Source organism: Shewanella sp. S1-58-MNA-CIBAN-0166, assembly GCF_040310085.1.
Classification (GTDB): domain Bacteria; phylum Pseudomonadota; class Gammaproteobacteria; order Enterobacterales; family Shewanellaceae; genus Shewanella.
In genome coordinates this window covers 173,015-230,685 of sequence record NZ_JBEOPN010000003.1, presented here as the reverse complement: position 1 = coordinate 230,685, position 57,671 = coordinate 173,015, and the positions used below count along the sequence as shown (strand labels likewise).

Annotated in this window: 45 protein-coding genes (2 of these 45 running past the window's edge); 15 read left to right on the top strand and 30 right to left on the bottom strand. The window is 42.3% G+C overall.

Going from position 1 to position 57,671, the window contains the following annotated elements:
* The 10 genes in view from murG to mraZ are tightly spaced (at most 25 nt apart) and all read right to left on the bottom strand, a layout consistent with a single transcriptional unit that may run on beyond the window.
* Nucleotides 1–154: the 5' end (the start) of an undecaprenyldiphospho-muramoylpentapeptide beta-N-acetylglucosaminyltransferase gene (gene murG, locus AAEY99_RS03815; RefSeq protein ID WP_162024088.1), read on the bottom strand. Its footprint begins 950 nt before the window's first position; 154 of the gene's 1,104 nt are visible here — the first part of the coding sequence; it begins with the start codon at nt 152–154; its stop codon lies beyond the left edge, outside the window.
* Nucleotides 154–1,368, bottom strand: a complete 1,215-nt coding sequence (gene ftsW / locus AAEY99_RS03810) for a cell division protein FtsW (protein ID WP_162024089.1) — start codon at nt 1,366–1,368, stop codon at nt 154–156. Before ftsW ends, murG begins: the two co-directional genes overlap by 1 nt.
* Nucleotides 1,358–2,680: a UDP-N-acetylmuramoyl-L-alanine--D-glutamate ligase gene (gene murD / locus AAEY99_RS03805; RefSeq protein WP_101088504.1), complete on the bottom strand. Its 1,323-nt coding sequence runs from the start codon at nt 2,678–2,680 to the stop codon at nt 1,358–1,360. The genes ftsW and murD overlap by 11 nt, the downstream gene beginning before the upstream one ends.
* A gap of 22 nt (nt 2,681–2,702) precedes the next feature.
* Entirely contained in the window at nt 2,703–3,785 is a 1,083-nt protein-coding gene (gene mraY, locus AAEY99_RS03800) for a phospho-N-acetylmuramoyl-pentapeptide-transferase (RefSeq protein ID WP_011639217.1), read from the bottom strand.
* On the bottom strand, nt 3,786–5,174 hold the full coding sequence (locus AAEY99_RS03795) for a UDP-N-acetylmuramoyl-tripeptide--D-alanyl-D-alanine ligase (RefSeq protein WP_351009237.1): 1,389 nt from the start codon (nt 5,172–5,174) through the stop codon (nt 3,786–3,788).
* Nucleotides 5,171–6,664, bottom strand: a complete 1,494-nt coding sequence (gene murE / locus AAEY99_RS03790; protein WP_351009257.1) for a UDP-N-acetylmuramoyl-L-alanyl-D-glutamate--2,6-diaminopimelate ligase — start codon at nt 6,662–6,664, stop codon at nt 5,171–5,173. The genes AAEY99_RS03795 and murE overlap by 4 nt, the downstream gene beginning before the upstream one ends.
* Nucleotides 6,648–8,396 carry a penicillin-binding transpeptidase domain-containing protein gene (locus AAEY99_RS03785; protein WP_101088507.1) on the bottom strand — a complete coding sequence of 583 codons (1,749 nt, stop codon included), beginning with the start codon at nt 8,394–8,396 and terminating at the stop codon, nt 6,648–6,650. The genes murE and AAEY99_RS03785 overlap by 17 nt, the downstream gene beginning before the upstream one ends.
* Nucleotides 8,397–8,407: 11 nt before the next feature.
* Nucleotides 8,408–8,722, bottom strand: a complete 315-nt coding sequence (ftsL, locus tag AAEY99_RS03780; protein WP_101088508.1) for a cell division protein FtsL — start codon at nt 8,720–8,722, stop codon at nt 8,408–8,410.
* 14 nt (nt 8,723–8,736) lie between these two features.
* Nucleotides 8,737–9,678, bottom strand: a complete 942-nt coding sequence (gene rsmH / locus AAEY99_RS03775) for a 16S rRNA (cytosine(1402)-N(4))-methyltransferase RsmH (protein ID WP_101088509.1) — start codon at nt 9,676–9,678, stop codon at nt 8,737–8,739.
* 25 nt (nt 9,679–9,703) lie between these two features.
* Nucleotides 9,704–10,162 carry a division/cell wall cluster transcriptional repressor MraZ gene (mraZ, locus tag AAEY99_RS03770; RefSeq protein WP_059746825.1) on the bottom strand — a complete coding sequence of 153 codons (459 nt, stop codon included), beginning with the start codon at nt 10,160–10,162 and terminating at the stop codon, nt 9,704–9,706.
* A 1,139-nt stretch (nt 10,163–11,301) separates the two neighbouring features.
* On the opposite strand from mraZ, the gene AAEY99_RS03765 reads away from it, so the two are divergent.
* Complete coding sequence (locus AAEY99_RS03765) at nt 11,302–11,622, top strand: hypothetical protein (protein WP_101088510.1); 321 nt, start codon at nt 11,302–11,304, stop codon at nt 11,620–11,622.
* Between the two features lie 12 nt (nt 11,623–11,634).
* On the opposite strand, the gene glpK is transcribed toward AAEY99_RS03765, so the two are convergent.
* The 6 genes from glpK to leuA form a co-directional block, all read right to left on the bottom strand.
* A complete protein-coding gene (gene glpK, locus AAEY99_RS03760; RefSeq protein WP_101088511.1) occupies nt 11,635–13,131 on the bottom strand; it encodes a glycerol kinase GlpK in 1,497 nt (498 codons plus the stop codon).
* Nucleotides 13,132–13,333: 202 nt separating this feature from the next.
* Entirely contained in the window at nt 13,334–14,686 is a 1,353-nt protein-coding gene (locus AAEY99_RS03755) for an outer membrane protein transport protein (protein WP_351009234.1), read from the bottom strand.
* A gap of 480 nt (nt 14,687–15,166) precedes the next feature.
* Nucleotides 15,167–15,772: a 3-isopropylmalate dehydratase small subunit gene (gene leuD, locus AAEY99_RS03750; protein WP_351009231.1), complete on the bottom strand. Its 606-nt coding sequence runs from the start codon at nt 15,770–15,772 to the stop codon at nt 15,167–15,169.
* A gap of 19 nt (nt 15,773–15,791) precedes the next feature.
* On the bottom strand, nt 15,792–17,204 hold the full coding sequence (leuC, locus tag AAEY99_RS03745) for a 3-isopropylmalate dehydratase large subunit (RefSeq protein WP_101088514.1): 1,413 nt from the start codon (nt 17,202–17,204) through the stop codon (nt 15,792–15,794).
* Complete coding sequence (gene leuB, locus AAEY99_RS03740; RefSeq protein ID WP_162024094.1) at nt 17,204–18,298, bottom strand: 3-isopropylmalate dehydrogenase; 1,095 nt, start codon at nt 18,296–18,298, stop codon at nt 17,204–17,206. The genes leuC and leuB overlap by 1 nt, the downstream gene beginning before the upstream one ends.
* Nucleotides 18,295–19,863, bottom strand: coding sequence for a 2-isopropylmalate synthase (gene leuA, locus AAEY99_RS03735; protein ID WP_162024095.1), 1,569 nt, complete (start codon nt 19,861–19,863; stop codon nt 18,295–18,297). The genes leuB and leuA overlap by 4 nt, the downstream gene beginning before the upstream one ends.
* A gap of 521 nt (nt 19,864–20,384) precedes the next feature.
* Here leuA and AAEY99_RS03730 point away from each other — a divergent pair.
* Nucleotides 20,385–22,232 (top strand): hypothetical protein, encoded by a 1,848-nt coding sequence (locus AAEY99_RS03730; protein WP_192116153.1) that lies wholly within the window; start codon nt 20,385–20,387, stop codon nt 22,230–22,232.
* A gap of 4 nt (nt 22,233–22,236) precedes the next feature.
* Here the strand turns inward: AAEY99_RS03730 and recQ are convergent, their stop codons facing one another.
* Nucleotides 22,237–24,084, bottom strand: coding sequence for a DNA helicase RecQ (recQ, locus tag AAEY99_RS03725; RefSeq protein WP_192116157.1), 1,848 nt, complete (start codon nt 24,082–24,084; stop codon nt 22,237–22,239).
* 199 nt (nt 24,085–24,283) lie between these two features.
* On the opposite strand from recQ, the gene AAEY99_RS03720 reads away from it, so the two are divergent.
* Entirely contained in the window at nt 24,284–24,748 is a 465-nt protein-coding gene (locus AAEY99_RS03720) for a thioesterase family protein (RefSeq protein ID WP_162024097.1), read from the top strand.
* Nucleotides 24,749–24,873: 125 nt separating this feature from the next.
* The gene (gene rarD / locus AAEY99_RS03715; RefSeq protein ID WP_101088519.1) at nt 24,874–25,782 is read left to right on the top strand and encodes an EamA family transporter RarD; all 909 of its coding nucleotides are present in this window, start codon (nt 24,874–24,876) and stop codon (nt 25,780–25,782) included.
* A gap of 114 nt (nt 25,783–25,896) precedes the next feature.
* Here the strand turns inward: rarD and argA are convergent, their stop codons facing one another.
* The 4 genes from argA to radC all read right to left on the bottom strand — a co-directional run bounded on the left by argA (nt 25,897) and on the right by radC (nt 28,910).
* A complete protein-coding gene (gene argA / locus AAEY99_RS03710; RefSeq protein WP_011639235.1) occupies nt 25,897–27,216 on the bottom strand; it encodes an amino-acid N-acetyltransferase in 1,320 nt (439 codons plus the stop codon).
* A 478-nt stretch (nt 27,217–27,694) separates the two neighbouring features.
* A complete protein-coding gene (gene rpmG / locus AAEY99_RS03705; protein WP_011494790.1) occupies nt 27,695–27,868 on the bottom strand; it encodes a 50S ribosomal protein L33 in 174 nt (57 codons plus the stop codon).
* Between the two features lie 6 nt (nt 27,869–27,874).
* Nucleotides 27,875–28,111: a 50S ribosomal protein L28 gene (gene rpmB, locus AAEY99_RS03700; RefSeq protein WP_011639236.1), complete on the bottom strand. Its 237-nt coding sequence runs from the start codon at nt 28,109–28,111 to the stop codon at nt 27,875–27,877.
* Between the two features lie 121 nt (nt 28,112–28,232).
* Entirely contained in the window at nt 28,233–28,910 is a 678-nt protein-coding gene (gene radC, locus AAEY99_RS03695; RefSeq protein ID WP_101088520.1) for a RadC family protein, read from the bottom strand.
* 502 nt (nt 28,911–29,412) lie between these two features.
* Between radC and coaBC the strand changes: the two genes are divergently transcribed.
* From coaBC to folE, 6 genes are all read left to right on the top strand, one after another.
* Nucleotides 29,413–30,609, top strand: coding sequence for a bifunctional phosphopantothenoylcysteine decarboxylase/phosphopantothenate--cysteine ligase CoaBC (gene coaBC, locus AAEY99_RS03690; protein WP_351009253.1), 1,197 nt, complete (start codon nt 29,413–29,415; stop codon nt 30,607–30,609).
* Nucleotides 30,606–31,064, top strand: a complete 459-nt coding sequence (dut, locus tag AAEY99_RS03685; protein ID WP_101088521.1) for a dUTP diphosphatase — start codon at nt 30,606–30,608, stop codon at nt 31,062–31,064. Before coaBC ends, dut begins: the two co-directional genes overlap by 4 nt.
* Nucleotides 31,065–31,099: 35 nt before the next feature.
* Nucleotides 31,100–31,693, top strand: coding sequence for a nucleoid occlusion factor SlmA (gene slmA / locus AAEY99_RS03680; protein ID WP_011639240.1), 594 nt, complete (start codon nt 31,100–31,102; stop codon nt 31,691–31,693).
* 168 nt (nt 31,694–31,861) lie between these two features.
* Entirely contained in the window at nt 31,862–33,814 is a 1,953-nt protein-coding gene (locus AAEY99_RS03675; RefSeq protein WP_242445218.1) for an alpha/beta hydrolase family protein, read from the top strand.
* A 455-nt stretch (nt 33,815–34,269) separates the two neighbouring features.
* Nucleotides 34,270–36,246 (top strand): alpha/beta hydrolase family protein, encoded by a 1,977-nt coding sequence (locus AAEY99_RS03670; protein WP_351009228.1) that lies wholly within the window; start codon nt 34,270–34,272, stop codon nt 36,244–36,246.
* Between the two features lie 179 nt (nt 36,247–36,425).
* Nucleotides 36,426–37,076, top strand: a complete 651-nt coding sequence (gene folE / locus AAEY99_RS03665; RefSeq protein ID WP_351009226.1) for a GTP cyclohydrolase I FolE — start codon at nt 36,426–36,428, stop codon at nt 37,074–37,076.
* Between the two features lie 84 nt (nt 37,077–37,160).
* On the opposite strand, the gene pyrE is transcribed toward folE, so the two are convergent.
* Together pyrE and rph are read right to left on the bottom strand one after the other, a co-directional pair.
* A complete protein-coding gene (gene pyrE, locus AAEY99_RS03660; protein WP_350978390.1) occupies nt 37,161–37,802 on the bottom strand; it encodes an orotate phosphoribosyltransferase in 642 nt (213 codons plus the stop codon).
* A 72-nt stretch (nt 37,803–37,874) separates the two neighbouring features.
* A complete protein-coding gene (gene rph, locus AAEY99_RS03655; RefSeq protein WP_011639245.1) occupies nt 37,875–38,588 on the bottom strand; it encodes a ribonuclease PH in 714 nt (237 codons plus the stop codon).
* Nucleotides 38,589–38,764: 176 nt separating this feature from the next.
* Here rph and AAEY99_RS03650 point away from each other — a divergent pair, with 176 nt between their 5' ends.
* From AAEY99_RS03650 to AAEY99_RS03640, 3 genes are all read left to right on the top strand, one after another.
* Entirely contained in the window at nt 38,765–39,628 is an 864-nt protein-coding gene (locus AAEY99_RS03650; RefSeq protein WP_101088526.1) for a YicC/YloC family endoribonuclease, read from the top strand.
* A 330-nt stretch (nt 39,629–39,958) separates the two neighbouring features.
* Nucleotides 39,959–41,167, top strand: a complete 1,209-nt coding sequence (locus tag AAEY99_RS03645) for a winged helix-turn-helix domain-containing protein (RefSeq protein ID WP_351009223.1) — start codon at nt 39,959–39,961, stop codon at nt 41,165–41,167.
* A 221-nt stretch (nt 41,168–41,388) separates the two neighbouring features.
* Nucleotides 41,389–42,705, top strand: a complete 1,317-nt coding sequence (locus tag AAEY99_RS03640) for an anaerobic C4-dicarboxylate transporter (protein WP_351009220.1) — start codon at nt 41,389–41,391, stop codon at nt 42,703–42,705.
* A 412-nt stretch (nt 42,706–43,117) separates the two neighbouring features.
* On the opposite strand, the gene AAEY99_RS03635 is transcribed toward AAEY99_RS03640, so the two are convergent.
* The 4 genes from AAEY99_RS03635 to AAEY99_RS03620 form a co-directional block, all read right to left on the bottom strand.
* Nucleotides 43,118–43,594, bottom strand: coding sequence for a hypothetical protein (locus AAEY99_RS03635; RefSeq protein WP_162024103.1), 477 nt, complete (start codon nt 43,592–43,594; stop codon nt 43,118–43,120).
* A complete protein-coding gene (locus tag AAEY99_RS03630; RefSeq protein WP_351009219.1) occupies nt 43,584–44,318 on the bottom strand; it encodes a glycoside hydrolase family 19 protein in 735 nt (244 codons plus the stop codon). The genes AAEY99_RS03635 and AAEY99_RS03630 overlap by 11 nt, the downstream gene beginning before the upstream one ends.
* Before the next feature lie 306 nt (nt 44,319–44,624).
* Nucleotides 44,625–47,780 carry a DUF3427 domain-containing protein gene (locus AAEY99_RS03625; protein ID WP_351009249.1) on the bottom strand — a complete coding sequence of 1,052 codons (3,156 nt, stop codon included), beginning with the start codon at nt 47,778–47,780 and terminating at the stop codon, nt 44,625–44,627.
* Nucleotides 47,781–47,931: 151 nt separating this feature from the next.
* Complete coding sequence (locus tag AAEY99_RS03620) at nt 47,932–49,038, bottom strand: Fic family protein (protein ID WP_351009217.1); 1,107 nt, start codon at nt 49,036–49,038, stop codon at nt 47,932–47,934.
* Between the two features lie 232 nt (nt 49,039–49,270).
* On the opposite strand from AAEY99_RS03620, the gene AAEY99_RS03615 reads away from it, so the two are divergent.
* Nucleotides 49,271–50,071 (top strand): sulfotransferase family protein, encoded by an 801-nt coding sequence (locus AAEY99_RS03615; protein ID WP_351009214.1) that lies wholly within the window; start codon nt 49,271–49,273, stop codon nt 50,069–50,071.
* Between the two features lie 19 nt (nt 50,072–50,090).
* Here AAEY99_RS03615 and AAEY99_RS03610 read toward each other — a convergent pair whose 3' ends face one another.
* The 3 genes from AAEY99_RS03610 to AAEY99_RS03600 form a co-directional block, all read right to left on the bottom strand.
* A complete protein-coding gene (locus AAEY99_RS03610; protein ID WP_351009212.1) occupies nt 50,091–51,524 on the bottom strand; it encodes an MFS transporter in 1,434 nt (477 codons plus the stop codon).
* Nucleotides 51,525–51,796: 272 nt separating this feature from the next.
* Nucleotides 51,797–53,980, bottom strand: a complete 2,184-nt coding sequence (gene mdoH, locus AAEY99_RS03605; protein WP_192116256.1) for a glucans biosynthesis glucosyltransferase MdoH — start codon at nt 53,978–53,980, stop codon at nt 51,797–51,799.
* Between the two features lie 11 nt (nt 53,981–53,991).
* On the bottom strand, nt 53,992–55,671 hold the full coding sequence (locus AAEY99_RS03600; protein ID WP_351009210.1) for a glucan biosynthesis protein G: 1,680 nt from the start codon (nt 55,669–55,671) through the stop codon (nt 53,992–53,994).
* An 886-nt stretch (nt 55,672–56,557) separates the two neighbouring features.
* Between AAEY99_RS03600 and AAEY99_RS03595 the strand changes: the two genes are divergently transcribed.
* Nucleotides 56,558–57,671, top strand: partial view of a TonB-dependent receptor family protein gene (locus AAEY99_RS03595; RefSeq protein ID WP_351009208.1) — the 5' portion only. Its footprint extends 1,022 nt past the window's final position; 1,114 of the gene's 2,136 nt are visible here — the first part of the coding sequence; it begins with the start codon at nt 56,558–56,560; its stop codon lies beyond the right edge, outside the window.

The window sequence follows — 57,671 nt, the reverse complement described above, 5'->3', positions numbered from 1 at the left end:
AACGCGCTTCCATTCGGTCGGCAGTACCTAACCAACGTATTTGCCAACCTTTCTCCGCTAAATACTTCGCCACCGCAAGTGCAGGAAAAACATGGCCACCCGTACCGCCAGCCATAATTAATATCTTAGGAGAACGACTAATATTACTGTTCATTAACTGGTTCTCCCTTGTACGGCTTGCACCAAACTAACTCGACGTTCATGATCTATCCTAACAAGCAACATCACCGCAGCGGTCATAATCCACAAACTACTGCCACCATAGCTAATAAACGGTAGGGTTAACCCTTTGGTTGGTAACATACCAATACTGGCCCCTACGTTAACTACGGTCTGAAAACAAATCCAAATACCGACACCATAGGCGACATAACTTTCAAAAGGGCGCTGCATTTTTAAACATAAATTACCCAATCTAATCGCACGTATAGCAATAAAAAATAATGTGCATAACACCACCATAATACCGGTAAACCCCAGCTCCTCACCGATAACAGCAAAGATAAAATCAGTGTGTGCCTCAGGTAAATAAGCCAGCTTCTGAATACTGTTACCTAAACCCTGACCAAACCAATCGCCTCGGCCATAAGCCATTAAGGACTGCGTCAACTGATAACCACTGCCAAATGGGTCTTCCCACGGATCCATAAACGAGGTCACACGTCGCATACGGTAGGGTTCGAATAGCACCAGTAATACGAAGGTCGCTACGCCAAGTAATATCAACACCATAAAGTCTGTAATGCGCGCGCCAGCCAGAAACAACAAGCTTACCGTACACACAAACAACACCACCACGGTGCCTAGGTCAGGCTGCAACAAAATCAATACTGCAAACAAACCGTAAACCCCAATCGGTTTATAGAAGCCTTTACGGTTTTCGCGTAATTCACCATGACGACGTACTAGGTAACCTGCCATGTAGACAATAAATACAAACTTGGCCATTTCGGCGACTTGGATCCTAATAGGACCGATAGACAACCAACGACGAGCACCGTTAACCGAAGTACCGATAAACAGTACTGCTATCAATAATACCAACACCGCTAGCATCAGCATGCCGCTGTTTTTTTCCCAATAGCTGACTTCAAACTTCAGTACCACGAAAGCAATCACTACGCAGCCAACAAGGTAAAGCACATGGCGATACATAAAATAAAACGGGTCGCCAGTCAGTTTGGTCGCTTCAGGCATTGAAGCAGACATCACCATAACAAAGCCAAAACACATTAAGCCGACAATCGCGACTAGAAAGCTACGGTCGTATAACGGCATACCCGGTGTATGGTCATCTGATAATAACGAGGGCAAAGTCCAATTAAGGCCCCGTTTAAACAAGCTAAGTTGCTGCTCGTTATTCGCCATCGGCTAACGACTCCACACACTGTCTAAAATCATCACCGCGAGCCATAAAGTTCTTATACATATCTAAACTTGCACATGCTGGCGACAATAATACTATGTCACCAGACGATGTTAATTCAGCGGCTTTGGCGACGGCCTCTGCCATCGTTGTCACTTCAATAGTGCCTGGTTTTAATTTGGCAATTTTGCGTCCATCTCGCCCCAAGGTAATAAGCTGGGTAATATTGCTCAACGGTTCTATAAGCGGACTAAAATCACTGCCTTTACCGTCTCCACCGGCGATCAAATACAAATCACCTAAGTGTGAATTAAGTCCCTCTAGCGCGGCAACTGTCGCGCCAACATTGGTCGCTTTAGAGTCATTGATATACGACACACCTTGCTTAACGGCAATCAGTTCGCAACGATGGCTTAAACCAACAAAGGTTTTAGCCACTTCTATCATGGCCTCTTTACCGACACCACAAGCATCGGCTAATGCCATTGCAGCTAGTAAGTTTGCATGGTTATGGCTACCAATTAAGGTCACATCAATTAAATTAATAATTTCACTGTCACCATGGAAAATCTTGCCATCACTTAATCCCCATGCATCGCCTTCTGGCACATCCAAACCAAAATTATTTTGATTCATTGGCTCTAACGGATAAGTTAACTCGTCATCACGGTTGTACATCACAAAGCGACTTTGTGGGTATAAGCGTAATTTTGCTTCGCGGTAAGTATTTAAGTCACTATAGCGATCCATATGATCTTCGCTAACATTGAGACACGTTGCCGCAATACAATTTAATGAATGAGTTGTTTCAAGTTGAAAACTCGATAGTTCAAGTACGTAAAAGTCTGCATTCTGAGGTAATAAATCCAGCGCTGGTGTACCAATATTACCGCCAATCGCCACCGATTTTCCGGCAGCTAACAGCATTTCGTACACTAATGTCGTCACCGTAGATTTACCATTTGATCCAGTGATACCGACAACGCAAGGTTTTTTGTCTGCTATTTCTCGAGCAAATAACTCGACATCACCAATCACTTCAATTCCCATGTCCAATGCTGCACGCACTTCAGGCGTATCGATTGGCACACCAGGGCTGATGATAATTTGGCTAGACTGAACTAAATAACGACAATCAAACCCGCCAGCCAATAATTCAATATCGGCAAACTCTTGTGCCAACGTATCTGCACCCGGCGGATGACGACGACTGTCCATCACTAAAGGTTTAATGCCTTTAGACACTAAAAAACGCACGACCGAGAGCCCTGTTGCCCCTAAGCCTAAAACAATGTGCGTATATTGAGTTTGCATAATACTGACCTTGATTAATTACTTAGCGTAATTTTAGAGTCGCGAGACCCAGTAACACTAAAAACAACGAGATAATCCAAAAACGCACGATTACACGCGGCTCTGGCCACCCTTTTAACTCATAGTGATGATGAATAGGTGCCATACGGAAAATTCGTTGACCACGTAACTTATACGAACCCACCTGCAATATCACCGATACCGTTTCCATAACAAACACGCCACCCATGATCACTAATAAAATCTCTTGGCGAACCAAAATAGCAATCACACCTAATGCAGCACCCAACGCTAATGAGCCTACATCGCCCATAAACACTTGTGCTGGGTAGGTGTTGAACCATAAAAAACCTAAACCTGCACCGACCATAGCCGTACACACAATCACCAATTCACCGGCTAACGGTAAATGAGGTAGGTGCAAATAACTGGCAAATTGTGCATGACCAGATAAGTAAGCGATTAATGCAAACGCAGCCGCAACCATTACGGTTGGCATAATCGCCAAACCATCTAAGCCGTCGGTTAAGTTCACTGCGTTACTGGCACCCACGATGGTGAAGTAAGCTAATAAAATAAACATAAAGCCCAGTTGCGGCATAATATCTTTAAAAAACGGCACAACTAATTGTGTTTCGCCAACCATGGTTGATGAGCTATACAAATACACTGCAACCACTAAAGCGGCAATTGACTGCAGCGCGTATTTCCAACGTGCAATTAGGCCTTTAGAATCTTTCTTAACCACTTTACGGTAATCATCAATAAAACCAATGACACCAAAACTGGCTAGTACAAATAAAGTGACTAATACATAACGATTAGATAAGTCGCCCCACAGCAGCACACTGATAAAAATGCCCGCAAGGATAAGAATTCCGCCCATTGTCGGTGTTCCACGCTTACTGAAATGCGATTCTGGACCGTCATCACGAACGACTTGACCAATTTGCAGCGTTTGCAGGTGCTTAATTAAAATCGGCCCCCACCACAAACTAAACACCAATGCAGTTAACAAGCCTAAAATAGCCCGGAACGTTACATATGAAAAAACGTTAAACCCGCTATAAAATTGGGTTAAATACTCGGCTAGATAAACCAGCATCTACACTAACTCCCCACGCCCAAAGGCATCTAATAAACTGTCCACAACTCGCTCCATAGCGGCGCTGCGGGAACCTTTAACTAAAACGGTGATATTACCTTTGGTACTTATTAACTGTTTTTGCAATGCCACGATTAATGGCTCTTGAGCACAAAAGTGTTCACTGCCAAATGCTTCACTGGTATTTGCCGACAACTGGCCGCAACAAAATAGCGACTCTATGGCTGCATTTTTAACCTGTAATCCAATGCTGGCATGCAAAGGGGCAGCATTGTCGCCTAATTCGCCTAAATCTCCCAGTACTAAACAACGATATCCATCACGTTGTTGCAACCAATTAATCGCCGCACTTACTGACGTTGGATTAGCGTTATAGCTATCATCAATTAATAACACTCGACCAAGCTCATGGGGCTGCATACGACCCTTTACCGGTTTAAGCAAAGCAAAGCCTTGTGCGATGTCGTAAAGCGATATATCTAAAGCAATACACATAGATGCTGCAGCCAGAGCATTACTCACTTGATGCAGACCCGCCAATGGCAATTGCACCACTTCTTGCTGTCCATCAAAGGTTAATGTAAACCGATAACAACCATTGGCATCTGCCACTATGTCTGTTGCAATCACATCGGCATCGACATTCATTTCACGGCTAAAACACAGGTGTTTGTGCCCTTGCGACTGTTGCAGCATAAAGTCTGCAAACTTGTCGTCAGCATTAATAATCGCCGTGCCATCTGGAGCAAGATGATTAAAAATTTCAGATTTAGCCTGAGCAACACCTTCCAGCGAACCAAATCCTTCAAGATGAGCATTGCCGACATTATTCACTAACGCGACTTGAGGCAGCACTAACGACGAGGTGTAATTGATCTCACCACGATGATTTGCGCCAAGTTCAAATACCCCATATTCATCACCTTTACTTAACCGTAGCAAAGTTAACGGCACACCAATTTCGTTGTTAAAATTGCCGGCGGTAAATAACACTTGGTGATGTTGAGATAAAATAGTGGCCAGCATTTCTTTAACGCTGGTTTTGCCGTTTGACCCCGTTAACGCGACGCAAATAGGCGCCACGGTTTGGCGCACAAACGCTCCCATCTTGCCCATAGCCTTTTGGGTATCGGCCACTACAATTTGCGCAATATCGGCGGCAAAAGGATGGTCGACTAATAGATGATCGACCAACAGTGCTACTGCACCATTTTTAATCGCAGTATCAACAAAGTCATGGCCATCAAAACGCTCGCCTTTTAACGCGATAAATAAACATTGAGCTGGAATGTTGCGACTGTCAGTACTGACACTCGTAATCACTCCGTCTTGGCCGTGTAGGGTGCCATTAAGATGCTGGGCTAATACCGACATAGTGACACTAATCATGATGCCTCCTGAGACAACTTGAATGCTAAGGCGCGTTCATCATAATCAATACGTTGTCCTGCCACTTCTTGATAGGTTTCATGCCCCTTGCCAGCAAGCAGTACAATATCGTCAACGTGTGCCAATGCAACAACATGGGTAATGGCTTCAATACGGTCTACTTGAGTAAGCACGTTTTGAGGCTGACTAATACCCTGTAAAATATCGTCAATAATGGTTTGTGGATCTTCACTACGGGCATTGTCACTTGTGATCATCACTTTATCTGCATATTGCTCAGCGGCTTGTGCCATCAAAGGACGTTTGCCTTTGTCACGATCGCCACCGCAGCCGAATACACACCACAGAGTTCCTTTGCAGTGCAATCTTAATGCTTTTAACGCTTGCTCAATTGCATCTGGAGTATGGGCATAGTCAACAACCAAAGTCGCGCTGTTAGTAGATGAAAAACGCTCCATACGACCCGCAACAGGAACCAACAACGGCAGCACCGCCAAAATAGATGCCATTGGCTTGCCCTGTAAATACAGCACAGTTATTGCTGCCACTAGGTTAGACAAGTTAAATGCACCTAATAGCGGCGAGTTAAGCTGCACACTTACAGGAAGCCCACTATTAATCTCGACAAAATGCAATGTCGCGGTGACACCTGCATCATGATATTCAATGGCATCACAGTAAAAGTCGGCAGCAGAATTACCTTGAATGCTGAATGACTTATTCTTTTCATTCGCAAGTTGGGTCAACCATTTCTCGCCCACGGCATCATCAATATTAATCACACCATGTTTTACACTAGGAAATTGAAATAAGCGTTTTTTAGCCGCAGCGTAAGAATCCATATCACCGTGATAATCTAGATGATCACGGCTTAAATTAGTAAACACTGCTATCTCAAATGGTGCCGCTTCTACTCGTCCTTGTACTAAACCATGGCTAGACACTTCCATAGCACACAGTTCAGCGCCTTTAGCAGCAAACTCACTAAGCTGGCGCATAATCGTTATGGCATCAGCAGTCGTATTGCCGCTATCCACAAGTTGGCCCCACAAACCATTACCTAATGTGCCCATCACAGCGGCTTGATGGCCAAGTAAATGGACAATTTGAGCGATAATTTGGCTTACAGAAGTTTTGCCATTGGTACCGGTGATTCCAATCAAAGATAACGATTGGTTATTGGATAAGTAAAACTGCGCAGCAACGGCCGACAATTGGCGGCCTAGTTGGCAAAAAAACACTAATGGCACAGTATATTGAAGACGATCGACGATGCCATGTTCATCTGGATTATCGGTATGGATCAGTATCGCTGTTGCTCCAGCGTTAATCGCTTGAGGAATGAATACTCGACCATCGACTTTATGACCAGGTAACGCCACAAATAAACCGCCACGTTCTACGTCACGGCTGTCTAGTGTTAACCCATTAATGGATTCGCGGCCAGAGTAATGGAACCACGGCGCTAATAAATCATTTAATAACATTATTCTGCGCTCCTCGCGCAGTGGCCAAATGAACAGCCTCCTGCTCTGAAATTGGTTCTACATTAAGCATTTGCAAAGCACCTGACATAATTTTAGCAAAAGCAGGGCCGGCAACATCGCCACCGTAATATTTGTCGCCTTTGGGTTCATTAATCACAACTGAAATAGCCAAGCGTGGTTTATGAACCGGAGCTACACCAGCAAATAAAGCGACATAATCATCGCCATACCCCCCAGCAACGGCTTTACGGCTTGTACCTGATTTACCTGCAACGGGGTAACCATCAATATGTGCTTTGGTTCCTGTGCCTCCCGTTTCAGTCACCCCAACGAGCATTTCCATTACGTCATAGGCGACTTTATTTGAAATAACTTGCTCGCCTTTAGGTGGCTGTCTCAGTTTTAAAATCGATACTGGATAAAGTATTCCACCACTGCCTAGCGTGGCGTACATACGTGCAATTTGTAATGGTGTCGCGGTAAAGCCATAACCAAAAGACAGGGTGGCGCGTTCAAAGTCAGACCAACGATGGCGATTATGAATTAATCCGGCACTTTCACCGGTTAAATTAATCCCCGAATAATTACCTAATCCCATGGATTGGTATGTACCGAGTAATTGTTCAACAGGCATAGACAAGGACAGCTTACTAATGCCCACGTTACTCGATTTAACCAAAATTTTGGCTAACGTCATGTCACCATAGTTATTCGAATCGCGAACTTGACGTCCACCAATCCGCATCCACCCTGGTGATGTCGAGATCAATTCATTTACTTTCACTGTGCCAGAATCTAGAGCCGCTGCAACAACAAAAGGTTTAATAGTAGACCCGGGTTCGAATGTGTCAGTTAAGGCACGATTACGCATACGGTGAGGCTGTAAATTATCTCGGGCATTGGGATTATATGAAGGCGTATTTACCATCGCTAGCACTTCGCCAGTGGTCACATCGATGACCACCACAGACCCTGAAGTCGCTTGGTATACTTCTGTCGCACGTTTCAATTCACGATATGCCAACTGCTGAATACGTTGATCGATACTGAGCACTAAATCGTTAGAGCTTTCGCCTTCTTGCACGATATCTAAACGTTCAACCACACTGCCATCGCGGGCTTTACGTACTTTTTGCTTAGAGGGTGTTCCTGTTAACCAAGTATTATAAGTATTTTCGATGCCTTCAATGCCCACATCATCGATATTAGTGATACCAATTAACTGTGCAGCCGTTTCACCAGCAGGATAGTAACGACGGGATTCTGATTTAAGGTAAATACCACCAATTTTAAGCTGCTCAATATAGTCAGCAACAGCAGAGGTCACTTGACGTTTAAGATATACAAAGCGCTTTTTAGGATTGTTTTTGACTTTTCTTACCAATACATCGACAGGTTCCTGCAGAACATCAGCAAGGGCTTGCCAACGTCGCATGTCTTTAAATGCATCTTGATCATGAGCATGTTTAGGATCAGCCCACACAGCCCGCACAGGAACACTAACCGCGAGCATATCGCCATTGCGATCGGTGATTAAGCCTCGCTGAACTTGATTGCTGGTTGTGCGTAATGTGCGCATATCACTTTCGTGACGCAGTTTATCTGGCTCAATAATTTGAATATAGGCCGCACGTGCAACTAGACTGCAAAATAATAACAAAACGAACCCCACCACAACGTATAAACGCCATGGAATAAGTTCGTGACCTAATTTTTGCTTTGCTTGTCTAGCCATATTCCCTATGCTCACTGGACTCGAATGATAACTTCCTCCTTAGGAAGCGGCCGAGACATATTTAATTCTTTGGTTGCCATCCGAGTCACACGACTGTGCTCTGATTGCGATTGTTCTTCTAATAATAGGTTTCGCCATTCAATATCTAAGCGATCTTGCTCTTGTAGAAGTTGATCCCATTGAGTAATCAACTTACGTGTTACATGGCTGGTATAAACGACGGCTACGCCATTCATCACAACCAAAATACTCAACAGCAATACCCACTTGTGGTGCCAAATGTCATGTAACACAATCCGAGGCAAATTTAATGGTGATTGGCTCACATTACCCTCAGTGGTTAATAATCCAGACGTTCGGCAACTCGTAATACTGAGCTACGCGCACGTGGATTTTGCTCTAATTCTGCATCAGAAGGCTTTAGTGCCTTACTAACCGCCTTTAATTTGCGCGATTTATTAAGCTCTGCTTCCATGATAGGCAATCCATATGGCACGCTTTCAGCTTGGCTATGGCGGCGAATGAAACGCTTAACCATACGGTCTTCTAACGAATGAAAACTGATCACCGATAGACGTCCTTGAGGTGCTAATACCGCTAATGCGCCTTCAAGTGCTTGATCGATTTGTTCTAATTCACTGTTAATATAAATACGAATAGCCTGGAACACCCGTGTTGCAGGATGCTTATTACGCTCTTTGTTTTTAGTGATGCGCGCGATTAAATCGGCTAAATCTTTGGTACGCAAAAAAGGTGTTTTTTCGCGATCGGCAGCGATACAACGTGCAATGTGACGCGAATTTTTTTCTTCACCGTAGGTTTTAAATACCCATGCCATGTCTTCAATTTCAGCACGCGCTATCCACTGCGCCGCAGTTTGCCCTTGGCTATTGTCCATGCGCATATCGAGTGGACCATCACGTAAAAAACTAAAGCCACGCTCTGCATCGTCTAGCTGTGGTGATGACACGCCAAGATCAAGCAATACGCCGTTGATCTTACCGGTTAATCCAAGCTCCTCTACATACTCGGCTAATTGGCCAAAGCCACCGTGTACGATTTGAAAACGTGGATCATCTGCAAACTGTTTTGCAGCTTCAATGGCTTGCGGATCACGATCAATTGCAATTAAACGACCATTTTCGCCTAAATGGCTTAATACATGACGCGAATGCCCACCTCGGCCAAACGTGCCATCAATGTAGATGCCATCACTTTGGATATTGAGACCATCAACGGTCTCATTCAATAATACTGATAAATGGGCAAACTCTTGGCTCATTGGGTTCTTCTAACCTTTTTGGTCATTACAGTGAAAAGTGTGCCAGACGTTCATTGCTGGCTAAATCTTGGCTTTGAATGAGCGCATTGCCATCATCCATTTGTTGCTGCCAAGCACTCTCTTCCCATAATTCAAATTTATTCAGTAAGCCCACCAGCATGGTTTTCTTTTCTAAACTGGCGAAACTTCGCAATGCCGGCGGAATCACAATACGTCCGTGGCTGTCTAGTTCACAATCTTGTGCGTGACCTAGTAATTTTCGTTTAAAGGAACGCTCAAGTGGATCGGTATCAGAAAGCAATCTTAGCTTTGCTTCAATCTGCTCCCATTCATGTAACGGATAAATCAACAAACAAGCAGCGTCAATATCAACGGTCATAATCACAGTACCGGCATGCTCCACACGTAACGCATCACGGTATCTCGCTGGAATAGCGATCCGCCCTTTAGCATCCATGTTGATTGCACTGGCACCACGAAACACGTTATTTAGCCCTTAATGTTGTCATTTGATCCACAATGATCCACTTCTTCCCACAAATGCTAAGTTTAGGGACTCTATGCAAGTGTTGTCAAGCAATGGACAGATATATTAAATCCAGACCCCAAGCGGGTTAGCAGCAAATTAATATCAAGCGGGATGAATGACAGAGCTGTCATAGGAAAACAGCTAAAAATCAGGGTAAATGAGTTAAACCAGAGACATAACGGTCACTTTATCGGCTAAAATAGACTCGCGATCTTTTTAATTAATGTTATTTAATCGTTCGAATGCTCCATCTTTACCTCGTAATATTGCTCAACAGCTCAATTTTAAGCACATTAAAAATCAACAAATAGTCGACTGAGTCGATTTTCTACGTTTAAAAAAGCTCTTTATTTTATGCTTATGCCTGTCGAGCATCTTCAATATCAGTATTATTGAGGCGAAAACACCTCTCTATTCACCTTCTGTATCGTATTGCTCAGGTAAATTGCCTATCTAAATAACACTGCTAAATAACACTGCTAAAACAACTTTTGATCATTAGATTACTGCTAAACATCAACTGCTAAACATCGATTACTAAGCATCAATGCCTAAGTATTAACGACCAAAAATCGATTGCAGAACATCACGATGTATAACATTAACCCTGCATGTTGAGGGCAAGCATTTTATCAATTCATCTCGCAATCACAGTTAATTATTCTTAATGCCTTAATGGGATGTACTGTGATGATGACTCAACAATAAACAGTTAAAAGCAGTGTTATCACTTAAGGAATTACGCTACAGCGATATCGATCTGCTCAACGCTGTGTCCTGTTAACTTCGTTGCATTAATAGGCAATAGATAAGCTATTGACGCGGAAATATGCCTTTAGAGGTCGTAAATGGGAAAACATCGCGACGTTAACGTTATTCTATTGCCCTTGGTACATCATTGAATAACTGATAAAAATAATGAAATGAGCATAATTGATAACACCCATACCAACAGGGAGCCAGTCAACCAAGAGTATGAAAGAGGTAATTAAACGATCCAAAATCTAAATAAGATTAAATTTTAATCAAATTAAGCCGATAAACAGTTATGATGATAAACATCCAACTTCATTTCACCATCACAGGAGAGCAACATGAGTATCGACAGCATTTATGCCATGCTAGCTAGACCTGTACAGGCAGTGAGTGAGCGTAAGAGGATTGTTGAACAAGTCAAACATACCAGTGCGATAAGTGCAGACAGCCACGAGGCACCTCAGTCACAATTACCCCCCAGCATTACTCATAAAATGCCGATTCAACGGCAGGAAGCGCCACGTCAAGAAAGACGCGCCAAACCTAGAACGGTTAATGAGAAAAAAAATCTAGGTAGTCGAATGAGGCGAATGAAAACGGATAAGCGATTCTCCACTCGGGGAGAAACCGCTAGTCAGCTTATTGATATTGAAGTGTAATATTTACTTCGTTTACCCAACGTCACCATTAGGGCTCACTTGAGATACAGCTTTCTGCCAGCCCTTATATAAGGTTGCACGAGTCTCTATATCCATTGTTGAGGTAAACTCCCGCTCGGTAGACAGCATGGTTTTTAATTCATCGGTCGACTTCCATACACCAACAGCCAAGCCAGCGAGGAATGCAGCTCCCATCGCAGTGGTTTCTGTTACTTGCGGACGAATAACCGTTACCCCAGTAATGTCGGCTTGAAATTGCATTAAAAAGTCATTCGCTACCGCACCACCATCCACTCGAATTTGTGTTAGCGGTACATTAGAGTCTTTGCTCATAGCATCAAGCACATCACGAGACTGGTATGCAATTGCTTCTAATGCTGCGCGAATAATATGATTCCGATTGGCTCCCCGGGTTAAACCAATAATGGCACCTCGGGCATCGGCATCCCAATAAGGAGCACCTAAACCCACAAATGCAGGCACCAAGTAAACGCCATTAGTGTCGTCTACTTTGTCGGCAAAATATTGGGTGTCACAAGCATCGGCAATAAGACCTAACTCATCACGCAACCACTGAATGACCGCGCCGCCCATAAATACCGAGCCTTCTAGGGCATAATTCACCTTTGTATCAGCGCCAATAGCAATGGTCGTTAATAACCCATGGGTAGACTCTACCGCTTTGTCACCCGTGTTCATTAACAAAAAACACCCTGTGCCATAAGTATTTTTAGCCATCCCAGGCTCAATGCACAATTGGCCAAATAACGCCGATTGTTGATCGCCAGCCATACCCGCCACAGGAACATGATTGCCAGCCAATTCGGTATAGCCGTATATTGCGCAAGACGGTTTCACGTCAGGTAACATTGCCCGAGGGATGTTAAACAGATCAAGCAACTCTTGGTCCCACTGCTGGTCATGAATGTTAAATAACATGGTCCGAGATGCATTAGTCGGTTCGGTCACATGGACTTCACCTTGTGTGAGTTTCCACACCAACCAGGTGTCAACAGTGCCAAACAATAAATCACCGGCTTCGGCTTGTTCACGAGCGCCTTCAACGTTGTTTAAAATCCACTCAACTTTTGACGCCGAAAAATATGGATCTAATACCAGCCCAGTTTTCTGGCGCACCATATCTTCAGCACCTTGTGCTTTATGATGTTGGCATATTGCCTGGCTGCGGCGACATTGCCATACAATTGCATTACATACCGGCTTACCTGTGTGCTTGTTCCAGACAATCGTGGTTTCGCGTTGATTAGTAATCCCTATCGCGGCAACATCATGACGGCTAATGCCCGCGCGAGTTAGCACTTCAACCAAAACTGAACTTTGTGAAGACCATATCTCCATCGGATCATGCTCTACCCACCCCGCTTGCGGATAATGTTGAGTAAATTCACGATGTGCCACGGCGACAATATTCGCTTGATGATCAAACACAATGGCACGAGAACTTGTAGTGCCTTGATCTAACGCGACAATGTATTTTTTTGCAACCATATGATTTCCTATATCATTTTGTCATTATTATTTTTATATGATTTATCTGCTTAATAAGCCAATGTGACATCGTACATCGACATATAAAATTAATGCAAGTAATTGTCACCCGTTCACAGAAAACCTCATCATTTTACTGTAGATCAGAAATAAAAAGGCCTCGCAACTGCGAGGCCTTAAATATCAACACTAGCAGAGCTTATTACATCTTATAGCTTAACTGCACACCTGTTAACCATACATCACCGGTGGCTTCACCAGTGAAGCTAATCGCTGCAAGATCCTGTAGGCCCTGAGTCTCTGTAATGGGTGCGTCACCATAAGTGCGAATGTAAGTCACACCCACATCAACATTCAAATTTTTAGAGACTTGATAACCGGTACCCACACTGAACCATAAACGGTCAGAATCTGGAATGGTCGTGGTGCGATGCTGATCATCAACCGCAGTTGTATCTAATGCCATACCTGCACGTAATGTCCACTGGTCATTAAGGGTATAGGTGGTACCAAGCGCATAACGCCAGTTATCTTTAAAGTTCTCTTCTTTTACTACGTCTGACTCTAAGCCACCTACTGGCTTAACATCACCAGGGAAATACGCCACTAGTTGCTCAAACACACTCCATTCGGTCCAATTAACACTGGCATGCATTGCCCAGTTTTCGGTTAACTGGTGATAAGAAGCAAGTTCTGCAAATGCAGGTAACTCAATAGGTAAGTAGCCTTCGATTTCAATATTTTGACCACCGTTATAAGCCACACCAGACACATGACCGTCTAATTTAAGATCGACACTACTGTGATAAGCCAAACCGATACGGTTAGCTGAGTTAATTTGCCAGCTCGCGCCCGCTTTCCACCCATAACCAACATCATCACCTTCCATTGACTTTAAATTTGTACCACCTGAAGGTAAGCGTGCATTGATGCTTGCAGGTAAATTAGGATTAGCTTTAATCGCATCAATCCAACCTGGAGCGGTTGCACTAACTTCACCTTCACCGTACACAACACGTAAGCCAGCACCTACAGTGAATGAGTCATCAACACGGAAAGCAACATTGGGATTAAACTCGACAGTGGTAATTGAGGTTTTACTGCCAAAAATAGCCGCTGCATCCGCTACCGGAATATCTGTTGCTAAACCATAATTTGAATTAACCGCTAGACCCCAAGTCCATTGATCATTCAACTGGTTTGAATAATAAAAGTTTGGCACAAATGCATTATCAGCAACATCATATGCGTCAGCACCAATCACTAATGGCTCTGAGCCTAATAACGGTGAAGAAATGCCGACATCACCAACCACATCAACATTTGGCATAACATAAATGCCACCCGCTGATACTTGGCGGCCTTCTAGATAAGCTAGCATGGCTGGATTACGCGCTTGAGTTGACGCATTGTCTGCAATAGCCGCTTCACCAGCAAATGCACGGCCTAAACCTGTCGCTGAATATTCTGCAAGTTGAAAACCTGCCGCGTTCACTTGAGTTGTTGCCCCAAATACAATGGCGCTAATCGCCAGTGTTAACACTGTTTTTTTCATTATGATTCTCTGTGTCTTAGTTTCAAACTGCATAAATCGACTTTTATAGAGCAAAAACTCGATTTAAATGAAGCCGCCAGTGTACTGATCCAAAAAAGCTTTGCAACTGCGTAAAGAGACGGAACAAGAAGTGAGTGATTGAATTTAAAATTGTGATCATGATCAAACTTTTAATTTTCTGCTATAAAAAAGAAACTAAAAGCGGTATAGCTGTAAACCGATTTAACATCACATAAGGAAAAGTTATTTTTTATCATTTAAAAACATTAGGTTAAATAGCTTTACATAGCACACTAGTGAGCTTAAATAATTAACGATATTCATCTAAAATAAGTCCACCCAGTACTTATATTACAAAATAGTGACATAAAAACGTTTACAATTAAAAACAAAAAAACCTCTTGATGACATCATCAAGAGGTTTTTAATTTATAGTTCATGCTATTTAAACGGTACTCTCAAACATTCCGAAATAGCCGATTATGCGAACCAGGCAGGTATGTGAGTTTCATAATCACTGATTTGTTGTTCAAATGACAACGTCAAACCAATCGCATCAAGACCATTCAATAACTTATGTCGAGCAGACTCCACTATAGTGAAATCAAACACGCTTCCTGAAGGTGACGTAACTGTGAGAGCTTGTAAATCAACGGTAATTTTTGCTCCCTCATTGGCTGCCACTTCATCCATTAATTGTTGTACTTGTGCCGATGTTAATTTAACGGGTAACAGACCGTTATTAATCGAATTACCGTAAAAAATATCGGCAAACGTCGGCGCGATGATCACTCTAAAGCCAAAATCAGCTAGTGCCCATGGCGCATGCTCGCGCGACGATCCACAACCAAAGTTTTCTTGTGCTAATAAAATAGAAGCGCCTTTAAAACGTGGCTGATTAAGTACAAAGTCAGGATTGGGTTTATCGCCAGCATCATCCAAGTAACGCCAATCATGAAATAAGTGCACACCAAAACCGTCACGGGTGACTTTAGACAAAAATTGCTTAGGAATAATCTGATCGGTATCGACATTAGCGCTATCAATGGCTACCGCTAAACCGGTATGGGCAGTAAATGCTTGCATGTTTATCTCCTCTCTCGGTTTAGTAAGGTTTGCGAATATCAACAAAGTGACCAGCTACTGCTGCAGCGGCTGCCATAGCAGGGCTCACCAAATGAGTACGACTACCACGGCCTTGGCGGCCTTCAAAGTTACGGTTACTGGTTGATGCACAACGATCGCCAGCTTCTAAACGGTCATCATTCATCGCTAAACACATCGAGCAACCTGGTAAACGCCATTCAAAACCAGCTTCAATAAAGATTTTATCTAAACCTTCTGCCTCTGCCTGTAACTTCACTTGGCCAGAACCAGGTACCACAATCGCCACAACACCCTCTGCAACTTTACGGTTTTTAGCGTGCACAGCAGCGGATCGTAAATCTTCAATACGCGAGTTAGTACAAGAACCAATAAACACTTTATTAATGCTAATGTCAGTCATCTTAGTGCCAGGCGTCAGGCCGATATACTCTAATGCTTTAATCATACTGGTGCGATTGGTGCTGTTGGTTTCAGTTTCTGGATTAGGTACTACACCATCAATCGCAACGACTTGACCAGGGTTAGTGCCCCAGGTTAACTGCGGCGCAATATCGTTGGCATCTAATACCACTTCGACATCAAACACAGCATCTGCGTCAGATTTAAGCTCAGACCATGCTGCAACAGCTTGTTCCCACATTGCATCTTTAGGCGCAAATTCACGACCTTTAAGATAGTTAAATGTGGTTTCATCAGGCGCAACCATGCCAGCTTTAGCGCCCATTTCAATGGCCATATTACATAAGGTCATGCGGCCTTCCATGGTTAATGCTTCAATGGCTTCACCACAAAACTCAACCACGAAACCTGTACCACCATCCATGCCAAGCTTACCGATAATAGCTAACACGATATCTTTAGCCGTCACGCCATCGGTTACTTTGCCACGCACTTCAACTTTCATATTCTTGGCTTTTAACTGACGTAGTGTCTGGGTTGCTAACACATGCTCAACTTCTGATGTGCCAATACCAAATGCTAACGCGCCAAATGCGCCATGGGTCGCGGTGTGAGAATCACCACACACAATCACAGTACCGGGTAAGGTAATCCCCAGCTCTGGCCCCATTACATGAACAATGCCTTGATTAGGATGATGAATGTCATACAAGCGCACGCCAAACTCTTTACAATTCTGTGCCAGTGTTTCAACTTGAGTACGCGCCATTGGGCTTAACGCATCTAAACTGGCGCTGCGCGTTGAGGTATTGTGGTCCATTGTGGCAAAGGTTTTTTGTGGCGCGCGGAGTTTACGCCCAGCCACTTTTAAACCGCTAAATGCTTGTGGTGATGTGACTTCATGGACTAAATGACGATCAACATACACAACTGGCGCTTCACCTTCTGGGCTGGCAACAATATGTGAGTCCCACACTTTTTCATATAAGGTTTTACCTGTCACTTGGGCCATTACACACCTTCCTTTATTGCCTGGGTGATAAAGTCACCCATTTGCGCTGTCGACTTAGCTTCGCTGCGTTTGTCTGCAGCCAATAATTCACCGGTTAGATAACCACTTGCCAATGCTTTTGTCACTGCACGTTCAATAGCGCTTGCCGCCTCTTCTTGCTTTAGGCTGTGACGTAACATTAATGCAGCAGATAAAATTTGTGCTACCGGATTAGCAATACCTTGGCCAGCAATATCTGGCGCACTGCCACCGGCAGGTTCAAATAAGCCAAAACCAGAGCTATTCATGCTTGCCGAAGACAATAACCCCATAGAGCCAGTTAACATGGCAATTTCGTCTGATAAAATATCACCAAACAAGTTAGAACATAACATCACATCAAACTCATCAGGACGACGTAATAGCTGCATAGTCGCGTTATCAATATAGATGTGTTCTAAAGTGACATCCGGAAAGTCTTTAGCAACTTCCTCTACCACTTGGCGCCATAATACTGAACAGGCTAATACGTTGGCCTTGTCTACCGAAGTCACCTTATTTTTACGTCCACGCGCGGCTTCAAAAGCAATACGAGCAATACGACTAATTTCGCGACGGCTATAACGCATGGTATCAAAGGCTTCTTCATCATCTCCTTCACCTTGGCGCCCTTTCGGCTTACCAAAGTAAATACCACCAGTTAATTCACGGACACACAACACGTCAAAACCACGGGCTGATATATCACTACGAAGCGGTGACATATGCTCTAAGCCGTCATGTAATTTGGCTGGGCGTAAATTACAAAATAGCTCAAAGTGTCCGCGCAATGGCAATAATGCGCCGCGTTCAGGTTGATCGTTTGGTGGCAAATTTTCCCACTTAGGGCCACCGACACTGCCGAATAAAATCGCATCCGCGGCTTCGCAGCCTTTTAAAGTCGCGTCAGGTAAAGGACAGCCATGGTTATCAATGGCAATACCGCCGACATCAAATTCGGTGTATTGAATATCCAGCCCAAAACGTGTCTCAACAGCACTGAGCACTTTACGCGCTTCAGCCATCACTTCAGGACCAATACCATCACCCGACAAAACTGCTATTTGATAACTCATACGCCGCCTAACTCCCTTTCTTTATGGATCTGTTGTTTAAAGTCAGCCACTTTATCTGCGCGGTACACTAAGTTCATCACATGTACTAACGCTTGAGCTGATGCTTCGACGACGTCTGTGGCTAAGCCAACGCCGTGGAACATTTGTTCATTATATTTTGCGGTAATATCAACTTGCCCAAGCGCATTTTGACCTTCGCCTTTCGCGCTTAACTTGTAATTAGTGATATTAATTTTACGCTCTGTTGCGCGTGCAATGGCATTATAAGCTGCATCAACAGGACCATTGCCCGTAGCAGCCTCAGTAATATCGTTGCCATCAACCGCAATACGTACCGTGGCAGTGGCGACACCTTCAGTCGAATCAGAATGCACCATCATGTGCTGAAGCTGGTACTTATCGTCATCTTGCGCTTGCGACTCCATGAATACCAATGCTTCTAAATCATAATCGAACACTTGGCCTTTTTTATCTGCTAAGGTCAAAAACTGCTCGTAAAGACTGTCCATGTCATAGTCAGTTTGTTGGTAACCCATTTCTTCCATGCGATGTTTAATCACATGGCGACCAGAGCGTGAAGTCATGTTCAAATTATTACGGTTTAAGCCAATACTTTCTGGTGTCATGATCTCGTAAGTATTTTTGGCTTTAAGCATACCGTCTTGATGAATGCCCGATGAATGAGAGAATGCATTGGTTCCCACAATCGCTTTATTGGCTTGGATCGGCATATTACATAATTGACTCACTAGCGATGAGGTGCGGTGAATTTCTTTGGCATTAATACCACAGTCTAAATCTAACAAATCTTTGCGAGTTGCAAGAATCATGGCGATTTCTTCTAACGAACAGTTACCGGCACGTTCACCAATACCATTAATAGTACATTCAACTTGGCGGGCGCCCATTTCAACTGCAGCAATTGAATTGGCCACCGACAAGCCTAAATCATCATGACAATGAACCGAGATAACGGCTTGATCGATATTAGGAACCCGATTAAATAAGGTTTGGATAATGCCACCAAACTCGCTTGGCACTGTATAACCTACGGTATCAGGAATATTAATGGTACGAGCACCGGCTTTAATCGCCGCCTCAACCATACGACATAAATTATCGATTGGTGTGCGACCAGCATCTTCACATGAAAACTCAACGTCATCTGTAAATCGTCTGGCGTATTTAACCGCATTAACGGCCATCTCTAATACATCATCAAAAGAGCGCTTCAATTTACTTTCAACATGAATGGTCGAAGTAGAGATAAAGGTATGAATTCGAAATTGATCGGCAACCGACAAAGCCTGGGCTGCAGCATCGATGTCTTTTTCAAGTGCACGAGATAGCGCACACACACGGCTGTTTTTAATGGTTTTAGCAATGGTCTGCACCGATTTAAAATCGCCCGGAGAAGAAACAGGAAAACCCACTTCCATTACATCTACACCTAAACGCTCTAGAGCCAACGCAATTTGTAGCTTTTCTTTAACGGTTAAACTGGCTGCTAATGCTTGCTCACCATCACGTAAGGTAGTATCAAAGATTATGACTCTATTGGACATCGAATTTCTCCATCGACCATCATGTTTATTTGAATTAGCTGCGAGGTACACAACGGCTTCATTTCAAAAGGGCTAAAAAAAAACCCCGCGACAATTAGCGCGGGGTTTGTGTATGTTTAATGAATTATTTTACATGTAACACAAAGGACTCCGCGCAGGATGTGCGTGAGAGGAGAAGGAGTCCGAGTAAAGCTGATTGTGTATTCATGACGTTAGTATTCACTTTTAATAACTAATTATGCTAAATGATTGACGTACAAAATATGTCTATGCCTAATATGTAACGCGACCAGCCTTCTGTGTCAACCCTAATTTGGTCAACGTGAAAAAGATGATAGCGTACTAGTGCTTCATTACAGTTAACCAGCGACATTATCAGCCAATATTGATTCGCTTTCAATTAATGAACTTACCTCTCAAAGTGCAAATAAACATCAATCTAAGTTGCTGCATCGATTATATTTTTATGTATCTGGATATAAATAATCGTATACTGCTATCACCCCATGTTAAGTAGATATATGACGATGATGTTGTCGAAAAAGAGTATTGAATATAACTTTAGTCGCATTTTTGCTTTAATCTTTGGCCTCACACTATATTTAGCGACTACGGCAGTTTTGGCTCAACCATCGCAACGTTTATTACTCTCAGCCGATATCATTGCCGAAACTCAACAACTGAGCGCTCGAGAACAACTCGATGTGATCAGCAATATTAATACTCAAAGATCTGCAAACGCCAAAATACTCATTGATTCACTCGAGCAACAACACGCTAAACAACCACTAACCGATATAAATGCTCTGCGCTTAACACTACTTCATTGCTTTAATTTGCTGGAATTTGGTGAGTTTAATCAGGCAATCACCTTGGCAAAACAAGGGGAAATGAAGGCCAGACAGTTTAAATACGATACCGCTCGCCCTTACTTTATACAGTGCCAAGCCGATGCACACCAAAGCCTTGGCAACACGCTACAAGAACAACAACTCACCGAAGAAGCGTTACGATTAGCCAAGCGTTATTCTGAAAAACAAGCGATTGTAAACAGCCTTTATGCCAGAAGTAGACAAAATACTAGCCTAGAAAATTATAATTCGGCCATTGAAGACTTGCGTTTTGCCTTAGATATTTATGATGAAGCACAAAACCAATTTCAGCATTGGTACTTGTTGCCGCTTTCATTTATACAATCAGAAATATCTAATGTATTTTTCTCTATGGGTGATTATGTAGAGGCACTGCATTTTTCCGAAGCAGCTTATAAAGATATTTCTTTTTTTGGAAAAATAAAATCTACAGTAACTCTCAATTTAGCGCTTATAAACATAGCGCTAAATGATAAAGCCAAAGTACTATATTTTTTAAATAAAGCAGAAAGTGTCAGTGCAAATATAGACTCTGAAAGAGATTTGGCAAACCAATATGCTTTGCTTGCGATAATTCATTTGTATGTTGGTGATTACACCATCGCCGAAAAACTCGCATTATCAAGCATAGAACTATTCACTAAATACCAAGAGCCTATTTACGTCATGCGCATCAAGCGTACATTAGCCAAAGTGTATTTTGCACAACATAAAGACAACCAAGCCTTGTCACTGCTAAATGAAATTATTGAGCAAGCCACTGAACTTGAGCAATTTTCGGATTTAGAGGAGTTTAACCAGATAATCAGTCAATATTACGCTGAACAAAATCAATTTGAATCGGCTTATCAATTTCAGGTGCAGCGTTTTGGTGCCGCTAAACAAGCTGCGGCCAAGTTAAACAATGCCCACTTTATGCAGTATAAAGCCAGAATAACAGCACAAAGTGAAGCCAGTACACCACCAGAGAAACCTGTCAGCAACATCAATCAAAATTTAACCATTACCGCCTTGATGATTTTGTTACTGTCTGTTGGATTAGTCCTATTTTTGGCCCGTAAACCACAGCGACTCAATAATGTGAATGCTCAAGAAGAAAGCCAGCAGCACCGTATAGACAATATGTTAGATAATGCCAAACAAGGGCACTATCAATTAAGTATGCTACTGATTAATATCAGTAATAACAATATTGAGGATATACCCTTTATTATTCCGCGGCTCAAAAATACACTTAGAGAGCAAGACCAATTGTTTCGGCATAATACTAATGAACTCATTATTATCTTGCCACACGCATCGTCAGTGGGGGCGGCAAGAGTCATAACCCAAATAGAGCAAGTACTTGGTGAATGGAAATCCGAGCTCAAAGTAAATATTGGTATGGCGAGTTTACAACAACTTGATACTTTTGAAGTACTCGTTAAAAAAGCAGTATTAAATCAATTAAATAAAATAAAATCTCAAGAGAAAAACAGTTCTAATGATGAAAACTAAATCACTAACCTTTGGTCAAATAATCAGAAATTTCATCTAAAAATTCGCCACCAAATCGGTCAAGCTTAATCTGCCCAACACCATTTACCGCGAGCATCTCGCCAGGGCTTGTGGGCAGCATCGCACACATCTCTGCGAGTGTTGCGTCGTTAAAGACTAAATAGGGTGGAATGTCATTTTTCTCAGCTAGTTCGCGACGCAGTAATTTTAATCGAGCAAACAACTTACGATCATACTGTTGCGGTGCACGTCCATTGGGTTTGCGCTTTACATCAATCAATTGAATCCGAGGTTCCGCTAACATTAGCGATAACTCAGCTTTAAGGATTGGTCTTGCGGCAGGGTTAAGCTTAATTGCAGAGCCGCGGGTAATATCCTGACTCATCAAACCTAAATGAATTAATTGGCGGATAACACTGAGCCAAAACTCAGTTGATTTATCTTTACCAATGCCCCATGTCGATAACTTATCATGGCCTCTATCCACTATGTTGGCCGCTTTTGAACCGCGCAATACTTCAATTACATGGTGGATACCAAAACGTTGCTGTAAACGATAAATACAAGACAGTACTTTTTGCGCATCTTCAGTACCATCATATCGCTTGGGTGGATCAAGACAGATATCACAGTTACCACAAGGTTTTGATGCCACTTCATCAAAGTAGTTTAACAACACTTGGCGACGACACGTTTGCGCTTCAGCAAATGCTGCCATGGTATGCAATTTATGAAATTCGACTTGTTGTTGAGGCCCAGGTTCAGATTGCTCAATCAAATGCCTAACCCGGCCTATATCGGCAGGATCAAATAACATATAAGCTTCTGCATCTAAACCATCGCGGCCTGCACGGCCTGTTTCTTGGTAATAAGCTTCAATGCTTTTAGGAATATCGTAATGCACCACAAAGCGTACGTTAGATTTATTAATCCCCATGCCAAAGGCCACCGTAGCCACCACAATATCGATTTGATCTTTTAGAAATTTATCTTGAACGTTACCACGCTCTTCCTGGCTCAAACCGGCATGGTATGCTTGAGCATTAAATCCTTGTAAGCGTAAACGCTCGGCCACCTCATCAACTCGACGACGACTGCTGCAATACACAATCCCACTAGTGCCATTTTGAATAGTTAGAAACTGACGTAATTGATTAGCCGCATTAAGCTTTTCAGCCACGGTATAACGGATATTTGGACGGTCAAAACTCGACAACAAGGTATAAGGGGTTACCCCTAAGCGCTCGCAAATACTCAAACGCGTGGCATGATCTGCGGTTGCAGTTAAGGCCATTAAAGGTAAGTAAGGAAAATATTCTTTTAACTGCCCTAATGCCGCATATTCAGGTCTAAAATCATGGCCCCATTGGCTAATACAATGGGCTTCATCAACTGCAAACATTGAAACATCAACCGATTGCAGACGCTCAATAAAATCAGGACGCAAAAGTCGCTCTGGAGAGACATACAACAATTTAATCTCACCAGCATGTAATTTACGTAACACCTCAGCACTTTGCTCACGCGGTAAAGATGAATTGAGATAAGCAGCTGACACACCACTTTGCAGTAAACTGTCGACTTGGTCTTTCATTAACGAAATTAATGGCGACACCACCACGGTCACACCAGGCAACACAATAGCAGGCAATTGATAGCACATACTTTTGCCGCCACCGGTAGGCATAATCACTAAGGTATCTTGGCCCTGTAAACTTTGCTCAATGACTTCTCGCTGCCCTTCACGAAAGGCACGATAACCAAAAACTTGCTGCAAGCTCGCTGCAAGTACATCTTGCTCTGTCGTCAACACATCTGAGGACGCAATATTGGTCGAAATCGGAGTATCCATTAACAACATCATCATTCAAAGGGCACTCATTTTAAAGCACTGAGCCACAGATGTCTTGAACCAAAACACCTTTGCGTTGTTTTCATCCAAGATAGATGATTGAGTCGACGCCACTTTAGGGTTAGATTAAATACTCTATGGCAGTAAGTCTCCCCTATAAATAACAACGATAATAAGAATAAAACGACAAGGATTGCTCATGACCACATCTATTCAAACTCAAGCTTTACAGCAAGTTGCTGATATTTTTGATCAACATGTTCCATTTCATAATTTACTCGGTTTAGATATCAAACACTACGACATCAATGGGGTTGAAGTGGTGATAAAAATGAAACCCGAACTTATCGGCAATATTCATCAAAATATTCTTCATGGTGGTGTCACTGCGACATTACTTGATGTTGTCGGCGGACTGACGGTATTTGCTGGGCTAGTTGCCAGTAGAGAAGATTGGACTCTTGAAGAATTACAACAACGCTTAACCACCTTAGGCACTATTGATATGCGGGTCGACTTTTTACGTCCCGGTCGGGGTGAAATCTTCACTGGCACTGGCACGGTTATTCGCTCTGGTAATCGTGTATCCGTTTGCCGGATGGAATTACACAATGAACAAGGTGTTCACATCGCATTTGGAACTGGCACATATATGGTGGGCTAAACGGTCATTATCGCAATATATAACTGACACTCTAGCGATAAAAGAAATCGCTTAAGCACTTGTGTCATTCTAGGGGGCGACCTACAATCGCCCTCTCTTTTAGTTCTCCCCACTGTTGACTGACTATGCCTGATTTAGAATATCGTAAAGGGGTGCTTCTCGCCATTTGCGCCTACACCATCTGGGGTATTGCCCCGCTTTATTTCAAGTTATTACATCATGTCCCTGCCACCGAAATATTAATGCACCGTGTCATTTGGTCATTTATATTCATGGTTATTTTGATGCAATTTATTGGTGGATTTAGCCGTTTACGTTTAATTTTAAAACAGCCCAAGCAATTACTAATATTGCTGATCACCTCTATATTAATTGCCGCTAATTGGCTGATTTTTATTTGGGCAGTCAACAACGACCACATGCTCGATGCTAGCCTAGGCTATTTTATCAACCCGTTGTTTAACGTCTTATTAGGAATGGTATTTCTGGGTGAGCGCTTGCGAAAATTGCAATGGGTTGCAGTGGCGTTGGCCAGTATAGGGGTACTAGTGCAGTTGATCTCTTTTGGCTCTATTCCGCTTTTATCATTAGCCTTGGCAGCCAGCTTTGGGTTTTATGGTTTACTGCGCAAAAAAGTTAATATTGACGCAAAATCAGGTTTATTAGTCGAAACTGCAATCTTGTTACCTATCGCTCTGGGTTATCTATTCATCACCTTAGACAGTTCGACAACGAGCATGCTAACCAACACTCTCGACCTCAATTTACTCCTAGTCGCTGCGGGTATTGTCACAACGATTCCGTTACTGTGTTTTGCTGGTTCCGCTGTCAGAATTCCATTTTCGATTTTAGGTTTTTTCCAATATATTGGCCCAAGTATCATGTTCATCTTGGCGGTAAAACTGTTTAATGAACCGTTTGATATCGAAAAAGGCATTACCTTTGGATTTATTTGGGGCGCGTTAGTTATCTTTGTTGGCGACATGATATTGCAACGTCAACGACGTAACGCCTTAGCCAAAGCGTCAGCATAATAAGCTCTACAATGGGAAAATGAAGTCACTCAAAGCACTGATGCTTCACCCACAAAAAAGCCGAATGATTTTATACTCATCCGGCTTTTTTATGTGTTAACGGCCTTGTTACTTCTACAAATCTAACGCAAGAATTTTTGAACGACGCTGATAGTTATACAGCTGTTTTTTCTTATTAGGCAGTTCTTCAACATCAACAATATTAAAGCCATGCTCTAAAAACCAATGGATACTACGGGTCGTTAACGCAAATAGACGTGAATAACCACGCACGCGAGCTTGGCCAATAATGTTATTAAGCAAAATGCTACCACGATCAGCATCGCGATAATCAGGATGAACCACTAAACACGCAAACTCACCCGCATTGTCTTCTTCAAACGGATACAAAGCTGCACAACCAATCACTAAGTTGTCGCGCTCAACCAGCATAAACTGTTCAATTTCCATCTCGAGTTGCTCGCGTGAGCGACGCACCAAAATGCCTTGCTCTTCCAATGGGCGAATAAGGTTTAAGATACCGCCTATGTCGCTAATAGTCGCCCTACGTAAACGTTCGGCGCTTTGGGTAACAATTTGGGTACCAATCCCTTCGCGTGAAAACAACTCTTGCAGTAACGCACCATCTTCTAAATAACTGACTAAGTGGCAACGAGGTACACCTCGGCGGCATGCTTCAATACTGGCTTTTAAGAATGCAACGGTGCCAACTGAAGTATGGTCATCTACAGCCATCGTCTTGAGCATTTCTTCAATATCGTCCGGCATCAGCTCGGCAATCACTTCACCATTTTTACCGATAAGACCGTTGGTATCACTAAAACCAATAATCTTATCGGCCTTTAACTTAATCGCTACTTGGGTCGCAACTTCTTCAGCGGTCAGGTTAAAGCTTTCACCTGTAACAGAAGCGGCAATTGGCCCCATTAATACAATACCGTTATTGTCTAATTGACGACGTAAGCCTTGCGCATCAATACGGCGCACCTTGCCACTTAAACAAAAATCGACACCGTCATCTACACCTAATGGTTGTGCAATAACAAAATTACCACTCACAAGGTTTATTTGCGCATTTTGCATTGGCGTATTGCCTAAGCTCATCGACAACCTAGCAGTAATATCAAATTGAGTCGCCCCAGCAACCTGCTTGATAATCTTCAGGGTTTCATCATCGGTAATACGAATACCATTGTGATATGCCGGTTCAATTCCAGCCGCCTTTAAACCTGCATCAATCTGTGGTCTTGCTCCATAAACTAATACCACCTCAATCCCAAGTGAATGCAACAAAGCCACATCATTTAAAATACCGCGGAATTGTGGGTGCGCTAATGCTTCGCCACCCAACATAACGACAAAAGTTTTACCTCTATGAGCATTAACATAGGGTGCAGAATGACGAAATCCATCAACTAATTCAGTGGTTCTCACGGGCAAATTCACCTCGGTATAGGTTTGATGTTCATTAATGTCGATGACAATAAATGCCACATAACGGTTTGCTGTATCAAAAAAGAATGGTATTGCATTTTAATTCACTTTTAAAGCATTTTATTTCACTTTAAGTAAAACACAGTGTCTCAATTTATTATGAAAAAATCATTACAGCCAAAAAGTTAGCTTGTTTTAGTCGTTAATAATACTTTACGCATTTAATTATGATATTTGCATCACATCTGTATAGCAATATTTCAACATAATGGCGATATCACCATGCGGAAATGGCTCAATAAAATCCAATGACATTAGCCATGTACCTCGAGACATAAACAGCTGCTGTATAGACTAAATTCAGAACCTGACTAACGGTGTTTACTCAGCTGATTATTGTTCGATTCAGTATAGACTATTTTCAAACAGGCATAAAAAAAGCCCCAATTAAGGGGCTTTTTTAAGAATCAAAAATCAATTACTTGATTTTAGCTTCTTTGTACATAACGTGCTGACGAATGACTGGATCAAATTTCTTGATTTCCATTTTTTCAGGCATGTTACGCTTGTTCTTTTCAGTAGTGTAGAAGTGACCAGTTTTAGCACTAGATACTAATTTGATCTTCTCACGATTACCTTTAGATTTAGCCATTTTCTATTATACCTTCTCGCCACGGGCACGAAGTTCTTTAACAATCACTTCAATACCTTTCTTGTCGATAATACGGATACCTTTAGTAGATACACGTAATTGCACGAAACGCTTTTCTTCTTCTAACCAAAAACGGTGGTTTTGTAGGTTAGGTAAAAAACGACGACGAGTCGAATTTTTTGCGTGCGAACGGTTGTTACCAACCATTGGCTTCTTGCCAGTTACTTGGCATACTCTTGACATGTCAATCTTCTCCAAAACAAATTTTTAACGCTCGAGCATTAATGTGCCTCGTATGGCCGTCGCCCGAGGCACAAAGAGGGCGCATTTTATACACGATTGACCATAGAAGATCAAGCAGTGTTTATACAATCCACCCACGCTCGGCAAAGGAGACTATCTCCTGATCACCTACAACCATATGATCTAACAAAGAAACATCTATGGTTGCCAATGCATTTTTTATTCGCTCAGTTATTCGCCGATCAGCCTGACTTGGCTCTGCAATGCCAGACGGGTGATTGTGACACACGATTACCGCTGCCGCTTTTTTCTCCAAAACAAGGCTTACAACCTCGCGAGGATAAACAGAAGCAGAATCGATGGTGCCACGAAATAATTCTACAAATTGAATGACTCTATGTTGGGTATCCAACAATAGTAAGGCGAACACTTCATAGGATCGGTCTGCCAATTGTCTCATTAAATAGTCCCGAGTTAAATCAGGATTTGTCAAAATTTGCCCTCTTTGTAGATTTTCATGGGCAATTCGCTTAGAAATTTCCGCTGCAGCCTGTAATTGAGCATATTTTACCGGCCCAACACCGGCTAATTTACATACTTGGCTTTTAGGTGCGCTCAGTAAACTGCGCAAACCACCAAACTGATTAATCATGTTTCGGGCTAAATCGACCGCATTTTGCCCTGCCAGACCATTACGTAATATCACCGCAAGCAATTCTGCATCCGAAAGATGCCCTGCACCTTTGAGCAATAATTTTTCTCGCGGTCCTTCTCCTTGTGGCCAATCTTTAATTCCCATGAATGTCCCTTATATTCAATGTGGCGATGCCATTAAACGCATTAAGTCGACTCTGAATAACAAAAACAACACAGAATCAGCAAGCACAGTACCAATAACGAATTGTTGTCTTTTTCAAAAATAGAGTTCGAATTGCTTATACCAATCTCATTAAATATCTGATCAGTTCAGAGTCTCTCAGGTTTTTTAATTCAAGGCGCATTGATGTAGAAATGGCTGTTCCCTTTTAAATCGATGCAACACAGAAGTGGAATACCTGAGAGACTCCTTTCTGGCGGGTTTCAAAGTACTTTATGCTTCGTTAGATGTTTTCAAAATAGAATCACTATTCGCTTCAATCATCTGCCTTGCCTACAGCACTTTGAACTCCCGCTGAAAGATCACATATTTAATAGGATTGGTATTACACAGTATGGTCGATATTTTTGAGATTGGATCTGCGCAAATTGTCATAGGTTTGTGATATTGTTAGCCGCAATTAGGTTTGAGTCGGATAATGTGCATCATGCTGACAAATAAAAAAGTATTACTCGGAATTGGTGGCGGTATTGCCGCATATAAAAGTGCAGACTTGATCCGCCGATTAAAAGAGCGTGGCGCAGACGTGCGTGTCATCATGACTCAGAGCGCTATGGAGTTTATCACCCCATTAACCATACAAGCGCTCTCAGGCCATCCAGTAGCCTCAGATTTGCTCGATCCCGCAGCAGAGGCGGCTATGGGTCATATCGAACTCGCTCGTTGGGCTGATGTTGTATTGCTTGCACCTGCTACGGCAAATTTAATGGCACGTATTAATGCCGGCATGGCAGATGACTTGTTAACAACCACCTGTTTAGCGACCAGCGCCCCCGTCATTGTTTGCCCTGCAATGAACCAGCAAATGTACCAAAATATTGCGACCCAAGAAAACATGGCTAATTTAGCCCGTAAAGGCTTTACCATTTGGCAACCCGCCTCAGGTAATCAAGCATGCGGTGAAGTCGGCCCTGGCAGAATGCAAGAACCCGTGGTGATGGCAGAACAACTGATACAATTTTTTGGCCCCAAGATATTACAAGGTCATCAGTTACTCATTACCGCAGGGCCAACGCGTGAAGCGATTGACCCAGTGCGCTATATCTCCAACCACAGCTCAGGAAAAATGGGTTTCTCTATAGCCCAAGCAGCTGCGGAAATGGGCGCAACCGTCACATTAGTCTCAGGTCCGGTTAATCTAGCCACCCCAGCAGGTGTTACACGCATTGATGTGAGTTCAGCACAACAAATGCTTGATGCTGTGATGGAACAGGTTGAACAACATGATATTTTTATTGGTTGCGCCGCAGTAGCTGATTATCGGATTGCTGACGTTGCGGATCAAAAAATAAAAAAATCGGCTGAACAAATGCAACTTGCGCTAGTGCGGAATCCTGATATCTTAGCCACGGTAGCTCAGCACACTCCTCGTCCATTTACTGTAGGCTTTGCAGCAGAAACCAACGATGTAGAGCAATACGCCCGTGGCAAACTTCAACGCAAAAAGCTTGATATGATTGCCGCCAATGATGTTTCTATTCAAGGCTTAGGCTTTAATGCCGATAGCAATGCACTACAGGTATTTTGGCAAGACGGCAGCCAACAACTGCCCACAACAGACAAACTGACACTGGCGCGCCAATTACTTACATTGATAGAAAAACAATTAAAAAAATCATGAAAACACCCATTGAACTAAAAATTATCGACTCACGTATAGGCAGTGAATTCCCATTGCCAGCTTATGCGACACCCGGTAGCGCAGGCATGGATTTACGTGCCATGATCGACAGCGCAATGGTCATTGAGCCAAATCAAACTGTATTGATTCCAACAGGTATCGCCATTCATGTGGCAGACCCAGGCCTTGCCGCTGTGATTTTACCGCGCTCAGGCATGGGCCATAAACATGGCATTGTTTTGGGTAATCTAGTCGGCTTAATTGACTCCGATTACCAAGGACAGTTAATGGTGTCATGTTGGAACAGAAGTGATAAACCATTTACTCTCGAAATTGGCGATCGATTAGCCCAATTGATGTTTGTACCCGTTGTACAGGCAACGTTTACCGTAGTGGATGAGTTTAATAGCTCAGATCGTGGAGAAGGCGGTTTTGGTCATTCAGGCACCAAATAACCTTTTCAAGTAGTCACTGAGCCAAGGAACAGATAATGGCTGAAAGCCCTAAAATAAATCGTCGTGAGCATATTTTACAATGCTTAGCACAAATGCTCGAAACCAGCCCAGGTCAACGTATAACAACAGCAAAGCTCGCCGCCGAAGTGGGCGTGTCAGAAGCTGCACTGTACAGACACTTCCCCAGTAAAGCGCGGATGTTCGAAGGCTTAATCGAATTTATTGAAGATGCGATTTTATCACGCTTAAACATCATCATGGACGAAGAAAAAGACACCATGACCCGCTGCCAGTTGGTATTACACCTGCTATTAGTATTTTCTGAACGTAACCCAGGCATCTCAAGGGTGCTTAATGGCGATGCCTTGCTAGGTGAAAACGAGCGTTTACGCAGTAGAATTGACGTATTATTTGCCAAAATAGAAACACACATCAAACAAATTCTACGTGAAAAAACCTTGCGTGAAGGCGTAGGCTTTAATATCGATGAAGCTATTTTAGCTAACTTGTTGCTAGCCTTTGCAGAAGGACGTATTTCACAATTTGTCCGCAGTGAGTTTAAACAAAAGCCAACACAACACTTTGATGAACAGTGGACGTTTATTCAACAGCAATTGTTAAGAAGTTAATATCGCATCAATAAAGGATGCTAGTTCGGTCCTTTTGCTGCCAATGCTACTGACTCTTCCTTTACCCTTAAACCGTATCAGATCGAATATTTATACCACATAAAAACGAAGTAAGAACGAACGATTAAACAAGGATGTCTCATGATTTTCACCAAATACCTAACCATTATGTTACTTGTCTGTGGTGGCCTATTCACCCATGCATTTGCAGCAGAAAGCCTTTCTACTGCACGACTATTTAGCCGAGGGGCTGAATTTAGCAATGTAAAAATATCTCCAACAGGCGACTATATTAGTGCAATAACCAAACATAATGGTAAAGACAAGCTACTAATATTAAATGCAAAAACAAAACAAATACATCACGCGATATTTTTCCCTGGCAATGCCCAAGTAGGTAATTACGCTTGGGTCAATAATGAAAGAATCGTACTGCAAAAAGAATATTTAAAAGGTTGGAGTGACGTACCGCTGTATTATGGTGAGCTAATGGCTGTTAATGCCGATGGCTCAAGAGCAACTTACCTTTTTGGTTTTAATAGCGGCGAGCAACAAACTGGTTCACATCTAAAGAAAAATACCCCCATAAGAGCAACGGCATTTATTTTAGATCCCCTTCCCGATGACGACCGCTATATGCTCGTCAATGCAATCCCATGGAATGAGTCTAATTCTTTAAACTATGAATTATCACAGACTGTATACCGTGTAGATTTATACAAAGGGTTCCGCAGAAAAGTCACCACTTCGCCTATAGGTTACTCTCGATTTTTAACCGATCACGATGGTGAAGTACGCTTTGTTGCAGGCGAAGATGAAAACAACATAACAAAAGTATTTTATCGTCAAGACCGCGAATGGCTTAACACCGATAACCTCAAACTCAATTTGGATGATTTCTACCCAATATCTTTTGCCGAAAATAAAAACAGTATTTATGCAGCGGCTCGGGTAAAAGGCGAAACCTTAGGGATTTATGAAATCAATCTAGAAACAGGTGAAAAAACGCAAATTATTAAAGATGACAAAAGTGATCCCAGTAATTACTGGATAAACCAAGCTACCAAAAAACTCTATGCAGTTGAATTTGAAAATGGTTATCCGTCTTACGCTTTCGTCAATCCAGAAGACAGTCATTCAAAATTGCTAAAGCAGTTGCTCGCATCATTACCTGGCCATCAAGTTCGTATTGTTAGCGAAACTCGTCATTCAGAAAAACTCATCGTGGTGGCATTTAACGATCGAAATCCCGGTGATTATTATATATTTGATACCAAGGCCATCACACTCCAACACTTAGCCTCTGCCAAGAAATGGCTCGACCCAGCGCGAATGTCAGAAGTGAAGCCAATTAGTTTTACCAGCCGAGACGGTAAAGTCATTAGCGGCTATTTAACATTACCTTATGATAAAGAAGCGAAAAACCTCCCTCTTGTAGTCAATCCCCATGGTGGTCCGCATGGAGTAAGAGATGAATGGGGGTTTAATACTCAAAACCAAATGCTAGCAAATCAAGGGATGGCTGTATTACAAGTCAATTTTCGTGGTTCAGGTGGTTTTGGACAAAACTTTGAACAAGCTGGATTCCAAAAATGGGGTTCAGAAATACAATATGACATTCTCGATGCCACTCATTATGTCATTGAGCAAGGTTATGTAGATAAAAACCGTATCTGTATTTCTGGTGGTAGTTTTGGTGGTTATAGTGCATTGCAAAGCGCAATACTTGAACCCGATCTGTTCAAATGCGCTATCGGTTTTGCAGGGATTTATAATTTAGAACTGATGTTCGATGAAGGAGATATTGCAAATAGTGCTTCGGGTACTAGTTACCTTAAAAATGTTTTAGGTCAAAATAGTGAAGTACTAAGGGCGATGTCTCCCTCAGAAAATGTAGATAAGCTGAAAGCAAACTTGCTTCTAGTGCATGGCGGTGACGATGAACGAGCGCCCATTGAACAACTAGAATCACTAGAAAAAGCCCTTAAAGCACATGATTATCCCTATGAAAAACTGGTGATGGATGATGAAGGCCATGGTTTCTACAATGATGACAATCGTGCCCAATATTATGAAAAAATGCTTCTATTTCTTAAAAAGAACCTAAACATTAAATCGTAATGAGCTAATGAGCTAATGAGCTAATGAGCTAATGAGCTAAAAAATATTATATCAACAAGCCGATACCCGGCAAACGGGGTCGGCTTTTTTTGTACCTGCGTTATGACTTTCAAGCAAATTCAACCGCGCAAAGAGGCCAACCAAACGGGTATCAACATAAATTGGAAGTCGTAATATACGTCCATATTTCCACCTCATCTCAATGAATAAATAATGAGTACGTATTGCTCCGACCACTTGAATTAAATACAATACCGTTACATTTTTAACATTAATTACACGGACTGTATTTATGCTGCGCATTTTATACCTCACATGTTGTTTCTTCTGAATAAAAATACTGATACAACTTAATCTTTCTTTGATTGAAATAAATACTCTTTTATTTTAAAATTGCGCCAGAAACAAATAAGCAACAATAAAAACAAAAACACAACAAACCACAAGGATGTACAATGAAATTATCCAAGCTTATCGCTTTGGCTTTATTACTTTACCCTGCCTTCATAACATCATCTTTTGCATCTGACACACTAACAACTGCAAAATTGTTTAGTAAATCGTCTGAATACAGCAATGTTAAATATTCACCTAGTGGTGACTATATCAGTGCAAAAACAATCAATGACGACAAGCGCATTTTAATTATTTTAGATGCAAAAACCTTAAAAATTGTCCATGCGATTCAATTTGGTACTAATGCCCAAGTCGGAAATTATGTATGGGTAAACGATGACCGTATTGTGTTTGAAAAAGAGTACCTAAAGGGTTGGGATGATCATCCTCAGTATTACGGTGAATTAATGGCGGTAAACGCTGATGGTTCTCAAGCTGAATATCTTTTTGGCTACGAAAATAACGAACAGCAAACTGGCTCAAGTATTAAGAAAAAAACCCCTTACCGTGGTACAGCATATATTCTTGATCCTTTGCAAGATGATGACAGATACATGCTTGTTCAGGCACTACCATGGGGAGCTGACAGTGAAGCATTTAAAGAAAATATCCATGTGGTATTTAAAGTTGATGTCTATAGAGGCACACGCCGAAAAATTACCTACGCACCTATTAGCTATTCACAATTTATTACTGATCACGATGGCGAAGTTAGGCTTGTTAAAGGTACAAATAAAGACGATATTGAACAATCTTTTTATTATAAATCAGGCGACTGGATTAATATTGATCAGCTTAATCTCGGTCTAGATGATTTTACTCCAGTGGCATTTACCAAGGATCCAAACATAATCTATGCCGCGGGGCGAGTTAACAACCAAACACTGGGTATTTATACTGTTAACCTCACCACCGGTGACAAGAAATCGCTAATAAAAGATGAATTAGTCGATCCTAGTCAGCTTTGGATTAGTGAAGTATCAAAAGAACTTTATGCGGTTGAATATGAAGCAGAGTACCCAACTTATGCCTTTGTTAACCCTGACAATGAACAAGCAAAAATTCTAAAAAACTTAATAGTAGCCCTTCCCGGCCATCAAGTGCATTTAGTCAGTCAAACTCGCGATGGTAAGAAATGGATAGTGTTTGCCTTTAATGATCGTAATCCAGGCGATTATTACACTTTCGATGCTGAAAAAATGAAACTTGGATATTTAGTTTCAGCAAGAGAATGGCTAACACCAGATGATATGGCTGAAGTTAAGCCGATTAAATTTACTAGTCGAGACGGACAAACTATTCACGGTTATCTGACGTTGCCAAAAGGCAAAGAAGCTAAAGACTTACCGCTAGTGGTAAATCCTCATGGTGGTCCACATGGCATTCGAGATTGGTGGCAATTTAATCCACAAAACCAAATGCTTGCAAATGAAGGCATTGCTGTTTTACAAGTTAACTTCCGGGGTTCTGGAGGTTATGGTGATAACTTTGAGTTTTCTGGATATAAGAAATGGGGCACTGAAATACAATACGATATTATTGATGGTACTAACTATGTCATTGAGCAAGGCATAGTCGATAAAGATCGTATCTGTATTGTCGGTGGCAGTTTTGGTGGATACAGCGCACTCCAGAGTTCGATTCTTGCACCTGATTTATTCAAATGTGCAGTTGGTTTTGCCGGAATATATGATTTAGCGTTAATGTTCCATAAAGGCGATATTTCAGACCGCAGGACGGGCTTAAGTTATTTGAAAAAAGTGCTTGGGCAAGATACCTCTATCCTGAAAGCAATGTCACCATCCGAAAATACCGACAAACTAAAAGCTAAGCTATTACTTGTACATGGCGGAGAAGATGAACGAGCGCCAATTGAACAATATGAAGCGCTAGAAAGAAAGCTAAAAGCTTATGAATACCCATTTGAGAAAATGATATTGGGCGATGAAGGCCATGGCTTCTACAACGATGAAAATCGGGCTGAATATTATGACAAAATGCTAAAATTCATCAAAGAGAATCTAAACGTGAAGTAGTTTAACAGCTAAACGTTTAACCATAAAAAGCCGATACCTGACTAAAAGGGTCGGCTTTTTTGTTACCTACAGTATTAATTTAGCGCAAATCGCGTTATTCTCCTCGTCCCTTAGCGGGCGCCCAAGTGGGTATTAACGTACACTCATATAAACAGTGATATCGAGTAGTTGGAGGATATATGGCACTCAGTGAAGCCGCAATAAAAGTACAAGCAGCACTAAAAGACCGTGGGCTAGAAACCCCGATGTTGCCAAAAACTTCCACGCCTGAACAACGTAAAATCAAAATTGAACATCATATGCGTGAAATTTTGACCTTAATGTCACTCGACCTAACCGACGACAGCTTGGCTGATACTCCACGCCGCATTGCAAAAATGTATGTCGATGAAATCTTCTCAGGGCTTGATTACGAAAACTTCCCTAAGATCACGGTTATCGAAAACAAAATGGGTGTTGATGAAATGGTGCGTGTACAAGACATTAGTCTTACCAGCACCTGCGAACACCACCTAGTGACCATTGATGGCTTCGCAACGGTGGCCTATTTGCCACGCACAAAAATTATTGGCTTGTCTAAAATCAATCGTATCGTGCGCTTCTTTTCCCAACGCCCACAAGTACAAGAGCGCCTAACCCAACAAGTGTTAGTGGCACTGCAAACCCTACTTGAAACCAAAGACGTTGCGGTAAAAATGGATGCGGTGCATTACTGCGTTAAATCTCGCGGTGTCATGGACTCAACCAGTTCAACTACCACTACAGCACTTGGCGGTATTTTTAAATCAAACCCAGCCACCCGCGCCGAGTTTTTACACCAAGTAAAATAATGTGTGTAAATAACACGCAAATAAAAATGCAGCCACCTAATTTCATAACCTAGGGGCTGCATTTTTGTTTAAATCTGAATAAGATTAAATGCCGTATTGCTCACGATAAGCGCTAACCGAAGCAAGTTCTGCTTCCATACCCGGCTTTTCAGACAAGTAACTGATTAAATCAGCAAGCTTAATAATCGACACAATTTGACAGCCAAAATCGCGTTCCACTTCTTGAATTGCCGACAACTCGCCTTTGCCTTTTTCTTGGCGATCTAATGCAATCAACACACCCGCAAGTTGAGCATCGTGGGCATTAATAATTTCCATCGATTCGCGAATAGCGGTACCAGCGGTGATCACATCGTCCACCAGCATCACTTTGCCTTTTAACTCGCTGCCCACCAAACTGCCACCTTCACCGTGGGTTTTGGCTTCTTTACGGTTAAAGCAGTAAGGAATATCCACATCGTGATGATCGCACAAGGCAACAGCTGTCGTGGTCGCAATCGGAATACCTTTATACGCTGGGCCAAATAACAAATCGAACTCAATACCCGAGTCCATTAACGCCGCAGCATAAAAGCGACCTAAACGCGCTAAGTCTTTACCCGTATTGAACAATCCAGCATTGAAAAAGTACGGGCTCGTACGGCCAGATTTAAGGGTAAACTCACCAAAACGTAATACTTGGCGAGCTAAAGCAAACTCAATAAATTCGCGTTGATAGGCTTTCACGGTTATTCCTCTTTCATCAAATTTTAGATTAAAAAAAAGGACCGTAATCGGTCCTCATTTTTCAACAGCATATTAACTTAAAGCCGCTTTTTGCACATCGACAATTTCGCGAATACTGTTTTTAGCTAACACTAACAACTCAAGTAACTCTTCATGGCTAAATGGCTCGCCTTCTGCAGTTCCTTGAATTTCAATAATCTTACCGGTTTCTGTCATCACAACGTTCATGTCAGTTTCAGCAGCGCTGTCTTCAATGTATTCTAAATCACTGATCGCTTCGCCTTTGTAAATACCAACACTCACAGCAGCAATTAAAAACTTAAGTGGGTTAGCTTTAATAATGCCTTTACCACGAGCCCAGTTAAGCGCATCAACTAACGCCACACAAGCACCAGTAATAGCCGCAGTACGCGTACCGCCATCGGCTTGAATAACATCACAATCGATAACGATAGTGTTTTCACCTAACAACTTCATGTCTACAGCTGCACGTAATGCACGGCCAATTAAACGTTGAATTTCTTGAGTACGGCCAGACTGCTTACCACGAGCCGCTTCACGGTCCATGCGGCTGTGAGTTGAACGCGGTAACATACCGTATTCAGCAGTTACCCAACCTTGGCCTTGGCCTTTAAGAAAACGTGGAACGCCTTCAGTGAAACTTGCTGTACATAATACTTTTGTGTCGCCAAACTCAACTAAAACAGAGCCTTCAGCATGTGCAGTAAAAGAACGCGTAATAGTGATAGGGCGAGTTTGAGCTGGTGTACGGTTACTTGGGCGCATGAAAAGTCCTGTAGTCGAATTCATATCATATTTGAGCCCATATTATAGAGCTTCACGCCGTTAGATGCCATGGTAAGCAGCGATAAGCCACAAATCTATCGACTAATCCTTTAATCCCATCCGCTAAAACGGCTATAATCAACTCACATTCGCGTAATAACATAACAGGACACTTCATGATCCAAAGCATGACAGCCTACGCTCGTATCGAGCACAAAGCACAATGGGGCACCGCCTCATGGGAAATCCGTTCAGTCAACCAGCGCTACTTAGAAACCTACCTGCGCCTACCTGAGCAGTTTCGCAGCTTTGAACCTGTCTTACGCGATCGCTTACGTAAACGCCTTAACCGCGGCAAAATCGAAGTTAATTTACGTTATGAACTCGCCGACAACAGCAGTAATGAATTACAACTGAATCAAGATTTAGCCAAACAGCTATTAAGTGCAGCAAACTGGTTAAAACAAGAAGCCGGACAAGGCGAACTCAGCCTAACAGATATACTGCGCTGGCCTGGCGTTCTATCCGCAGCAGAGCAAGATATGGATAGTGTAGGTGCCGATTTAATGATCGCGTTCGACAGTGCCATCGATCAGTTTATCGAAGCTCGCGGCCGTGAAGGTGAAGCGATTAAAGACATGCTACTGACCCGTTTAGACGGCGTAATGGAGCAAGTGAAGGTTGTGCGTGAACACATGCCAATGGTAATGCAGTATCAACGCGACAAATTAACTAACCGCTTAGCCGATATTGCTGGTGAATTAGACCCTGCCCGTATCGAACAAGAAATGGTGTTATTGGCGCAAAAGCAAGATGTTGCCGAAGAAATGGACCGCCTTGAAGCTCACGTAACTGAAGCTCGCCGCATCCTTAAAAAAGGTGGCAGCGAAGGCCGCCGTCTAGACTTCATGATGCAAGAGTTTAACCGTGAATCAAACACCCTAGCCTCTAAATCAATCAGCGCAGAAATCACTTCTGCCGCAGTTGAATTAAAAGTACTGATTGAGCAAATGCGCGAGCAGATCCAAAACGTTGAGTAAGCTTAAAGCTTGGACGTAGTAACATTAAGCCCAGCATTTGCTGGGCTTAATTTTTTGGATTTTAGGTTTGGATTTTTCAGCCAATGCTGAATATGTTAATGAGTAAACAGCTCAGGCTTACATGCTGTAAGCGTTAAAATACAACTTACACGCTGTAACCGTTAAGGTGAGATTTACTCGCTAAAGCGTGTGAAACATATCAACATTCTCTCGCCGTCATTTATAGAGACCTATCATAAACAGCGAGATGTACACTACTATAAAATTCGACCTACAATGGCACTTATCCTCGTGTTTTAATTTGTTTACCCATTCAATATAGGGCGCTTAATGACCAATCCCTACTCAGCTAAACAGTGGCTCCAACTCAATATGCAACAACAAGGTTTATTACAACCTTTGGAGTCATTGCCAAAGCTTATCCGGCAATTAAGTTATGTGCAAATTGACTCTATTAATGTGGTCGAACGCGCGCATCATCATGTATTACACAGTCGTCTGCCCGAATATTCTGCCACCATGTTAGATGCAGCAATGAGCGATAAAACCGTGTTTGAGTACTGGTCCCATGCGGCTGCTTATCTGCCTATTGAAGATTACCGTTTTAGCCTGTATCGCAAACAGCAATTACAACAAGGTGGTAAGCATTGGTTTGAACCAGAACATAAAGTCATGCGTGAAGTTAAAGCCCGTATTAGTGCCGAAGGTCCATTAAAAGCCAGTCAGTTTACCCATGAATCAGACACTAAAAATGGCACTTGGTGGGATTGGAAACCAGCTAAAAAAGCGCTTGAGCAGTTGTTTATGCAAGGCGAGTTAATGGTTGCTAGGCGCGACAAGTTTCAAAAGGTGTACGACTTAACCGAGCGAGTACTACCCAAGCACATCGATACCACAGTGCCTAGCGATACAGAATTTGCTCAACACTTGATTCAGCGTTATTTATCGGCGCATGGTTTTGGAAATTTGCAGCAAATACAATATTTACGCCAAGGCCTCAAACCTCTACTCAGCCAAACATTAGCGCAACTGTGCGAACAAGGTGATATCGCCAGCTTTACCGACTCCAGCGCCAATACACAACACGTTTACTTCTACCAACCTACGCTCACCTTACCCACTGCTATTCCCAATAAAGTCTGGCTACTTAATCCGTTTGATAATTTAATCATTCAACGCCAAAAGCTTAGGCAATGGTTTGGGTTTGATTATCAAATAGAAGTGTATGTGCCTGAGGCTAAACGCCAATTCGGCTATTATTCACTGCCCATTCTATGGCGTGACGGTTTTGTTGGCCGCGTGGATGTAAAAGCCGACCGTAAAAACCAATGTTTGTTACTGCAAAACCTGCATATTGAAACGCAAACATTAACCAACCAACATGATGAATTAAATGATAAGGCGCATTTTGTTTCTGCGTTAATCGAGGCCATTAATCACTACTGCACATTCAACAACTGTCAGCGTTGGCAACTAATACAATGTAACGATAAAACGATTGCCAAAATGTTATTCAAAGCAAATCAACAGAGTAGTTAACTGCATATTCTGTGCTTCGAATACAGCTCCCTTCCCCTACAAAAGTGACGCAACACAATATACGCAGCGGTATGTAATGTTGTTCACGTTTTAAACATTTATTACCACACCCAATTCAATAGCTTGAGTTACATCACTAACCCCAAAGATGTAGTGGGATACCTTCAAAAGGCTAAAAATAATAACAACCTACATAAAAACCTACGCGGGGAGAAAACACGATGTTTTATATACACATGCTGCTGTTATTAGCGGTGATATTTGTTGGTATTCGCCATGGCGGTATCGCCTTTGGTTTATTGGGCGGGTTAGGTGTTTCGGTACTCGCATTTGTATTTGGCGTTGCACCAGGTGCGCCACCTATCAGTGTAATGTTAATTATTCTAGCCGTAGTGGCGGCTTCGGCGACGTTAGAGGCCACTGGCGGTTTAAAGCTGTTGGTAAAGTTTGCTGAAAAACTATTACGTAAACATCCTGAGCATATCGTCTTTTTAGGCCCGCTATGTACCTATTCATTAACCGTTCTGGTTGGTACGGGTCATTCTGTTTATCCCCTTCTTCCTGTAATTTACGATGTGGCGTACAAAAAAGGCATCCGCCCAGAACGTCCATTAGCCATGGCAACTGTAGCATCACAAATGGGTATTACAGCCAGCCCAATTGCCGCAGCTGCCGCAGTAGTGCTTGCCACTGCCGTTGATAACAATCTAGATATTAACTTACTTGATGTACTCATGGTGACCATTCCCGCCACACTAACAGGCTTACTAGTAGCGTGTACTTGGAGCTTAAAGCGCGGTAAAGATTTAGATAAAGATGAACAGTTTCAGGCACGTTTAACAGATGATGAGTTTCGTGAAGCATTAACCGACCCAAAAGCAGATGAGGTGCAAACACCCCAGGCCGAATCGACAGCAAAGAAAGGTTTAACAGTATTTTTACTGGGTATATTTGCCGTTATCATGGTGGCGATGTTTAGTAAGCAAATACTGCCTGCTGGCGTCAGCATGTCGGTAGCGATTCAATTTATGATGCTGTCAGTCGGTGGAGTAATTTTACTCGCCACCAACATCTCCCCGAAAAAAATTGTCACCAGTAACGTGTTTACCGCCGGTATGACTGCGGTCATTATCATTTTTGGTATTGCATGGATGAGTGACACCATTATTGAGCACCATAAAACCTATTTGGTGAGCGCGGTAAGCGACATTGTCAGCGTGTATCCATGGACATTTGCTATCGCGATGTTTGTGTCGTCTATCTTCTTAAAAAGCCAGGCTGCGGTATTAACTATAATGCTGCCATTGGGGTATTCACTCGGCATCCCAGCACCAGTATTAATTGGTGTACTGCCAGCGTGTTATGCCTACTTCTTCTTCCCATTCTACCCAAGCGATTTAGCGGCAATTAGTTTTGATAGAACCGGCACCACTCATATTGGTAAATACGTACTCAACCACAGCTTTATTATTCCAGGCTTTATTGGCGTAGTAACCGCAACATTTGTGGGTTACTTTATATCGATGGCTATTAACTAGCCCTAGCTAGCGCTTTGGCTTTGAGCTAAGAACTAAAGTGATAAACCGCTAGTGAATTGACCCAAATAAGTTACTAGCATCAATAAAAATGGCAGCCAAAGTGGCTGCCATTTTTGTGTTTAATCATTGAGAACCTAAAGACCAATGAACTAAAAACGAAGACCTAGAAAACTACAATTATCTGATGAGTTAACGACAGGTTCATGGGTTAATCCGCCCACCATATCGCCATCTGCAACACGCAAAAATCCATCCATGAGACTTGGAGAAAAGATCTTGTCTGATCAATCGCAAAAGCGAAAATATCTAGGCTAGAACAAGTCTGCTTCAAAGCAATACTGAATTTAATGTCAAACATCCCCACAAAAGTTGAGCCGTTGAGTATTAGTTTGAATCAAAAACGCTGAAAATGTCATTTATCACTTTGAATATAAATAGGATTGTCATATTCGGTCTTGTTATTTATATACTTACAAAAACCGCCTGTCGTATTTTGTGTTTCAAACTCTAAAAAATGAGGTTTTACAGACTCACTTTTATCACTTGGAATAACATAATATGAACTAATTGATTTTATTGGTGAATATATCTTATCTTCATATTTGAAGATGACATACTCCAAATATTCCGCACTACTCACTCCTGTTTCAAAGTACCCCCTAATTACTGGAACTCTGTAATCTATTCCTTCGCACCTAGCATGTATAACAGCAATTAACTGTAAGTCATTTGACGCCTGACGGTTTATAATTACTTCAGCAGCACCTTCAGAGGGAGAATATAACAAATACTCTTGATCAGTCCACTCAGATAATCTGAACTCATTTGCATTTAGTGAAAATGAAGTTAAAAATACTATAAAAAAATAGAAGCCTTTATTAAAAAACATCTTTAAATACCTTTCTTCTTAATAAATCAGTTAAATTATCATGACGTTCATTGTAACTTGTTGTCTTACTATTAATGACTTTAGTAATACTATCCGTAACCATTCGACTTTCCCCTATATCTGCTTTTCTATAAAGCTGATGTTCCAGCCAGAATATTAGAGCAGATCTTACTGCAAATTTGGGTTGTAGTAATAAATCGGGGGTTGCGACAAAATCGACACTTGCACTCCACAAGTTATTATGCTTTGTTTTCATTGAAATATAATTTGATTTCCCGGTTAATTGAAGTATACCTCTACCTCTATATTTCCAGCCGTCACCAGACTCTACACTGCCATTACCCATTCGATTCGCATATGCATGATTTGCAATAGCTTCGATATCCGCTTTTTTATTAGTAGCCTTGTTATATGCGTGATCTTTTGCATCAGAAGGAGTTCGTCCATAATGTGAGAATATAGATATCAAAGCCATTCCTTTGTAATTAAGATTCTCCTCTAAGTTGAATTTACCTCCAACTTCATGCATTACTTGAGCGATAAAGTGACACATTCTTAATTCTGTATTAAGTTGACACTTATTAACGTTATAATTCAACTCTTCAGCCACTTCACTTAATAGTTTATCGTTCACATTGTGTTCACTTTTCCAAATAGCTCTAAGGTGCGATAAACTCAGAGTTTGATTTTCAACTCTATTTGAAGACTTATATATAGACATCATCAATTCCTTTTGTACTAACTATTTACATATAATTTGCAAACCCACTTTAATTTAAATAGGATACGACAGGATTACATTTGAGTATATAATACTTCAATAATGACGAAGCATTCCTGAATACACCCCAAATAATAACCCCCAAATATCTTCACTCTAAAGTTAATACGACTTAAATACTATTGAAGTTATTAATACGAAATATCCCAATTATCAACATGTTTCCTAAAACGATACACCGTAAACCTATCCATGGAGCTTGACGAAAACATCCTATTTTCAACAGTAGAAGAGGACGATAAGGTTAGCTTATCCTACCGCTAATTTCGCGGCTTCATGCCACATAGCGTCTGGCATAGGCGTCATTAACTTCCAGGTTATATTCATCGGTTGTGAACCTGAGTGTTTAACATATTTCACAAGACCAAAATTGACAAAACCCATGGTGCGGCCGTTTTCATCTTTTGCTTGCTCGCGCACAAACAAAATCAATTTACGGCCCTCTTTTTCATGATCTATATAGCCTAAGCCTCTGCCATATTCGGGTCTTGCGCTATTTTGAGATTGCCAATGGAATAGCGATTCATTGATCGCGTAATCATGGTACATGGTGGTTGGTGAAAATTGTTTGACTGACTTTTTCAAGGTCACAAACAGTAATTCAACATTAAGTTCGTTAAGGACTAAAACGCCTTCTCTTGCGGTTGATTTTCTGTCAAAAGAACTTGCGCCACTAGCAGCGAGTATTTGCTCCCTGGTATATCTTGAATGCACTTTTAAAGAAGATATTGCAGGTATATGCATTTCAAGTTCATTATGATGTATACGCTCAATAAGTAACGATATGACATCAAGGAGTTCAGCTTGTAATCGAGCATGTCTCAATGCCGCAACACTTTGCTTAAGGCTGGCAAAACCTAGCTCGGCACCCGACTTATCCCAAAAGTTATAATGGCACGCTAATGCAAATTGGCGCTGAGTTGCATTGGTATCGTCGAAGCTGAAATTATCGATAATTAGCTGCTTTAAAAACTGTAAATATGAGATAGAACTGCAAGCGAACAAATGATTATTTATCGCGCGATAGTAGGCTTTAGCCAGACTCGTATCTAAATTTGGCTCATTTATTTGATTTCTATTTGCGCTCTCAACGAGTTCTAGCCAACTCATTTTTAGCTTATAAATATCTTCTAAATTAACATTTGGGTTAAAACGTAAAAAATTAACCAAGCTTAAGGTAAGCGTACTTTGGTGCTCGAAATTATTGATCAGCTGTCGCAACCTGCTAACATTCATCGTTGCACGGCTAATATTTCGTAAAATCATTGCCTGAGTCTGTTCTTCTAACTCGATTCGACAACCTAATGGCAAATGAGGAAAGTCATTGGTTATCTCATCTTTAATCGATTGATTCGTTTTACCAACCAGCGCGCGAAACTTTTGTGAAAAGTCGTATTCATCACGAGAATTACCCACAAAATCCAATACTGTACAGCACTGTTTATCATCGGTTAGACGCAATCCTCGTCCTAGCTGCTGTAAAAAAATGGTTAAGCTTTCGGTTGGACGTAAAAACAATAATGTATCAACGTCTGGAATATCGACACCTTCATTAAAAATATCCACCACACACAAAATGTGTACATGACCGCTGATTAAACTCTGGCGTTTTTGTTGCCGCTCATGACTATTATCACTGGTGAGCACATCCGCACTAATACCGGCTAAGTTGAACTTCTTCGCCATGTATTCTGCATGTTCTTTGCTGACACAAAACGCCAAAGCTTTTATCTGACGAATGTCAGTGACCGTGTCATTAAGGCTTCTAATAATGCGCACAACTCTTTGTTCATTATGAGTATATAAATGACTTAGCTCTGCAATATCATATCGCCCTTGATGCCATTTAATTTTGCGAAGGTCGGTATCATCATCAATAGCAAAGTATTGGAAAGGACATAAATAGCGCTGATTGATTGCTTCGGGCAAACGAATTTCTGCAGCTATTACGCCACAAAAGTCATCCAGAATGTTTTGCCCATCATGACGCTCTGGCGTGGCTGTTAACCCCAATAAAATCTTGGGTGAGAAATGCGCTAATAATCCTCGATAACTACTGGCTGCAATGTGATGAACTTCATCTATCACAATATAATCATAAAAATCAGTGGTGAGCGGTAAGCTTGATAATTGCAGGTTTAAGCTTTGTATCGAAGCAAACAAATACCGGTAGCTATTAGGCTTGTGCTCAGCAACCCACAATTCACCAAACTGATTATTCTTCAATACACCACGGTACGCAGACAATGCTTGCTTAAGAATTTCTTGTCGATGAGCCACGAATAAGAAATTAGCTTCTGGATGCAGTTTATAAAAACGGGCAAAATCAAACGCTGAAATAAGCGTTTTACCAGTGCCCGTAGCTGCAACTACTAGATTTTTATACCGCTGATGAATACTACGCTCAACATTTAACTGCTCAAGAATCTCTCGCTGATGTGCAAAAGGTTTTATATCAAAATGAAAGGTGCTGCTTTCGCTATAACTACCTTTAGCCTCACGCAATGCTTCATGAAGTTTGTTTTTAGCTTCAATATTGCCATCAAATAATTCAAATTCACTGGATTGCCAATATGACTCAAAGGTGTTGAGGGATTTATCGATTATATGAGGAATTTCTTGGGTGGTTATTTTTAAATTCCATTCAAGACCACTGGTCAACGCAGAATGCGATAAATTCGATGACCCAATATAACCGGTATGAAATCCTGTATTGCGCAAAAACAAATAAGATTTCGCATGCAAACGCTCGCGCTTAGTGTTGTAACTCAATTTAACTTCAGTATTTGGCAGGCTTGCTAAAAACTCGACTGCTTTAGCATCGGTCGCCCCCATATAAGATGTCGTAATGATCCGCAGCGTTTTGCCGCTTCGAGTGAACTCTTCAAGTTCATTTTTAAAAATGCGAATGCCAGCCCACTTAATAAAAGACACTAACCAATAAATTTTGTCTGCTGAGCGGATCTCGCGCTTTAATTCGGTATCTAAAGAAATTCCGGCATTGCTACCACAAAAAAGCTCGCTTTGGCTTAACCCTGTTAGCGGGTAGATAGCTTTAGTAAACGCTGGGAAGTCTGTAGCTATAGGATTTGTTTTATCAAATAGTGCCGTCAATATACGGCCTTTACTATCGAGCAAGTTTTCAGTGATCAATTGATCATCTTGAACATGATCTTTTAACCAAAGCACTAACTTATTTGCTAAGCCGATTTGCTCGGTAAGTTGATTGTCTCCGCTGGGAATTGCACCTATGGCACACTCGATAATCTTGCTCAAAAACCTCGACAGCCAAACACTGGCCTCCGCGCTTTCTAATGGCCGTTCACCTAAATAGAACACATCACGATTGATGCTTTTATCTATTAGTTGAGTAATAAGCTTTTCATAAATACCAACTTGTTCCATGTCGGATAGGCCTTTTGAAAGTGAAAACACTAAGAATATACCATAGCAATAAGTGCATATTACGACTAAGAATATACCATAGCAATAAGTGCATATTACGACTAAGAATAATATTATTTATCAATAAAATGCTTACAGAACAACGATTAAATTAGCGCACCAACACATACCTTGTGCTTCTGCCGCCCGCGCCAGTTTTGGCTAAACACTGTTGATCCACAAGTTGAGCTAAATGTCGGGTGGCGGTGGCGCGGCTGACTTTAGCGACTTTTTGATACTGGCTACTACTGATCCCATCATTAAAGTCACCATCAAGTAATCTATTTAGCACTTTCACTTGTTCTGTGGTTAACGCTGGAGTGAGTAAGCGTTGGTCCACTCGACGCCAAAATTGGGTTTTAGCAGTAGTTTGCTCAATGCTATTGAGCGTGTGTTGAATAGCGTCATTTAAGGTGTCTAAAAACCACAGCAGCCAAGGTGTGATATCTAAGCCACCTTGCTGGGTAGACTCTAATATTGCGTAATAGGCTTTGCGTCGCTCAAGAATACTAACTGACATTGTGTAAAAATGAATAGAACGATGCTCAGCTTGCGCGAGCGCTAAGTCGGTGAGTAAACGCGTTATACGTCCATTACCATCATCAAGCGGGTGCAAGGTGACAAACCACAAATGAGTGATGGCTGCTCGTACTAGCGGATCAAGATCTGCCTGTTTTCGTGATTGATTAAACCACTCAATAAACTGCGTTAAACTTTGGTCTAGCGTACCTCGAGGAGGCGCTTCAAAATGGGCTGTCGGTTTGTCTAAACGCCCCGATACCACATGCATAGGCTCATCGCCGCGTAGCTTACCGCCAATAACAGGATTAAATCCCGTTTGGTTTTCTGGAAATAACATTGAATACCAACCTAGAATCCGCGTTAAACTCAGCGGATGTTGCCAGTTTTGTAGCGCATCTAAGGTGATATCTGCTAAACCATCAGTTTGCGTTGTGGTGGGATAAGGTTTTTCTTCACTCACGCCAAGCTTATTCGCCAAAGAGGAACGTACAGAAAATGCGTTAAGCTTTTCTCCTTCAATAGCACTTGAATAAACGATATTGGCCAGCATGGTATCGAGTGTCCATTGACTAGCGGATTCAGAACCTATTTTACCCAGCAGCAAACCCTGGTTAAATTGAATTTGCCTCAATAGTGCACTTATACGAGCATTATCCCATACAAACTCTGGCCATTCTTGCTGTTGCCAAATCCACATATTAACCCCTGTTTAGCTGACTAAAATACTGCTTGATGCAAACACTAACCTATTCTACTCACCATATGAGGCAAATAGCAATTTATTCGCCTCACCAAATGAGGCGAATAGGATGGTTAATTGCCTCATGGATCCGACTAGCAAGCGCAATAACACCTTGGCTGGCATTTCGGTATAATCATTTACTGATTCAATAACCTTCAATTTTTATAACTCAATGCGACTGTAATTAATGACATCCAAGCAGACTGAAGTATCGACAACGCCACAAGCCGCTAAGCCTAAACCCACTTTGACGAACAAGTTGGCAAATAAAGTGTTTATTATTGGCCTGCCGCGTACGGGCACCACCAGTGTGAGTGTGGCGTTGCTTGAACAAGGATTAACGGTTGCCCACCAAGCCTTTACTAAGCAGGCGTTTATGTTGGCCGATGCGGTATCTGATGCGCCGTGTTTTAGTGATTATCAGCAATTAGATAAGTTATTTCCCAACGCTAAGTTTGTCTATTTAGATAGGCCGTTAGATAAGTGGTTGCCGTCGATGCAAATGTTACTGGGCAGAATGCTAGTACATTTAGATAAAGATACGGGTCGCTTTCATCCAGTAATGAAGCGTAGCTTTAATCATAGCTTTGATATATGGCAGGTTGAGGATGTGTTTGATGAAGCGCATTTAACGGCCTGTTATCAGCGCCACCAGCAACAAGTAATGAGTTATTTTGCAGGGCGAGATGACTTTATTACCATTGATATAAGTGTGACAGGAAGCTTTGCTAAATTGCTGCAATTTATCAATTTACCAAAGCCCGATACGGCTGAATTTAGGCAGCTTCAATATCCACAACTTCAATCTCAGCCGCAAAACTTTCCGCAGCTGAGCTTTCCACAGCTTAACTTTCCGCAACTGAACTTTCCACAGTTAAATATGGGCCGTAATGTGGCCAGTTGGGATGAATATAAACACCCCAACAAAATTAGCGCTAATGCTTCTGGGCCAGATAAACGTAAGTTTTTTGATTACCGCCTAGAATAGTATTGTTAGTTATCCTTTCTTAGTCTTTATTTTTAGAACGCTTTTTCTTAGCAACGGTTAACCAATCTAAACTCACACCCGATATGGCATTAAAACCACGGATGCGGAAAATAAGTGTCAGTAATTGCGGCCTTGGGCGTGCTTTGGGTTCAACTGAGCGCGGAATAAACCATAATGCCACCAGCGATCGCATGGTGGTTGATACCATAAACACCAAAAATATGGGGTTGGTTAACCAAGCGTTTAAACCTGTCCAGATTAAAAACTCTGCTGCATACGAGGCAATGACGCCCCCCACCATCGCGCCAACAAACACAAACCCGGCGCTCAATGCTGCCTGTAATGCGGCATAAATAGCAAAGTCACTGCGAAAAGGTCGAATATCGTAGAGGTAATTGGCAGTACTTAAGGTAAAGCCGCTCCAGGCTAAACCGGAAAAGGCTTGAATCGCCAATATATAAAGATAGTTGTCGGAAAATAGCCACAATAACGGCAAGCTGGGTATTAAGCAGCTGGTGATGATCATCACTAACCTATTACCGTATAGGTCGCTGAATCGGCCCCAAAATCGCAAAGTAATAAACTGCGTAACAATAGACGCTACGCTGGAAAGCACAAATTCAAAATAGGTAAAATGCAAATCTTCCAGCATGTATACCGCAAAAAATGGTGCCGAAATGGCGACCATGCACTGCATACCCGCAACAAATAAACTGTAATGGCGGAAGGTTTTGTCTTTCCAGGCTTCACGAAAATTACCAAATGTTTGTTTAAACACCCCAGACGCTTTGGCGAGCCTAGGTTCGGGGTCGTGCATTTGCAGTAATAACCAAGCTGAAGTAAACCGGCCCATTGCCGCAATCGAAAACAGTAAACTAAAACCCAACCATGCCATTTCTATTGAGTCGGTTAAGGTTAAAATACCGCCACCGACAAAGAACACACTCAGCGAGGCCATCATAGTTAATCGAGTACGTGAAGCAAAAAAGGCTCCTCGGCGGCGCTGCGGTACAATCATGCCCATCCAGGCACGCCAATGCGGCTGAATAAGATTGATAAACCCTTGATACAACACCGCTAAGCCAATAAATAACCACACTGCATTATCAGGTCTAAATGCCGCTAACGCGCCCATACCTAACACAACTACGGCTTGTAACACTGCACATGCCACTATAAATTGCCGACGACTAAAGTGGCTTGCTAACCACACAGACAACAGTTGCGCCAGTGAGCCAAACAACTGAGGTAAGCCAGTTACCCAACCCATTTGGCCTAAACTAGCCCCTAAGAATATGGCATAAGCATTAAAAAAGTTATCACTGGTGGCCGTCATGGTTGACGATGCAACCGCCTCTTGCTGGCTGCGGCGCAAGGTACATCGAAGCCACGACAATCTATCACGACTGCGTGAACAAGAATTAGTACTGCTAGACGAATGTTCTAAAGCCATAAGAGGTATGAATGCACGCCATTGATAAGTAAATGATTATGGATATGGGTTAACGTCACGGATTAACGCCACAAATTGACGTTTCAAGTTAACGTCAGTGTTTAAAATTATGGCTGATAAGTGCCCAGCTAACAATCTATGGCGATCACATAATCCGCTATTGTGATTGTAAGCTTATGTGCGCACTGTGCTGGAATAAGCCCCTTTAACACAAAAGCCCTGTCGATATAAACCGACAGGGCTTTTGCACATCTACAATAAATGAAACCCACCTAACAAAAAGACACTAAGCCCTCGATAACAAACTCCTCAGGGAGCTTTTGTAATTGTTTTAGCAGTAAAGGATTGCCCAGTAAATATGCCAATTCTTGACGGGTAAACAGCTTTACAATGTCATGCTGGCATTGTGCTTCTTGTACTTTAACCCGAGTAATGGCTTCGAGTGATTCAACCGCTGAACCTGGCAAACGATGCGGCTTTTTGTCAATAATGGCTAAATGTAAATCCATTAGCTCTGAGTCTTTCAATAGCCTTGATAAGGTCCACGGCTCTGCAATCGCGTTAACGTATTCGTTACGGCGTTGTTGTGAATCCAGGCTAAGCTTCGGCGCACACACCTCTTCCGGGGTTGCCAATATTTTTAGGTGCTTGACCCATAAGCCAAATCGCTCTGAGCCTGTCATGGCAGAAAGTGGTACCGCAAGCCACAAACCAATTAGCGCTGGGCTCATCCACGCCAACAAGGTAAGCGAATCAAGCACTGCGGCGTAACCTAATAACGCACCAATTAACATGTGCCAACGATGACGATAAATCAGGGTTAGCCAAGGTAAACTGCCGTCGTCACGTCGTTGTGGCGCCCAACCGCTGTCGCGTCCGGCTAAAATAGACATCACCGCACCGCAGTGGATAAGCATCATTATTGGCGCAATCAGTGCCGACAATATCACTTCAACTACCACGCTAATAATGGCTTTGCCTCTGCCACCCAACTGTTTGCTCATGATGTTATTTTTCAGTAACAATATGATCCCAAGGATTTTAGGACCAAACAATATGCCCATGGTGATATAAAACAACCGTAGTGCGCGGTCTGAGTCCATTACTGGCCAAGTGGGAAATAGTGAAAACTGGTCGGTAAAATACTCTGGGCGAATAAAGTGTGCTTGTAATGCCAGCATTAAACCCGACAAAATTAACATTAACCAAAAAGGCGATGACAAATAAGCCATTATCCCCGTGAGTAAATGTAAGCGGCTAACCCAATGTAATCCTTTACTAAACAACACTCGTGAGTGTTGTAAATTACCTTGGCACCAACGGCGATCGCGCACCGCTAAATCGACAATAGACGGTGGGCATTCTTCATAAGACCCTGGAAGGTCTGCGGCAATGACCACGCTCCAACCAGCACGTCGAATGAGCGCGGCCTCAACAAAGTCGTGGCTCATAATATGACCACCAAATGGCGGTCTACCTGCAAGGTTGGGTAACCCTGCTGCGCTCATAAAAGCTTGGGTGCGGATAATGGCATTGTGGCCCCAAAAGTTACCTTCTTTGTGGGTCCACCAAGATAAACCTGTACCAATTACCGGACCATAAATTCGCGCAGCAAATTGCTGTAGTCGCGCCATTAAGGTATTGCCATTGATTAAATACGGAATAGTTTGGATAAGCCCGGCATCAGGGTCTGCTTGCATCCGTCTCGCCAAACTAACGATAGTGTGGGTTTCCATTAAACTGTCGGCGTCTAGCACCAACAAATGGTCGTATCGAGCGCCCCAGCGTTTACAAAAGTCGGCCACATTACCGGCTTTGCGGGCATCATTTTTACGCCGACGGCGGTAATACACCCGCGCATCTTTGCTCACTTGGTGACGCAATATTAAAAATGCCTGCTCTTCTGCCAACGCAATATCTGGGTCGGTAGTGTCGCTTAATATAAACCAGTCAAACGCATGGCTTTCGCCGGATGCAACCAATGCCATCGCCATCACTTCAACTGCAGCAAAAACGCGATCAGGTGATTCGTTATATGTCGGCATTAATATCGCGGTGCGGGTATGCAGCTTTATGCTTTCGGCAGTTTCTGTCGTGGGCTTTTTGAGTAGCATAATAAAGCCGGCTATACCGCCGCTAAATGCCAATGCAATCCAGCAAAAGTTAACCGCAAACAACACTAAAACGATGTATTCAAGTGGCGTGACTCCACCGACATTAAACACCGATACCATCTCGTAAATAGCCATAACTGACATGATAAAAGCGCTGCCAACCACTAACAGACGGCGTAATCCGTCTGACTTTACGCCATTGGCAATAATACTTTTACGTGGCATGCCTTCGGACAACGCACGTAAACTTTGCGGTTCCATTGGGCCTGGTCGCTCTAACGGCATTGCTGCACCACCGACCAACATAGGGTCGACGGCACTAATATCAGCATCAGGCTGCATCATGTTCATGCTTAAAGCGTCCAACGATAAAGCCAAGTTTCGACATCGCGTGGGCCAGTAAACTTCAGCTCAGCACGTAGCTCGATCAATTCAGCATCTTGTGGATCCATTTCAAACGCCAAACGATAGCCATTGGTTTTAGGCTGACGAGACACCACCACATTGGTTACTGCCCCAGCAGAACTCTGCACTTTGGCGATCGGGATTTCGTCGTTATTACCTTCTTTAACTTGATAGTCGATAACAAACAAGCGTCTCGGTGTGGCTTTAGCAATCTCAGCCCGGCCACTGGCGGTACGGGCCACAATCACAGTGCCATCATCAACTTCGGGCTCGCTGCCCCAAATTAACCGATAAGTAAAATGAAACTCGCTACCGGCTGCGATAGGTTGTTTAGGTTTCCAGTAACTGACGATGTTGTCATGAATTTCAGAGTCTGTTGGAATTTCGGTTAACACCACCTCACCCGCGCCCCAATTTCCGACCGGTTCAACCCATAAACTTGGGCGACGCTCATAATGGGCTTCGAGATCTTGATACGCATCAAAACTACGTTCACGCTGAATTAAGCCAAACCCTTGAGGCGAGTTGTCCATAAAGGCACTGACTTGCAATTGCTTTGGATTAGCTAGCGGACGCCATAAACGTTCACCGCGACCATTTAAGATCAATAGCGCATCAGAATCATGCACTTCGGGTCTAAAATCATCGGTGTTTTGGCGACCATTCATTGAATGTAAAAACATACTGGTGCTAGGCGCTAAGCCAACTTTAACTAAATCCACGCGTGGAAATAAGGTCGCTTCCACATCGATATGGGTGTTATCGCCGGGTCTAACAGAAAATCGATATGCTCCTGATACGCTAGGGCTGTCTAGCAAGGCGTGCACCACAATTAAGTTGCTGTCGGTGTTTGGGCGTTCAACCCAAAAGGCACGAAATATAGGGAACTCTTCGCCTTCTGGTTCAGCGGTATTTAATGCTAAGCCCCTTGAAGACAAGCCGTAATCGCTGCCTTTACCCAAAGCACGGAAATAACTCGCTCCTTGGAATACCATAAGCTCATCAAAATACGCAGGGTTATTGAGTGGATAATGGATGCGTAAACCAGAATAGCCAATATCTTGGGTCGGTAAACGCTGACTTAACACATCACCTGCAGTAAAGAACTCTGAGTTATAGGCTAAATGGTTAGCTTGCTTACCTTCAACTAGGGCAATTTCAATCAAGTCTTGGAAATAAAAACCCCGATGAAAGAGCTGCATTTGATACGGTAAACCTTCAGCTTTCCAAATAGAAGCTTCTGGCTTAAAGCGAATGTCGCGATATTCATCGTAGGAAATTTTAGCCAACCCAGGCGGTAATGGGTCTTTAAGTTCCACATACGGTTTTTGCGCTAATCGGCGGGCAATCTTAACCACAGAATCAGAATCAAAGTTAGCTGTTTTGGCAAAACGTACTTTGGTTTCTGTATTCAGATTATTAGCTGATTTAACGGTCGATTGTTCATCTGCATAAGTTTGCAGCGGTATAGTCACACTTGGCGATGTGGGTGTAATAATAGGCGGAGTGGGTTCTTGTGCAGCAAGATTAAAACAAAGCCCTGCGGCCATGGCTAACGACAAACGCGTTAGCGCTTTTTTTACAGTGTGAGATGAGACCGAAGTACGACAACTCAGTAAGCTAACCATAATAGGCTACCTAAAAAATACAGCGTTAATATGCAAGTTTCAGAGCGGTTATTGCGGCAAAATTTCTTGGTACACAACCCTATGCTCTATTTCGCGAACGATATCAGAACGCCAAAATTTTGCACAAGTATTCATCAATAAATCTCATTAGCAGCTATAACATTTTAATCTATTGATATATCCAAATAGTACACAAGGAGAGCGAAAACGACCGTGTTGTTATACATTACATTTACAGGTTATTGATTTAGGTCACAGCAAATACAATAATTGTAGCCTCAATATTTAATAACCTTTAAATACAATTATTTATTAAAACACAGGCCGAAGAGAATCCCCTCTATTTAGGATAAAAACAAGTATGAGTGAATTGCCCTGCTATCAATGACATTTAGTACGGCAAGTTCACACTGACTGACTATTTACTAAAAGTTTACATTCATAAAAGTAACCAATAAAAAACACCCCATCACATTGATTAAATTAAAAAATATACCTTAATAACTTTATTGAAACAGAGAGTTCTACAGTAATAACACCATAAGTACTGGTGTATACCTTGACGGCCACAGCTCAAATGAGAATAATTATCAAAATCAATACCAAAAATATGTTTTGACCATTATGTTTACCTCCAGCTCATTGAAGTTAGCACCAAGTAACCAAGACACTATTTTTGGAATCGTAAATTCAGCCCTTTCTCCCCCCGCCAAAAAACACTCCATATTGCGCCATCGATAAAACGCTTAAACATCGCACTTGTTTACACCAAAGCATCTTTGATTGCTGACGATCGAGATTACTGAAGATCGGGGGAATAGTCTTTAACACGTTTACAGCCAACTTATCACTTTAAAACAGACCAAACGAAACATAGGGAATATGCATGTTAACTGAAAAGTCCAGATTCACTTTGACCACCATTGCTGTGGCCATTGCAGCCAGTTTTGCTAGCTCGGCAGCATTTGCTGACGACAAAAGTCAGACTGAAGCCAAACCTGAAGTCATTGTGGTGACGGGGAGCTTATTAGGCAATTCTGAAGTTGCAGATTTAAAAACGTATACCGGTAACCGCTCAATCATTACCTCTGATCAAATAGAGCGTACTGCAGCGAGGTCAATTGACACCGCATTACAGCAAGTCCCTGGCATTAAAATTAAAGATGAAACCGGAACAGGGGTTTTACCTAATATATCAGTACGAGGCCTAGACAGCAGCCGCAGTGGCTACGCCCAGCTCTTACTCGATGGGATCCCAATGACACTTGCGCCATATGGGCACACCGGCCAGTCATTATTCCCTGCCACCTTATTCATGATAGATAGAATTGATGTAGCACGCGGCGGAGCATCGATTCAGTACGGTCCTAACAACGTTGGCGGCGTGATTAACCTCATTTCAAAGTCAATCCCAACCGACTGGGAAACTAGCGTTAATGAACGCATGACCTTCTTTGGTGACAGTAATACCTTATTTGATACCAACATCAGCACTGGCGGCGCAGTAAATGAAGATTTTTCGATGCGTTTTGATGGCAACATCACCAAAGGGGAATCGTTTCGTGAACACTCCGAAACCGACATTAAAAACCTAATGTTAAAGACCCTATGGAATATCGATGGGCAAAACAGCTTAGATGCCACGCTGCAATATTACGATGCTTTTTCTGAGTTACCAGGTGCATTAAATACCGCCGCATATGAAGCTGATCGCGAGCAATCTCTACGCCCTAATGATGAATTTAATGCCAATACTAAACGAGTGTCATTGAAATACAGCCATGTTCTCGATGACTCGAAAGTTATCGATTATGGTGAGATTGATCTCAGAGTATTTGGTAATAAAAGTTCACGTAATTTTCAGTGGGATTTTTATGACTCAAGCAAAGACACCGACGGTAATTTAGGTACTAGCTGGAGTGATACCACCCAGGATGCTACTCATCTGCGTAACTCTCCACGCGACTTTACCGTGTTTGGCATTGAGCCAACAGCAAGCT

What these genes read in the sequence shown, in the direction of transcription:
- ftsW (WP_162024089.1), bottom strand. Translation starts at nt 1,368, where the DNA reads ATGGCGAATAACGAGCAGCAACTTAGCTTGTTTAAACGGGGCCTTAAT.
- murD (WP_101088504.1), bottom strand. Translation starts at nt 2,680, where the DNA reads ATGCAAACTCAATATACGCACATTGTTTTAGGCTTAGGGGCAACAGGG.
- mraY (WP_011639217.1), bottom strand. Translation starts at nt 3,785, where the DNA reads ATGCTGGTTTATCTAGCCGAGTATTTAACCCAATTTTATAGCGGGTTT.
- AAEY99_RS03795 (WP_351009237.1), bottom strand. Translation starts at nt 5,174, where the DNA reads ATGATTAGTGTCACTATGTCGGTATTAGCCCAGCATCTTAATGGCACC.
- AAEY99_RS03785 (WP_101088507.1), bottom strand. Translation starts at nt 8,396, where the DNA reads ATGGCTAGACAAGCAAAGCAAAAATTAGGTCACGAACTTATTCCATGG.
- rsmH (WP_101088509.1), bottom strand. Translation starts at nt 9,678, where the DNA reads ATGAGCCAAGAGTTTGCCCATTTATCAGTATTATTGAATGAGACCGTT.
- AAEY99_RS03765 (WP_101088510.1), top strand. Translation starts at nt 11,302, where the DNA reads ATGAGTATCGACAGCATTTATGCCATGCTAGCTAGACCTGTACAGGCA.
- glpK (WP_101088511.1), bottom strand. Translation starts at nt 13,131, where the DNA reads ATGGTTGCAAAAAAATACATTGTCGCGTTAGATCAAGGCACTACAAGT.
- AAEY99_RS03755 (WP_351009234.1), bottom strand. Translation starts at nt 14,686, where the DNA reads ATGAAAAAAACAGTGTTAACACTGGCGATTAGCGCCATTGTATTTGGG.
- leuD (WP_351009231.1), bottom strand. Translation starts at nt 15,772, where the DNA reads ATGCAAGCATTTACTGCCCATACCGGTTTAGCGGTAGCCATTGATAGC.
- leuC (WP_101088514.1), bottom strand. Translation starts at nt 17,204, where the DNA reads ATGGCCCAAGTGACAGGTAAAACCTTATATGAAAAAGTGTGGGACTCA.
- leuB (WP_162024094.1), bottom strand. Translation starts at nt 18,298, where the DNA reads ATGAGTTATCAAATAGCAGTTTTGTCGGGTGATGGTATTGGTCCTGAA.
- leuA (WP_162024095.1), bottom strand. Translation starts at nt 19,863, where the DNA reads ATGTCCAATAGAGTCATAATCTTTGATACTACCTTACGTGATGGTGAG.
- AAEY99_RS03730 (WP_192116153.1), top strand. Translation starts at nt 20,385, where the DNA reads ATGACGATGATGTTGTCGAAAAAGAGTATTGAATATAACTTTAGTCGC.
- recQ (WP_192116157.1), bottom strand. Translation starts at nt 24,084, where the DNA reads ATGGATACTCCGATTTCGACCAATATTGCGTCCTCAGATGTGTTGACG.
- AAEY99_RS03720 (WP_162024097.1), top strand. Translation starts at nt 24,284, where the DNA reads ATGACCACATCTATTCAAACTCAAGCTTTACAGCAAGTTGCTGATATT.
- rarD (WP_101088519.1), top strand. Translation starts at nt 24,874, where the DNA reads ATGCCTGATTTAGAATATCGTAAAGGGGTGCTTCTCGCCATTTGCGCC.
- rpmG (WP_011494790.1), bottom strand. Translation starts at nt 27,868, where the DNA reads ATGGCTAAATCTAAAGGTAATCGTGAGAAGATCAAATTAGTATCTAGT.
- rpmB (WP_011639236.1), bottom strand. Translation starts at nt 28,111, where the DNA reads ATGTCAAGAGTATGCCAAGTAACTGGCAAGAAGCCAATGGTTGGTAAC.
- radC (WP_101088520.1), bottom strand. Translation starts at nt 28,910, where the DNA reads ATGGGAATTAAAGATTGGCCACAAGGAGAAGGACCGCGAGAAAAATTA.
- dut (WP_101088521.1), top strand. Translation starts at nt 30,606, where the DNA reads ATGAAAACACCCATTGAACTAAAAATTATCGACTCACGTATAGGCAGT.
- slmA (WP_011639240.1), top strand. Translation starts at nt 31,100, where the DNA reads ATGGCTGAAAGCCCTAAAATAAATCGTCGTGAGCATATTTTACAATGC.
- AAEY99_RS03675 (WP_242445218.1), top strand. Translation starts at nt 31,862, where the DNA reads ATGTTACTTGTCTGTGGTGGCCTATTCACCCATGCATTTGCAGCAGAA.
- AAEY99_RS03670 (WP_351009228.1), top strand. Translation starts at nt 34,270, where the DNA reads ATGAAATTATCCAAGCTTATCGCTTTGGCTTTATTACTTTACCCTGCC.
- folE (WP_351009226.1), top strand. Translation starts at nt 36,426, where the DNA reads ATGGCACTCAGTGAAGCCGCAATAAAAGTACAAGCAGCACTAAAAGAC.
- rph (WP_011639245.1), bottom strand. Translation starts at nt 38,588, where the DNA reads ATGCGCCCAAGTAACCGTACACCAGCTCAAACTCGCCCTATCACTATT.
- AAEY99_RS03650 (WP_101088526.1), top strand. Translation starts at nt 38,765, where the DNA reads ATGATCCAAAGCATGACAGCCTACGCTCGTATCGAGCACAAAGCACAA.
- AAEY99_RS03645 (WP_351009223.1), top strand. Translation starts at nt 39,959, where the DNA reads ATGACCAATCCCTACTCAGCTAAACAGTGGCTCCAACTCAATATGCAA.
- AAEY99_RS03640 (WP_351009220.1), top strand. Translation starts at nt 41,389, where the DNA reads ATGTTTTATATACACATGCTGCTGTTATTAGCGGTGATATTTGTTGGT.
- AAEY99_RS03635 (WP_162024103.1), bottom strand. Translation starts at nt 43,594, where the DNA reads ATGTTTTTTAATAAAGGCTTCTATTTTTTTATAGTATTTTTAACTTCA.
- AAEY99_RS03630 (WP_351009219.1), bottom strand. Translation starts at nt 44,318, where the DNA reads ATGATGTCTATATATAAGTCTTCAAATAGAGTTGAAAATCAAACTCTG.
- AAEY99_RS03625 (WP_351009249.1), bottom strand. Translation starts at nt 47,780, where the DNA reads ATGGAACAAGTTGGTATTTATGAAAAGCTTATTACTCAACTAATAGAT.
- AAEY99_RS03620 (WP_351009217.1), bottom strand. Translation starts at nt 49,038, where the DNA reads ATGTGGATTTGGCAACAGCAAGAATGGCCAGAGTTTGTATGGGATAAT.
- AAEY99_RS03615 (WP_351009214.1), top strand. Translation starts at nt 49,271, where the DNA reads ATGACATCCAAGCAGACTGAAGTATCGACAACGCCACAAGCCGCTAAG.
- AAEY99_RS03610 (WP_351009212.1), bottom strand. Translation starts at nt 51,524, where the DNA reads ATGGCTTTAGAACATTCGTCTAGCAGTACTAATTCTTGTTCACGCAGT.
- mdoH (WP_192116256.1), bottom strand. Translation starts at nt 53,980, where the DNA reads ATGCAGCCTGATGCTGATATTAGTGCCGTCGACCCTATGTTGGTCGGT.
- AAEY99_RS03600 (WP_351009210.1), bottom strand. Translation starts at nt 55,671, where the DNA reads ATGGTTAGCTTACTGAGTTGTCGTACTTCGGTCTCATCTCACACTGTA.